At 35.0% G+C, this 57,671-nt stretch carries 58 protein-coding genes, 1 pseudogene and 1 riboswitch (1 of these 60 running past the window's edge); of the genes and pseudogenes, 39 read left to right on the top strand and 20 right to left on the bottom strand.

What is annotated here, in order from left to right:
• A protein-coding gene (locus BCI01S_RS02735; protein WP_095257593.1) for an excalibur calcium-binding domain-containing protein crosses the window boundary here: on the bottom strand, positions 1-35 show its 5' end (the start). It extends 190 nt beyond the left edge of the window; 35 of the gene's 225 nt are visible here — the first part of the coding sequence; its start codon is at positions 33-35; the stop codon falls past the left edge of the window.
• 306 nt (positions 36-341) lie between these two features.
• Between BCI01S_RS02735 and mutS the strand changes: the two genes are divergently transcribed.
• From mutS to BCI01S_RS02695, 11 genes are all read left to right on the top strand, one after another.
• Entirely contained in the window at positions 342-2,960 is a 2,619-nt protein-coding gene (mutS, locus tag BCI01S_RS02730; RefSeq protein WP_061796640.1) for a DNA mismatch repair protein MutS, read from the top strand.
• Positions 2,961-3,131: 171 nt separating this feature from the next.
• Entirely contained in the window at positions 3,132-5,048 is a 1,917-nt protein-coding gene (gene mutL / locus BCI01S_RS02725) for a DNA mismatch repair endonuclease MutL (RefSeq protein WP_061796635.1), read from the top strand.
• 350 nt (positions 5,049-5,398) lie between these two features.
• Complete coding sequence (locus BCI01S_RS02720) at positions 5,399-5,887, top strand: hypothetical protein (RefSeq protein ID WP_061796629.1); 489 nt, start codon at positions 5,399-5,401, stop codon at positions 5,885-5,887.
• Positions 5,888-6,122: 235 nt separating this feature from the next.
• A complete protein-coding gene (locus tag BCI01S_RS02715; RefSeq protein ID WP_047940083.1) occupies positions 6,123-6,557 on the top strand; it encodes a hypothetical protein in 435 nt (144 codons plus the stop codon).
• Between the two features lie 11 nt (positions 6,558-6,568).
• The gene (locus BCI01S_RS26140; RefSeq protein ID WP_268874790.1) at positions 6,569-6,691 is read left to right on the top strand and encodes a hypothetical protein; all 123 of its coding nucleotides are present in this window, start codon (positions 6,569-6,571) and stop codon (positions 6,689-6,691) included.
• Between the two features lie 98 nt (positions 6,692-6,789).
• Entirely contained in the window at positions 6,790-7,128 is a 339-nt protein-coding gene (locus BCI01S_RS02710) for a hypothetical protein (RefSeq protein WP_047940084.1), read from the top strand.
• Between the two features lie 354 nt (positions 7,129-7,482).
• A complete protein-coding gene (locus BCI01S_RS02705) occupies positions 7,483-8,034 on the top strand; it encodes a hypothetical protein (RefSeq protein WP_061796627.1) in 552 nt (183 codons plus the stop codon).
• Between the two features lie 20 nt (positions 8,035-8,054).
• Positions 8,055-8,225, top strand: coding sequence for a sporulation protein Cse60 (locus tag BCI01S_RS24590; RefSeq protein ID WP_082138201.1), 171 nt, complete (start codon positions 8,055-8,057; stop codon positions 8,223-8,225).
• Positions 8,226-8,460: 235 nt separating this feature from the next.
• On the top strand, positions 8,461-8,622 hold the full coding sequence (locus BCI01S_RS25150; protein ID WP_156485382.1) for a hypothetical protein: 162 nt from the start codon (positions 8,461-8,463) through the stop codon (positions 8,620-8,622).
• A gap of 187 nt (positions 8,623-8,809) precedes the next feature.
• The gene (locus tag BCI01S_RS02700; protein WP_061796625.1) at positions 8,810-9,340 is read left to right on the top strand and encodes a hypothetical protein; all 531 of its coding nucleotides are present in this window, start codon (positions 8,810-8,812) and stop codon (positions 9,338-9,340) included.
• 517 nt (positions 9,341-9,857) lie between these two features.
• The gene (locus BCI01S_RS02695) at positions 9,858-10,637 is read left to right on the top strand and encodes an EcsC family protein (protein ID WP_047940280.1); all 780 of its coding nucleotides are present in this window, start codon (positions 9,858-9,860) and stop codon (positions 10,635-10,637) included.
• Positions 10,638-10,715: 78 nt separating this feature from the next.
• Here the strand turns inward: BCI01S_RS02695 and BCI01S_RS25145 are convergent, their stop codons facing one another.
• Entirely contained in the window at positions 10,716-10,856 is a 141-nt protein-coding gene (locus BCI01S_RS25145) for a hypothetical protein (RefSeq protein WP_156485381.1), read from the bottom strand.
• A gap of 195 nt (positions 10,857-11,051) precedes the next feature.
• Positions 11,052-11,651 (bottom strand): DedA family protein, encoded by a 600-nt coding sequence (locus BCI01S_RS02690; RefSeq protein WP_047940087.1) that lies wholly within the window; start codon positions 11,649-11,651, stop codon positions 11,052-11,054.
• A 450-nt stretch (positions 11,652-12,101) separates the two neighbouring features.
• Between BCI01S_RS02690 and psiE the strand changes: the two genes are divergently transcribed.
• A complete protein-coding gene (gene psiE, locus BCI01S_RS02685; protein WP_047940088.1) occupies positions 12,102-12,530 on the top strand; it encodes a phosphate-starvation-inducible protein PsiE in 429 nt (142 codons plus the stop codon).
• A 248-nt stretch (positions 12,531-12,778) separates the two neighbouring features.
• Here the strand turns inward: psiE and BCI01S_RS02680 are convergent, their stop codons facing one another.
• From BCI01S_RS02680 to BCI01S_RS02670, 3 genes are read right to left on the bottom strand one after another with little or no spacing between them, the layout of a single operon-like run.
• Entirely contained in the window at positions 12,779-14,581 is a 1,803-nt protein-coding gene (locus BCI01S_RS02680) for an ABC transporter substrate-binding protein (RefSeq protein ID WP_047940090.1), read from the bottom strand.
• Between the two features lie 29 nt (positions 14,582-14,610).
• On the bottom strand, positions 14,611-16,125 hold the full coding sequence (locus tag BCI01S_RS02675; protein WP_047940091.1) for an ABC transporter permease: 1,515 nt from the start codon (positions 16,123-16,125) through the stop codon (positions 14,611-14,613).
• A gap of 13 nt (positions 16,126-16,138) precedes the next feature.
• Positions 16,139-17,599, bottom strand: a complete 1,461-nt coding sequence (locus BCI01S_RS02670; RefSeq protein ID WP_061796621.1) for an ABC transporter permease — start codon at positions 17,597-17,599, stop codon at positions 16,139-16,141.
• Positions 17,600-17,734: 135 nt separating this feature from the next.
• Between BCI01S_RS02670 and BCI01S_RS02665 the strand changes: the two genes are divergently transcribed.
• Both BCI01S_RS02665 and murI read left to right on the top strand, forming a co-directional pair.
• On the top strand, positions 17,735-19,465 hold the full coding sequence (locus tag BCI01S_RS02665; protein WP_047940092.1) for an ABC transporter ATP-binding protein: 1,731 nt from the start codon (positions 17,735-17,737) through the stop codon (positions 19,463-19,465).
• Between the two features lie 256 nt (positions 19,466-19,721).
• Positions 19,722-20,507, top strand: a complete 786-nt coding sequence (gene murI / locus BCI01S_RS02660) for a glutamate racemase (protein ID WP_047940093.1) — start codon at positions 19,722-19,724, stop codon at positions 20,505-20,507.
• A 100-nt stretch (positions 20,508-20,607) separates the two neighbouring features.
• Here the strand turns inward: murI and BCI01S_RS02655 are convergent, their stop codons facing one another.
• The 3 genes from BCI01S_RS02655 to thrC all read right to left on the bottom strand — a co-directional run bounded on the left by BCI01S_RS02655 (position 20,608) and on the right by thrC (position 24,287).
• A complete protein-coding gene (locus BCI01S_RS02655) occupies positions 20,608-21,852 on the bottom strand; it encodes an MFS transporter (RefSeq protein WP_061796619.1) in 1,245 nt (414 codons plus the stop codon).
• Between the two features lie 23 nt (positions 21,853-21,875).
• Positions 21,876-22,802: a bifunctional helix-turn-helix transcriptional regulator/GNAT family N-acetyltransferase gene (locus BCI01S_RS02650; RefSeq protein WP_061796617.1), complete on the bottom strand. Its 927-nt coding sequence runs from the start codon at positions 22,800-22,802 to the stop codon at positions 21,876-21,878.
• Between the two features lie 210 nt (positions 22,803-23,012).
• The gene (gene thrC / locus BCI01S_RS02645; RefSeq protein ID WP_061796857.1) at positions 23,013-24,287 is read right to left on the bottom strand and encodes a threonine synthase; all 1,275 of its coding nucleotides are present in this window, start codon (positions 24,285-24,287) and stop codon (positions 23,013-23,015) included.
• A gap of 159 nt (positions 24,288-24,446) precedes the next feature.
• Here thrC and BCI01S_RS02640 point away from each other — a divergent pair, with 159 nt between their 5' ends.
• The 9 genes from BCI01S_RS02640 to BCI01S_RS25730 all read left to right on the top strand — a co-directional run bounded on the left by BCI01S_RS02640 (position 24,447) and on the right by BCI01S_RS25730 (position 31,204).
• On the top strand, positions 24,447-25,337 hold the full coding sequence (locus BCI01S_RS02640; RefSeq protein WP_047940096.1) for a LysR family transcriptional regulator: 891 nt from the start codon (positions 24,447-24,449) through the stop codon (positions 25,335-25,337).
• Positions 25,338-25,404: 67 nt separating this feature from the next.
• Entirely contained in the window at positions 25,405-25,746 is a 342-nt protein-coding gene (locus BCI01S_RS02635) for a cupin domain-containing protein (RefSeq protein ID WP_047940097.1), read from the top strand.
• 99 nt (positions 25,747-25,845) lie between these two features.
• Positions 25,846-26,184, top strand: a complete 339-nt coding sequence (locus BCI01S_RS02630) for a helix-turn-helix domain-containing protein (protein WP_061796614.1) — start codon at positions 25,846-25,848, stop codon at positions 26,182-26,184.
• Positions 26,185-26,377: 193 nt separating this feature from the next.
• On the top strand, positions 26,378-26,734 hold the full coding sequence (locus tag BCI01S_RS02625) for a YunG family protein (RefSeq protein ID WP_061796612.1): 357 nt from the start codon (positions 26,378-26,380) through the stop codon (positions 26,732-26,734).
• Between the two features lie 134 nt (positions 26,735-26,868).
• Complete coding sequence (locus BCI01S_RS02620; RefSeq protein WP_172885232.1) at positions 26,869-27,384, top strand: DinB family protein; 516 nt, start codon at positions 26,869-26,871, stop codon at positions 27,382-27,384.
• Between the two features lie 578 nt (positions 27,385-27,962).
• The gene (locus BCI01S_RS02615) at positions 27,963-28,838 is read left to right on the top strand and encodes a helix-turn-helix transcriptional regulator (RefSeq protein WP_061796611.1); all 876 of its coding nucleotides are present in this window, start codon (positions 27,963-27,965) and stop codon (positions 28,836-28,838) included.
• Between the two features lie 506 nt (positions 28,839-29,344).
• Entirely contained in the window at positions 29,345-29,476 is a 132-nt protein-coding gene (locus tag BCI01S_RS26135) for a hypothetical protein (protein ID WP_268874789.1), read from the top strand.
• A gap of 483 nt (positions 29,477-29,959) precedes the next feature.
• Positions 29,960-30,670 carry a DUF421 domain-containing protein gene (locus BCI01S_RS02610; RefSeq protein WP_061796609.1) on the top strand — a complete coding sequence of 237 codons (711 nt, stop codon included), beginning with the start codon at positions 29,960-29,962 and terminating at the stop codon, positions 30,668-30,670.
• A 153-nt stretch (positions 30,671-30,823) separates the two neighbouring features.
• On the top strand, positions 30,824-31,204 hold the full coding sequence (locus BCI01S_RS25730) for a DUF5661 family protein (protein ID WP_235844431.1): 381 nt from the start codon (positions 30,824-30,826) through the stop codon (positions 31,202-31,204).
• A 339-nt stretch (positions 31,205-31,543) separates the two neighbouring features.
• On the opposite strand, the gene BCI01S_RS02600 is transcribed toward BCI01S_RS25730, so the two are convergent.
• Positions 31,544-32,509 carry an NAD-dependent epimerase/dehydratase family protein gene (locus BCI01S_RS02600; protein WP_061796607.1) on the bottom strand — a complete coding sequence of 322 codons (966 nt, stop codon included), beginning with the start codon at positions 32,507-32,509 and terminating at the stop codon, positions 31,544-31,546.
• Between the two features lie 69 nt (positions 32,510-32,578).
• A complete protein-coding gene (locus tag BCI01S_RS02595) occupies positions 32,579-33,085 on the bottom strand; it encodes a TetR/AcrR family transcriptional regulator (protein WP_061796851.1) in 507 nt (168 codons plus the stop codon).
• A gap of 399 nt (positions 33,086-33,484) precedes the next feature.
• Here BCI01S_RS02595 and BCI01S_RS02590 point away from each other — a divergent pair, with 399 nt between their 5' ends.
• The 3 genes from BCI01S_RS02590 (at position 33,485) to BCI01S_RS02580 (ending at position 36,542) form a co-directional block, all read left to right on the top strand.
• Complete coding sequence (locus tag BCI01S_RS02590; protein WP_235844430.1) at positions 33,485-34,075, top strand: DUF421 domain-containing protein; 591 nt, start codon at positions 33,485-33,487, stop codon at positions 34,073-34,075.
• Between the two features lie 198 nt (positions 34,076-34,273).
• Complete coding sequence (hmpA, locus tag BCI01S_RS02585; RefSeq protein WP_061796602.1) at positions 34,274-35,494, top strand: NO-inducible flavohemoprotein; 1,221 nt, start codon at positions 34,274-34,276, stop codon at positions 35,492-35,494.
• Positions 35,495-35,978: 484 nt separating this feature from the next.
• Complete coding sequence (locus BCI01S_RS02580; RefSeq protein ID WP_061796601.1) at positions 35,979-36,542, top strand: HAD-IIIA family hydrolase; 564 nt, start codon at positions 35,979-35,981, stop codon at positions 36,540-36,542.
• Between the two features lie 210 nt (positions 36,543-36,752).
• Here BCI01S_RS02580 and BCI01S_RS02575 read toward each other — a convergent pair whose 3' ends face one another.
• Positions 36,753-37,358 (bottom strand): DJ-1/PfpI family protein, encoded by a 606-nt coding sequence (locus tag BCI01S_RS02575; protein WP_061796598.1) that lies wholly within the window; start codon positions 37,356-37,358, stop codon positions 36,753-36,755.
• Positions 37,359-37,455: 97 nt separating this feature from the next.
• Between BCI01S_RS02575 and BCI01S_RS02570 the strand changes: the two genes are divergently transcribed.
• From BCI01S_RS02570 to BCI01S_RS02545, 6 genes are all read left to right on the top strand, one after another.
• Entirely contained in the window at positions 37,456-38,388 is a 933-nt protein-coding gene (locus BCI01S_RS02570) for a helix-turn-helix transcriptional regulator (protein WP_061796597.1), read from the top strand.
• Positions 38,389-38,666: 278 nt separating this feature from the next.
• On the top strand, positions 38,667-39,107 hold the full coding sequence (locus BCI01S_RS02565) for a cell wall hydrolase (protein WP_047940108.1): 441 nt from the start codon (positions 38,667-38,669) through the stop codon (positions 39,105-39,107).
• A 210-nt stretch (positions 39,108-39,317) separates the two neighbouring features.
• On the top strand, positions 39,318-39,752 hold the full coding sequence (locus BCI01S_RS25590; RefSeq protein ID WP_061796595.1) for a hypothetical protein: 435 nt from the start codon (positions 39,318-39,320) through the stop codon (positions 39,750-39,752).
• Between the two features lie 222 nt (positions 39,753-39,974).
• Complete coding sequence (locus tag BCI01S_RS02555) at positions 39,975-40,829, top strand: protein-glutamine gamma-glutamyltransferase (RefSeq protein ID WP_061796594.1); 855 nt, start codon at positions 39,975-39,977, stop codon at positions 40,827-40,829.
• 121 nt (positions 40,830-40,950) lie between these two features.
• On the top strand, positions 40,951-41,181 hold the full coding sequence (locus tag BCI01S_RS26315) for a YjcZ family sporulation protein (protein WP_047940111.1): 231 nt from the start codon (positions 40,951-40,953) through the stop codon (positions 41,179-41,181).
• Positions 41,182-41,561: 380 nt separating this feature from the next.
• Positions 41,562-42,437 (top strand): MerR family transcriptional regulator, encoded by an 876-nt coding sequence (locus BCI01S_RS02545; protein WP_047940114.1) that lies wholly within the window; start codon positions 41,562-41,564, stop codon positions 42,435-42,437.
• A 21-nt stretch (positions 42,438-42,458) separates the two neighbouring features.
• On the opposite strand, the gene BCI01S_RS02540 is transcribed toward BCI01S_RS02545, so the two are convergent.
• On the bottom strand, positions 42,459-43,538 hold the full coding sequence (locus BCI01S_RS02540) for an NAD(P)H-dependent flavin oxidoreductase (RefSeq protein ID WP_061796592.1): 1,080 nt from the start codon (positions 43,536-43,538) through the stop codon (positions 42,459-42,461).
• A 156-nt stretch (positions 43,539-43,694) separates the two neighbouring features.
• Between BCI01S_RS02540 and BCI01S_RS02535 the strand changes: the two genes are divergently transcribed.
• Together BCI01S_RS02535 and BCI01S_RS02530 are read left to right on the top strand one after the other, a co-directional pair.
• On the top strand, positions 43,695-44,567 hold the full coding sequence (locus tag BCI01S_RS02535; RefSeq protein ID WP_061796590.1) for a LysR family transcriptional regulator: 873 nt from the start codon (positions 43,695-43,697) through the stop codon (positions 44,565-44,567).
• A 225-nt stretch (positions 44,568-44,792) separates the two neighbouring features.
• Positions 44,793-45,233 (top strand): NUDIX hydrolase, encoded by a 441-nt coding sequence (locus BCI01S_RS02530; protein WP_235844429.1) that lies wholly within the window; start codon positions 44,793-44,795, stop codon positions 45,231-45,233.
• A 258-nt stretch (positions 45,234-45,491) separates the two neighbouring features.
• On the opposite strand, the gene kimA is transcribed toward BCI01S_RS02530, so the two are convergent.
• Positions 45,492-47,318 carry a potassium transporter KimA gene (gene kimA / locus BCI01S_RS02525; protein WP_061796586.1) on the bottom strand — a complete coding sequence of 609 codons (1,827 nt, stop codon included), beginning with the start codon at positions 47,316-47,318 and terminating at the stop codon, positions 45,492-45,494.
• A gap of 146 nt (positions 47,319-47,464) precedes the next feature.
• Positions 47,465-47,610: riboswitch (cyclic di-AMP (ydaO/yuaA leader) on the bottom strand.
• Between the two features lie 147 nt (positions 47,611-47,757).
• Here kimA and BCI01S_RS02520 point away from each other — a divergent pair.
• A complete protein-coding gene (locus BCI01S_RS02520; protein ID WP_061796584.1) occupies positions 47,758-47,880 on the top strand; it encodes a hypothetical protein in 123 nt (40 codons plus the stop codon).
• Between the two features lie 205 nt (positions 47,881-48,085).
• Here BCI01S_RS02520 and BCI01S_RS24585 read toward each other — a convergent pair.
• Positions 48,086-48,769: pseudogene (locus BCI01S_RS24585) on the bottom strand (IS1595 family transposase); the annotation flags it as partial.
• Positions 48,770-48,963: 194 nt separating this feature from the next.
• Positions 48,964-49,821 carry an AraC family transcriptional regulator gene (locus BCI01S_RS02510; RefSeq protein WP_268874791.1) on the bottom strand — a complete coding sequence of 286 codons (858 nt, stop codon included), beginning with the start codon at positions 49,819-49,821 and terminating at the stop codon, positions 48,964-48,966.
• Positions 49,822-50,075: 254 nt separating this feature from the next.
• Here BCI01S_RS02510 and BCI01S_RS02505 point away from each other — a divergent pair, with 254 nt between their 5' ends.
• Positions 50,076-50,831: an SDR family NAD(P)-dependent oxidoreductase gene (locus BCI01S_RS02505; RefSeq protein ID WP_061796580.1), complete on the top strand. Its 756-nt coding sequence runs from the start codon at positions 50,076-50,078 to the stop codon at positions 50,829-50,831.
• A 797-nt stretch (positions 50,832-51,628) separates the two neighbouring features.
• Here BCI01S_RS02505 and BCI01S_RS02495 read toward each other — a convergent pair.
• A complete protein-coding gene (locus BCI01S_RS02495) occupies positions 51,629-52,105 on the bottom strand; it encodes a DinB family protein (RefSeq protein ID WP_047940120.1) in 477 nt (158 codons plus the stop codon).
• A gap of 91 nt (positions 52,106-52,196) precedes the next feature.
• Here BCI01S_RS02495 and BCI01S_RS02490 point away from each other — a divergent pair, with 91 nt between their 5' ends.
• Entirely contained in the window at positions 52,197-52,880 is a 684-nt protein-coding gene (locus BCI01S_RS02490) for an ArsR/SmtB family transcription factor (protein ID WP_061796576.1), read from the top strand.
• Positions 52,881-53,191: 311 nt separating this feature from the next.
• Here the strand turns inward: BCI01S_RS02490 and BCI01S_RS02485 are convergent, their stop codons facing one another.
• Positions 53,192-53,674, bottom strand: coding sequence for a hypothetical protein (locus tag BCI01S_RS02485; RefSeq protein WP_061796574.1), 483 nt, complete (start codon positions 53,672-53,674; stop codon positions 53,192-53,194).
• A 312-nt stretch (positions 53,675-53,986) separates the two neighbouring features.
• On the bottom strand, positions 53,987-54,577 hold the full coding sequence (locus BCI01S_RS02480; protein ID WP_061796572.1) for a DUF1349 domain-containing protein: 591 nt from the start codon (positions 54,575-54,577) through the stop codon (positions 53,987-53,989).
• 230 nt (positions 54,578-54,807) lie between these two features.
• Between BCI01S_RS02480 and BCI01S_RS02475 the strand changes: the two genes are divergently transcribed.
• Both BCI01S_RS02475 and BCI01S_RS02470 read left to right on the top strand, forming a co-directional pair.
• Positions 54,808-55,830 (top strand): C45 family autoproteolytic acyltransferase/hydrolase, encoded by a 1,023-nt coding sequence (locus tag BCI01S_RS02475; protein ID WP_061796570.1) that lies wholly within the window; start codon positions 54,808-54,810, stop codon positions 55,828-55,830.
• Positions 55,831-56,048: 218 nt separating this feature from the next.
• On the top strand, positions 56,049-57,053 hold the full coding sequence (locus BCI01S_RS02470) for a serine hydrolase domain-containing protein (RefSeq protein ID WP_061796568.1): 1,005 nt from the start codon (positions 56,049-56,051) through the stop codon (positions 57,051-57,053).
• A 346-nt stretch (positions 57,054-57,399) separates the two neighbouring features.
• On the opposite strand, the gene BCI01S_RS02465 is transcribed toward BCI01S_RS02470, so the two are convergent.
• On the bottom strand, positions 57,400-57,671 hold a 272-nt coding region (locus BCI01S_RS02465), incomplete at its 5' end, for a PEP-utilizing enzyme (RefSeq protein WP_268874788.1).

The following is a 57,671-nucleotide window of genomic DNA, read 5'->3' as shown; positions in this document are numbered from 1 at the left end:
GCTTCTGCACTTGAATGTGGCATAAAACTTAGCATAAGAACAATCGTTAAAAGAATAGATAGAATACGTTTCAAGATAATTGCTCCTTTTCCTAAAATTAACTTTTATTTCAAGCTAAATTATAAAAGATTTGTTCGCGAATTACTAGTATTATTTTTAAAAATAATACTGGAATGGAGCAAAATGGAATGAACTAGTTATCACCTTTAACTTCACACAAAAAAAGCAATTATTTTTCAGAGATATTCATGTTCTTTTCCCAACACCCCCCACTGAAATATTCTATTTCTTTATGTTATAATGGGAGAATAATAGATTTGGACAGGATTTTGGAGGAAGTTATGACAACATATACGCCCATGATACAACAATACTTACAAGTGAAGGCAGATTATCAGGATGCCTTTTTATTTTTTCGTTTAGGAGACTTTTATGAAATGTTCTTTGATGATGCCATCAAAGCATCACAGGAGCTTGAAATTACTTTAACAAGCAGAGAAGGAGGGGGAGCAGAGCGAATTCCCATGTGCGGTGTCCCACATCATTCTGCTGCAAATTATATTGAACAGCTAGTCGAACGCGGCTATAAAGTGGCAATTTGTGAACAAACAGAAGACCCGAAACAGGCAAAGGGAGTTGTGAAAAGAGAGGTCGTTCAGCTGATTACCCCTGGAACGATGATGGAAGGGAAAAATCTTTCCGATAAAGAAAATAACTACATTGCCACTATCTCTTTGTTTGCAGATGAGCAATTTGGCTTTGCTTATAGCGATTTATCGACAGGGGAAAGCAAAGCAACTCTTCTTAAGGGAATCGACTCTCTATTAAATGAATTATCCTTATCAGGTGCAAAGGAAGTCGTAATTTCTGACAATTTCTCAAAAGAGTATCAGAAGCGATTACAGGAAAGAGGTACATTGACCCTTTCGATTGAAAATGATCTGGATGAAAAAGATGTGCATGTACCATTATTGCAAGGTATTCAAGAACAACAGTTAAGAAGCACCGTTGTCCGCTTGTTTAATTATCTATATCGCACACAAAAGAGAAGCTTGGATCACTTACAGCCGGTTTCTACTTATGTTATTGATCAATTTATGAAGATTGATTATTTTTCTAAGCGGAATTTAGAATTAACGGAAACAATTCGCTCAAAAGGAAAAAAAGGATCTCTTCTTTGGTTATTAGATGAAACGAAAACCGCGATGGGGGGAAGACTTTTAAAACAGTGGATCGATCGTCCACTATTAAATAAGGAAGAGATTGAATATCGTCAAAATCTAGTCGATACAATGATTGGACATTACTTTGAACGCCAAGATTTGCGGGAAAAATTAAAGGAAGTATATGATTTAGAACGTTTAGCAGGACGAGTGGCTTTTGGAAATGTTAATGCAAGGGATCTTGTCCAGCTAAAAAAATCGTTACAACAAGTACCAATCATTCAGCAAATTGTTGCATCGTTTGGTTCAAAGGAAGCAATGAGATTGGCTGAAGACCTAGATCCTTGTGAAGATATTACTGATTTACTGGAGCGAGCAATTGTTGAAAACCCGCCGTTATCCATTAAAGAAGGAAATATTATTTTAGACGGCTACCATCCTGAATTAGACAGTTACCGTGATGCAAGCCGAAACGGCAAAACATGGATTGCCCAGCTAGAAAGAGAAGAACGGGAAAAAACAGGCATTAAATCGCTGAAAATCGGCTATAATCGTGTATTTGGCTACTATATAGAAGTAACAAGAGCAAACGTCCATCTATTACAAGAAGGACAGTATGAACGTAAACAAACCCTTGCTAATGCGGAACGTTATATAACGCCAGAATTAAAAGAAAAAGAAAGTTTAATCCTGCAAGCCGAAGAAAAAATGGTGGAATTAGAATATGAGATTTTTACAACCATCCGGGAAACCATTAAAGAATATATTCCACGCTTACAAAATCTTGCAAAAACTGTAAGCACACTAGATGTGCTTCAATGTTTCGCCACAGTAAGTGAGGATCGCCGCTATGTGAAGCCTGTGTTTTCAAGTGATCGTACGCTTTCTATTAAAAACGGCCGTCATCCTGTAGTAGAAAAGGTAATGAATGCACAAAGCTATGTAGCAAATGACTGCACCATGCATAAAGACAGAGAATTGCTGTTAATTACTGGGCCAAATATGTCTGGTAAGAGTACGTATATGCGCCAGATTGCCTTAACAAGCATTTTGGCGCAAATCGGCTGCTTTGTGCCAGCAGATGAAGCAGTGCTGCCGTTATTTGACCAAGTATTTACGAGAATAGGAGCGGCCGATGATCTTATTTCCGGGCAAAGTACGTTTATGGTAGAGATGCTGGAAGCAAGAAACGCACTCCTGCATGCCACTAATAATAGTTTAATTCTATTCGATGAAATTGGTCGAGGCACAAGCACATATGATGGAATGGCATTGGCACAAGCCATCATTGAGTACATTCATCATGAAGTTGGTGCGAAGACTTTATTCTCTACCCACTATCATGAGCTGACTGTGCTTGCAGAAGAGCTTCCATCATTAAGCAATGTTCACGTCAGCGCAATGGAGCAAAACGGAAAAGTTATTTTCCTTCATAAAATAAAAGAGGGAGCAGCTGACAAGAGTTACGGAATTCACGTTGCACAGCTTGCTGAATTGCCAGAAGCATTGATTGAACGAGCACAAGAACTATTAACAAGCCTTGAGCAAAAGGATCAATTTGCTGGAGAAGCAGCCGTGGCAGTAATCGAAAAACCGGTTATGAAAGCTGAAATAGCTGAAGAAGAGGCACAATTATCATTCTTTGAAACAGAAGAGAAAAAACCGCAAAAAGTGATTTCTACGAAAGAAAAGCAAATTGTTAATAAACTGAAAGACTTAGATATATTAGAAATGACGCCAATGCAGGCATTAAATACATTGTACGAACTTCATAAAAAAGTCCGTAATGATAGATAAAGTGGGTTAGGGTGATAGAGTGTAAAGCCAGTGGTATGAACGCATAGAAATGAAATTGCGTTAGAAAAAGTGGTGTTCATAGGAACGATGAAAGCTGCAAATTCAACTATTTCAGCTGATACACTGCCCTATCCCTGATCGAAAAAAGTAAGAAAGAAAAGAGGAGAAACAATGGCAAAGATTATTCAACTGGATGATGCACTTTCGAATAAAATTGCTGCAGGTGAAGTTGTTGAGCGGCCAGCCTCTGTTGTAAAAGAGTTAGTAGAAAATAGTATCGACGCAAAAAGTACTTCAATTGAAATTTTTATCGAGGAAGCTGGTTTACAAAGCATTCGTATCCTTGATAATGGACAAGGAATTGACGAAGAGGATGTTTTAACTGCTTTTTCCAGACATGCGACAAGTAAAATAAAAGATGAAAATGACTTATTCCGAATCCGCACCCTTGGATTTAGAGGTGAGGCACTGCCAAGTATTGCCTCTGTCTCTCATGTCACTTTAACCACTTCTACTGGAGAAAAAGGGACAACAGTAGAGCTTAACGGCGGACATTTAGTGAAACAGGAAGGCGCGCCGGGAAGAAGGGGAACAGAGATAATCGTCAGCGATTTGTTCTTTAATACGCCAGCAAGATTGAAATATATGAAATCGATTCATACGGAGCTTGGTAATATTACCGATATCGTCAACCGCCTAGCCCTTGCTCACCCTGATATTAGCTTTCGCCTAGTGCATAACGAGCGCAAGCTCCTTCATACAAATGGCAATGGGGATGTAAGACAAGTGCTTGCGGGCATTTATGGCCTAAATATAGCAAAAAAAATGATACCAATTTCAGCAAGTACCCTTGATTTTAAACTAAGTGGCTATATGGCTCTGCCAGAAATTACGCGTGCGTCACGGAACTATATTTCCACCATGATTAATGGCCGCTTTATTAAAAACTATTCTCTTGTACGCAGTATTCAGGAAGGCTATCATACGTTATTGCCTATTGGCAGATATCCCATTGTTCTTTTAAATGTAGAAATGGATCCAATTCTTGTTGATGTAAATGTTCATCCATCAAAAATGGAAGTGCGCTTTAGTAAAGAACAAGAGCTATACGAACTTGTCAGCAATACGATTAAAGCAGCATTTAAGAAAAAAGAGCTTATTCCAGCAGGACTTATCCGCGAGAAAAAGCCTGCTCCAAAAGAAGAGCAAGCGGCCTTCAGCTTTGATACGATTCGCGAATCGGCAATGCCAGTATCAGTTCCAAAAATGGATTCTGTTTTTGCCAATCCAACAACAGAGCAAGTAGAAAAGCCGAGTTGGAGCGAACCTCTTGAAGACACACCAAGCAGTCGGCAATCTGGAGAAAGTGATGAAGAATCAACTATAACAGATGCCACAGCCTTTTTCTTTGGACAGGAAGGGAATAGTACTACCGCGCCTGCAACAGAAGAAGAGATAGAGGAAGCATGGGAAGAGGAAGAAATAGCTGACGTGGAAGAGGGGCCGAGAGTTCCGCCCCTTTATCCAATTGGGCAAATGCATGGAACCTATATTTTTGCACAAAACGAAAGAGGACTTTATATTATCGATCAGCATGCAGCCCAAGAACGAATTAAATACGAATTTTTTCGGGAAAAAGTTGGCGAGGTCCATAAGGAATTACAAGAAATGCTTATCCCATTAACATTAGATTATTCCTTAGATGAATGGATGAAAATAGAAGAAAATAAAGCCGAGCTCGAAAAGGTAGGCGTATTTCTTGAACCATTTGGCCAGCAAAGCTATCTAGTCCGCTCCCACCCACAATGGTTTCCAAAAGGAGAAGAAAAAGAAACAATCGAGGAAATGATTGAACAAGTACTCTCCATGAGAAAAGTAGATATAAAGCTTTTACGAGAAGAAGCTGCCATTATGATGAGCTGCAAGGGATCCATTAAAGCAAATCGCCATTTACGAAACGATGAGATTCAAAGTTTATTGGACGAACTTCGGACAACATCCGATCCATTTACCTGTCCACATGGTAGACCGATTATTGTGCATTATTCTACTTATGAGATGGAGAAAATGTTTAAGCGTGTGATGTAATTATTTAGTAGAAGAAACCCTTTGTTTATAAGGATTTATAGATTGGTTTTGATGGATTTGACCACATTTTGACTATTTTTACCAGTATGAGCTAGATTTAAAAGTACTTTTGTTAAATATTCAACTGATATGTCTTGCATATTAGGAGACACAGATCTGTTATAGTAATTATTTTTATAAAATGTTTGCTTACAAATCCTGTTTTCAGAGTAAAGCGATTTAAAACACACCGACAGCAAAAAATAGATTGTATACTGTCCCCCGCTCATTTGAGCAGGGGATTTTTTAGTTTCTATGTGTATAAAATAAATAAATGTAAGTTAAACTATTCAAAAAAAGTGGTGATTGTTTTGAACAAAATTATTGAAAACCTCGACATTCATGCTAAAGGGATATGGGTTCCTATTGTTTGGGCAGTAATATTATTAATGGTTGTATTATTTATGCCAAAGGAAAAAATGAATGGGCTGCAAATTTATTGTACTTATGGCGTAATTGGTGCTATTACTTGGATTGCAAATAGTGTATTTGGAATATATTTAGATTGGGTAGATTTTGGGAGAGCAGAATCTACTGGTATTGGGGAGCTGCTAACATACGCAATCATTCCCTCATCATTAGCGATATGGTTTTTAAATAAATTGCACAGAGATAATCGTATGAAACGAACTCTATTATTTGTGTTATTGTCTTTGTTCATTGAGTGGACATGCCATATATCAGGATTTATGGGATACAATGGATGGAGTTTACTTTATAGCATACCTGTATATATAATCATTTATTATTTTTTCTTACCTTTTCACTATAGACTAATAAAAGATATAAAAGTCAGCTAAATATAAAATCTTTGTTATAAGCCCTATTCTTCGGAGTAGGGTATTTTTAGTTAAGCGTAAATTCGTCCCCCTTTTTATATTATCGAGAAATGATCCTCTGTAATATAAATGGAGCTGAAATTTGATTCAGGGTGAGATTTCAAATTCAAATTAGATTCTATAGTATCTCCTATTCCCATTTTTTTGTTTGATACATATATATGTATAGGGGAATCCCCCTAATGGATGTGATTTTATGGAAGAAAATGCAATAAGGGAAATTCAACGAGAGATTGATATTGTCATAGCTTTTTTATTGTTAACAGGACAAATAACTTTAACTCGGGTTTATTTTGGCCCCGGCTATTTTGGGGTAACTGTTGGCGGGCCGTTAACGGGAGCTAATAGGTTGGAAAGTATTAATGATAACCCGCTTGGTAATTTTACATTGGATATAATCGACATTATAATAGCTGTCTTAATCTTAAAAGACGAGATTAATCTTGTAGGTCTTTTTGTGGCTTCTGATGCTCGGTTTTCCTTAAGTATAAGCGGTCCTTTATTCGGGAGAGAAAAGGTGGTTCCAGTTACGAAATTTCTAAAGAAAAATCAGAAAGAGTTTAATGCAATAGTTTCCGATAATTATTTCTTAGATGACGAATTTATAAAAGCTTTAAAAAGGATGAAATAGGGGGAAGAAAAATGGCCTTAACAGATTTACCAACGATAAAAAATGATTCCATGGGCAGTAAGTTCTTAATTGCCTTGGCGATAACAATATTTGTATTTTTCTTTACAAAAGATAAAAAAACGGATGCTATGTAATATGGTTCTAAATATCTATTAAATGGTCAAACTAAAAGTTGAACCTTATTTTCACTTGAGCATACACTACAGTGAATCTATAAGAGGAGGCTAATGCCATGGAAAATAATAGAGATTTAATGGAATCTTCAAGTCATCATTTATCCAGCCATCACCATCATCATCACCATAAAAAGGATCATGATCATTATAAACACAAGTTTCATCCTAAATGTCACAAGCACTTATTTGAATTTATTCAAATAGAAACAAGAGATGGAGAAGTTCACCAAGGTATTCTGCATAGTTACGATGATGAAAATGTATACTTATTGGTAAGTGGTCATCATACAAGCGAGGATAGTCGGTTAATATTCCCATTTAGAAGGTTTGGATTAATTGGATTCCCATTTTTTGGAATAAGAAGATTTGGTCCATTCTTCCCTCTTTGGTGGTAAAAGTTCGTTTTAACAAATAACGATGAATATACAGATAAAAAAATGGTTCGTTATAGTGAGTGGCGGGATGTTCTGTTACTCCCCTCACCTTCGCCCTGCTCAATAAGCAGGGTATTTTTATGCCCAATATTTCAGCTTTTCCAAATCCTAATAGGGTTATTATGTAAGTATGAATCTTCTATTATGGTTCTCTTAATGTGGATATAGAGAGAGAAGTAGACGTGGTTTTAACTATAATTGAATGGCCAGCTCTATTTCAAAAACCAACAAAGTCTGTTTTTTGTATAGATCTTTTATTTTATTTGAAACTTTTTGATTATTCAAACGTATTCCCTTAGAGAGAGGAGGAAGAAAATGAATAAATTTTTTAGTAAATGTGCTTCTATTTTATTAATAGTCATGGTGGCAGCATTAGCGGGCTGTTCGGCTGAAGCGGAATCAAAAGACAAAAACATTAGTACACTTGAAACTGTATTGAATGAAACATTTACAGTGCCTAATAAAGAACTTCGGGACATTTTAGAAGATCCAAATAATTACACGATGATCGGGAATGACGAAAATACAAGCTCATCAAGTGACCTGGATTCTTACTTAAAGAAGAAGTATCAGGAATCTTTTACCGAAGAAATGTATGATAAGTATACAGGAACCTACGCATTAAGCTATATAGCAGCTAGTCCAGAAAAGAGTGAAATGAAGATAAAGGACGTTCAAGTAGCCCAAAAGGAAAAACAGCAAAATATCTATGATTACACGGCTATTATTGATTATAAAAAGGACGATGACTCTCCAATAGAAAAATATGAGGTTAAGGGGCAAGTGAATTTTTCGGAAAGCGGAAAGATTGTTGCGTTTATTATTGATGAGGATAGTAATTTATCTAGGGATATAAGAAATAATTAGGAATAGGAAGGTACTATCTTATGATTCAGACAAAAGTTATTTCGGAGAACGATAAAAATTTCGAGAACCATTTAAATAAAGCGTTAAAGGAATTGGGAAATCATGAAGTAATCGATATTAAGTTCGCTGTGAACAATGAACCAATAACAGAAGAGGGCATTTATACAGCCGTTATTTTATATAAAGCATAAGATTACGAATAATGCATCCTTTCTGGGATGCTTTTCTTGTCATGAAAAGTGGGGAGAAGTTATTTTGCTTTTCTAGCGTCAATAATAATGCCTATCAATTATATTTAATTTTCTTGTAATAATCGAATTTTAAAAAGGGGATTTGAGAAGAGAGCAGCTATACGTTAAGAAATTTAACTAATAGAGATATAGAGTTGGCAGAAAAATACTCCAAGTGAAATGGGCGAAAGCATAGATGGAAATTCTAAAGAACAAGAACGGGGGAGAGCTGCAATACCATGCATTATCGATATCCCTAAATCGATGGGAAGGTAATGATTATATTTTAATAGAGCATCTATTAGGGATAAAGGAAAAAGAAGGCATAATGGAGACGGATGATTATTTCAGGATATAATTTAAACGAAGAATTTATAGAAAATCTGAAAGATGAATTTAAAAAAAGCGATAATTAAATGTTTAGATCCTGTCTTGAATTAATGGATAATTACACAGATACTAATAAAAAATAATAAGGGAAGAGTTGTGATTGAGCAGCTTTTTTCTTATACAAACCCGAATAAAAGGTCTGGAGCTGTTTAATTATGAAAAAAATCCTTGCAACTTTTTTTATATTGGTTATTTTGGTTGGTTGTTCGAATGAAGGGAAAGAGACTGATGTGAAATCTGCTAATATTGGTTCTCTTGAAGAACAAATCACTACTGTGATGGCAGAACATCATTTAAGGGATAAAGAAGTTATTGATTATGATCTCAAAGATGATTTCATTTATGTTATTTTTAAAAACAAACATGAAAGCGGCAATACGCATCATCCTGATTTAGTCATTTTGAAGAATAAGGAAGGGAAAGTAAAATGGGCAGCGGGACCAGAGGATCGTACAGTATCTGTTGATAGCTCTATGATATTTGAACGCGAGGATGGACCATCTGTTACTCTTACGATGCCAACAGGAAATACAACTGTTAAAGAGGTAAAGGTGCTGGGTGAATCGGCCAAAGCAGTAACCTATCTAGAGCATTTTACTGATGATTTTTCAAGAGAATATACCTATTGGATTACTTATACAACGGAAAAACCTACGCATGAGGATATTGAAGTGATTACGGAATAGGGAATACCAAAGGAGAGGAAAAGGATTTAATTCGAATTGGACGATCGTCTTGCTATAAAGTAATATTGTATGATTTAATCATACAAATAACACTGCATGCCTCTATTGACATTGTGTATGTGAATTTTATGCCAATAGAAAAAAATAAATTTATGATTTATTTTATATTCTGGGTGTTTTTTCGTTGCTAATACAACATTAACTTTCTTTTGGGGATATGTTAACTATAATGAATGGAATCGTTGGTATACTATTTTATATCTATGCCAAATCTCTATATGCGCTAGCATTATTGATTCATATAGTGAGCAATAGACTCCCTAGTACGATAGAAGAGTGCATGAGCAGCGAGTAGAATAACGGCCTTTTTAATGAATCTTTTTTATATGAAAACTCGTATAAATGAGTATCTTAAAAATCGAGTGGAATCATATCTCGTCATTTCAATTCATTAAGCATTTAAAGATAATTCGAAAAATGGGAGAAAAAAATGGAACAGTTAAACAAAAATAAAGAAATGGAAAATCAAAAGCTGCTTAGAAAGAAATTAAAGAATATTGAAAAGTGGGAGAAAAACCAAAAAGGTTTGTTCTTTTGGGAAAAAATTGGAAGACTCCCATTTGTGCTGTTGGATAAATTGACACCGACATACATCCAAGAGAAAATACATATACTATTAGATGAAATTGCCGTATATATTGATAATGGCGGACAGTATCTAGTGGATAATGAGAAAACATTGTATAAAGTTAAAAAAGAATTATCGTTAAAGGAAGATGTGAAATTGGAAGATATAAAATATTTTCCGATTGATTCTATGGAACAGACAGCAGAAGCCTTTATCAAAAATCGTGCGAAAAATGCCCAACTTCAAGGGGCTACTACTGGTTTTGGCGGTATTTTTACACTAGCTATTGATATCCCCCTTATCTTTGGAATTACATTAAAAACCATCCAAGAAGTAGCATTAGCATATGGTTACGACCCTTCAGATAAGGAAGAGCGAATATTTATGATTAAATGTATGCAATTTACGTCTTCTGATATAGTTGGAAAAAGAGCCATTTTAAATGAATTGACCAATGCCTCTAAGGAGGAAGGTTTCGCACAGCTGCAAGGGTGGAGAGAGGTGTTTGCTTCTTATCGGGATAATTTTGGATGGAAAAAACTTTTTCAAATGATACCAGTAGCCGGAATGATTTTTGGTGCCTATACGAATAAAGCGGCCATAAAAGAGGTAGGAGAAGTTGCAAATATGCTTTATCAAAAACGGAGAATATTGGAAAGGATAAGCTAAATCGCTGGACAGTTAGAAATATAGGGGAGGAGAGGCAATAGAAAAGCCCCCTTGATGGGACAGAGGGCAGATTTTGAATTATTTTCTTTTCGATTCTTGGATGGATACATGTTTTGGCCTTTTTGGATAGGAAGCTTTTCCTGAATCATCTGGACCAGTAAGATTATTTCGTTGATCGAGAACCTTTCCCGTAAACTCAACTGGAATTTCCTTTTTCATCTTTACCACCTCCATTTAATAGGATGGGTAAAAATAAAAATCCAATGACAGGTAAATTTTCCATTTCCGATTTTAGCAGTAATCTCGATAGCGAGCAAAGAGGTATTGCTACTATTCACTTTATCTATTATTACAGGAAAAAAGAAACTAGCTCCAGTATGTTTTAAATACATGCTGGGGCTAGTCTCTTTTCAACTACTGTACCTTCACCTTCATCTTTTTCCTTTTTACAAACAGCCAAATAATAATAAATATTGCGATAGGGATTAATAAATAGTTCGTATATTGACCAAATACTTCGCCCGCTTTTTTCCATTGAGGTCCTAATTTATAGCCCAAATAGACATACATCGCTGTAATGGGAAGCATGGCTAAATAAGTATATATGATAAATTTCCATATATTCATTTTGGCCATTCCACAAGGAATCGAAATAGCCGTTCGGACTAACGGAATAAATCGTCCTAAAAAGGCGATACTTCCACCATATTTTTCAAAAAATTGATCCGATTTAGTAATATGTTCATCCTTTAAGAGAAAAAATTTCTTGAACTTCATAATTGCTGCTCTTCCGCCATAACGGCCTAATGCATATAAAGTGAGTGGTCCCAATACACCGCCGATCGAACCTGCAAAAATAGCCCCATATAAATTCATATCTCCTTCATATACCCAATAGCCAGCTAAAGGTAGTACCAGTTCTGCTGGAACAAATTCAAAAGTTAATGCAAGCATAATACCAAAATACGAAAGTCCTTTAAAGGCCTCTATCATTTGTAAAATCAAGTCTTCTATGGAAATCTCCTCCTATTATTTATGATAACGCAGAATTCAGACTATATCTTTATATGTAAGGCGAAAGTAAGTCCTTTACGTTATAGATTAAGTGTTATTGTTTTCATACCAATAAAGGAAAATTATACTATACAATTGTAAACCTGTCGAATGGGATTTAACATAGCAAAGAAGAGTGAGAAACAGTTATCTCAAAATTGCTATTGTTAATGTCAAAAAATAAAGTTTTAACGAAAGGTCCGAAGACAGAGGTATGGTGAGAGGAAAGATTTACAGCATAATACGTCATTAAGAAAGGGGATTTATATTAGCGATAGCCTGTTTAGGAGCATAGATTTGGAATAAGATGATGTAAATGAGAAGTATTAAAAAGCCTCCTTTTTAATGGTTAATAATAAAAATATGGCTCATATTAAATAGATAACATACCTAATAAAAGGAGCTAGATGGATGCAAAGTGTTAGAGCTAATCTAATCAAGTTTTTTACGCAACTGCCTATATTTTTACAAGCATTATTGAATAGCTGTTTGTTTCTTATAGGGATAACATTGAGTTTTCTTCTTATAAAAGAAACATGGTTTATCTTTTCCTATGTCGCTTTTGTAACAGAGGATGAAAGAGATTATTATTTATTTACTGAGGAACTGCTTACTTTCTTCTTATACTTCGAATTTATAGCTTTAATAATCAAGTATTTTGATTCGCATTTTCATTTTCCATTACGCTATCTCATTTATATTGGTATTACAGCTATAGTAAGATTAATTATTGTGGAGCATGATGCGCCCATTAATGCCTTCTGGTGGGCATTGGCTATTCTTATTTTGATTATTTCATTATTATTAACGAATTTAAGAATTCTCAAGAGAGATTATTAGTAATACTTTTGAAAAAATAAAGGAAGTAATTCTTTAATCAAAAAAATGGTGATGGATAATATGCTAAGCTTCTTGATTCACAATACCTTTGCAAAAAAGGTTAGGGGGAGCATTTTTACTCATAAATAGGAGAGAACACCATCTAAAGTTAATTAGAAGAATATCTATAGAAAAAATGGATGAGAATTTGGTTTTTGGTGGGAAACTCTCTCCATCCTAACTAAAAGATAGGATAGAGAGAGGAATAGTTATTTACCTTCGTTGTACTTTTTTAAATACTCTTTTACTTTATCAGCATCGGCGTTTAACTCATTGCCAGTCTCTACTAATGGACTTACGGTTGAAACTGCTTTAATTTTATTGCCTTGATAATAGTTAATAAAGTCGTCTTGATTAATAGAATACAATACTGCTTTTCTTAAATCATCACTATTCGCTACTTCTCTATTTTTCGTATTGAATAATAAGTAGGTTACACCGTTACTTTCTTGGCGTTGCAGGGTAAGCTTGCTATCTTCTTCCACTAGATTATATTTCGTTTCAGGTACTCCATTGAAAAGGTGAATTTCCCCATTTCGTAAAGAAGAAAGGGCGCTATCAGCATCTGCTATAAAGCGTACTTGAACAGTAGAAATTTTCGGCTCAAAATCGGTACCTTTTTGGTATGCAGGATTCTTTAAGAATACTGCTTCGTAATCATTTTTATAAGAAAGAATATAGGGACCGCTAGCAAATAATGTATTATTATATTTGTCGCCTTCAGTTACTGTATTTTGATCCCCATAAGGAATGTCTTTATTAATGTCAAAGGAAGCTACATCATACGTATTAATACTTTCTACTTGTTTCTTCGAAACGATACCTGCAGATTGATGGGCTAAATAATTTAAAACTTGGGGGAATGGCTCAGTAGTAGTGACTTTAACTACTTGATATTTGCCTTCCTTATTATTTGCATCTTTTTTATCAGAGACTAATTCCGTAATTTCCTTGTCAAGATTTTTTTCTAGTGCTGCTTTTATGGTTGTGCCGCTTCCAGCTTCTTTCGCATTTAATTTTGCTAAATCTGTCACAAGCTCCGTTGTTTTAATATGTTCATGAAGGCTGTATGTACGGTGATCCGGAACAGAATTTTTGTCTTTGGCGCGGTCAAGCGAGAAGATAACATCGTCTGCACCAACTCTTTCTCCAGTGTCAACAGCTTTCTTGTCTTTGATTTGTGCAAAGTTAATATCATCTCTTAGTAAGAAGTAATATTCAGAATTTCCATCAGCGATACTGTAATTATGAGATAGAGATCCTTCCGCAGTGACTTGGTCGTCATCTGTTAAATTAATTAAACGGACATACATATTTGTGTTTAATGTATTAATAGATCCATCATTTCCTTTAATCGGATCAAGAGATGTCAGTGTAGAAATAGCCTGTTGAACAATTAATGGATCCGTATTTCGTTTGGAAGTATCTTTAAAGTCAATTGTTTCCCAAGCGATTGCTCTAGATTTTGCAAGTCGAACAGTTGCTGGATCCAAGACTTCTTTATTTACTCCTTGGGCTTTATAAGAAATGTATAAAGGAGCGATATAAGCTTTATCAAATACTAGTTTTTGTTCTAATTCCTTATATGTTTCTTTATATTCATCCGGTGATTGCGTACTTGCCTTATCAATTAAAGTATCAATGTCTTCATCTGCTAAAATACTATAATCTCCGCCTGTTTTAAAGAGGGAGCGTACTGCATAATCTGGGTTACCTGTTACAGTCGTCCAGCTAGATACCGCAACATCATAATTTCCAGCATCTTGTTGCGCTTTGAAGCTCGCATAGTCTGGTTGAAGATTTAATTTAACATCAAATCCATTTTTTATTAATTGATCTCTTAAAATATTGATGTCAGACTCACTTGTGCTGCTGCCCAAGATTTCAATGGTAGGTTTTGCACTTGTTTTCCCATCATTCCCTTTGTCTTCCTCAACACTTGATTTCGTATTGACACATCCTGCCGCGACTAAAACAAAGACAAGCAAGAAGGCTAATAAACTCTTTTTCATGCAAAATTCCCCCTAAATATATTTTTTTATTAATCTAACTTAGGATCCAATGCATCTCGAAGACCGTCTCCCAAAAAATTGAAGGAAAGGACTAAGGCTATGATGCATAATCCAGGATAAATGGCAAGATAGGAATGGGATTCAAGATAGGCACTCCCGATTTTTAGAATATTCCCCCATTCTGGAATATGCGGTTCAACCCCTAATCCAAGATAGCTTAAACTGCTTGTAGCTATCACAGCACTGCCAATAGTAAGGGTTGACTTAACAATCATCGGTGCAAGCGAGTTTGGAACTGCGTGCCTAAACAGGATGGTAAAATTATTTGCTCCCAATGCTCTTGCGGATTCAATATATTCGAGATTCGTAATCATGAGAATATTTGCTCTCATCGTGCGTGCATATGTTGGGATAGATCCAACACTTAAAGCGATAATGAGGGTGATAGTGTTCGAACCGAATGCGGCAATAATGACAATTGCAAGTAAAATACCAGGAATAGCGTATAATACATCCAATAGTCTCATGATTACGTTATCTGCTCGATTACCATAATAACCAGCTAAGGCACCTAAGAAACCACCGACAAATAATGAAATAATAGTAGATAGAAACCCTACAGTTAATGAAATTCTTGCTCCAAAAATAATTCTAGAAAAAAGGTCTCTACCAAAATCATCTGTACCTAAAGGATAGGCAAGACTGGGTGTCTGAAGGATGGCACCGTAATTATTCTCCATTGCCATATCTTTATCGAATGTCAGATAACTGCATATAGATAAAGCAAACAGAAAAATAATAAAGAATAGGCCAAGCATGGCAGAAGCATTATTGGTTATTTTCCTCCACGTTGTATTCCATCCAGCTTTCCCAGATTGTTTTTCTTTTCTTAAATCACGCAAGAAATTTATTCCTAAAAGAAGGGCAAATAAGTTCCCTGATAGTGCAGTAAGGAACAAGATTAAAGAAAGTACGATAACTTTTGTAGCGTTTAAAGTACTTCTGTCTTTTTTGAATAGAAAATAAAAGACGTAAAGATAAAAAAAAGAAATCGCAATGAGAATATACATGCCTAGTAAAAACGTATCTGCAACATATGGTTTAAACAAATTTAAAGCAGAAACAGCAATCACAAAAAACTGTGTTAGTAGCATGTAAACAGCAAATATATAGTCAATTGATTTGTTTTCTTTAATTAGTAATAGTCCGGATGAAGCAGTAAATACATTCCCAACCAGTACACTTAATAACTGAAAATATCCCCATTTTCTTGTTGATTTTTGAATAGAGCCAAACTGCTTCAGGTTTTGTTTAATCTTCCATGTAATCAATACCTGTATGATTGATACGAATAGATAGGCAGCAAATGCACTTAAGAAAAATGGTTTAATCACAGCTGATGAATAATCAAAGCCATTAATTAAGAAAATGATGGTCAGAATAAGAGAAACGATTAAGGAAAAAACTGCTTGTGAATATTCTAAAGGTACTTTCTGTGCTTGTTTTCTTCGGTAATGTGGTGTATCTACCGTAGTATTAGACATCGTAACACCTGCTTTAATATTGTTTCATTTTCGTACGTATACGTGGGTCAAAGAATGCATACAATACGTCAATTAATAAATTTACTAGGGAAATCGTTATGGCAATATAAACCACTCCGCCCAAAATACTCGGAATATCAGGTATGAATTGCTTATCAACAATAAAGCTTCCTATTCCGCTAATATTAAAAACTTTTTCTGTCACAGCTGCTCCACCAAGCATTCCGCCAAACAATAGACCGATGACGGTAATGACGGGAATCATGGCATTAGTGACAGCGTGCCTCCATATTACAGTTGACTTGCTTAATCCCTTTGCCTTTGCGGTGATAATATAATCTTCATTAATAATCTCAAGGGTAGAAGAACGCATCATCCTGGCAATAGAAGCAGTAAGACCAGTTCCAAGAACGACTGCAGGCATGATAATGGAAATCCAATTATCAGGTACGTATGTAGCTGGAAACCATTTTAATTTAATCGAAAAATTAAGAATAAAGATTAACCCTTGCCAAAAATTTGGAATAGATAAACCGATTAAAGCAATAAACATAAAACTATAATCAAAAATAGAGTTAGGTTTAGTTGCTGAAATAATGCCTATAGGAATCGCAATAAGGATTGCCATAATAAGCGAAATAAAAGCAAGTGTAAATGTGATTGGAAACTTTCTTGCAATACTGTTTGCGACTTCCTCATTTCCTGTGTAGGAATTGCCTAAATCAAAGGTGAAAATTCCTTTAAAGGCTTGTATCAATTGGTGAAAATAAGACTGATCAAGACCATAGATATGATTAAAGTTGGCAATCTGAACTTTCGTTGCTGTTTCCCCAAGGATATTAACTGCCGGATCAAATGGTGAAAAATATAAAATAGTAAAGACAAGAAGTGTTACGCCAAAAATGACAAAAATGCTCATTATTAATCGCTCTAGGATGAACTTTAGATAGGGATTAATACAGATCAGCAAAAATACATACATCAGTAAACCAGGTAAAAACAAAAGGGAAATTATCTTTTTGTTTGTGATGAAAGCTAGGAAGGTTTCTGAAAAGGATACCTTCTTGTTTCCTAACGCAAGCATTTTTTCCTTGCTTCTTTCCATTATGTCCGTTTGAAATTGCTCATTCGCCCATTTTCTTGCTTCTTTATTTAGTTCAGAGGGTGTATGTGCTTGATTGAAAAATTGTACCTTCTTTTCTAGTTGTAAGCGAAATTTTTTATGTAAGCTTTCCCAATGCCCTTCTTTACGTAATTGTTCTTCTATTTCTTCCATAGATTTTTTTGAAGGATCATTCTGTTTCTTGAACAAATACAGGAACAAGGCGAAGAGTGTGAGAGGCAAGCCCAAAATATAGATTGCCCAGCGATAAACAGGTCTTTTTTGAAGCTTTATAAAGCTTTCTTGTACAAGATTACAGAATGCTCTAGTACGATTACTAACGTTGGTGCTTTTTACATGAACAGGTTCCAAAGTATTGTTTCCCCCCTTTTTCTTTAAATTGCATTATTCCGACCTGTATAGTATATTTTATTTGTAGATATCAGAAAAATCAATACATAGTTTGAAAGAAAACGAGAAATAAGAAAAAAGATAGTGGGGGAGATTATGGAAGTAGTATTAAAGGTTGATAATCTGAGAGTCTCATTTACTTCAAATGAACAAGAGCTTGAAGCGGTAAAGGGAGTTAGTTTTGATATTAAAAAGGGAGAGACATTAGGTATAGTTGGGGAGTCCGGTAGTGGAAAGAGCGTAACAGCTCGTTCTATTATGCGACTACTACCATCCCCGCCATCTCACTTGAAAAGTGGCGATATAACATTTTTGGGAGAAAATCTAGCAGAAAAAACGGAAAAAGAAATGGAAGGGATTCGCGGGAAGGATATTGGAATGATATTTCAAGATCCAATGACTTCTTTAAATCCTACGATTAAAGTTGGGAAGCAAATTGCAGAAGGGATTTCTAAGCATCAACGTCTGTCAAAATCACAAGCGAAAAATCAGGCAATGGAATTACTGCGGCTTGTTGGTATAAGGAATCCCGATGAAAGATTTAATCAGTATCCACATGAATTTTCAGGCGGGATGAGGCAGAGAGTAGTAATCGCAATGGCATTGGCTTGCCGGCCAACTCTTCTAATTGCAGATGAGCCAACTACGGCATTAGATGTTACCATTCAGGCTCAGATTCTTGCTTTGATGAAGGAGATGCAGCAGCGATTCGGCACTTCTATCATTCTAATTACACACGATCTCGGAGTAGTGGCAGGAATGTGTGATCGTGTTGTAGTGATGAAAGAAGGAGAAATAGTAGAGACTGGCACAACAGAGGACATTTTTGAGCAGCCCAAGCATGCCTATACAAAAAAGCTGCTAAATGCTTTACCAAGACTTGATGAGAAGAAGAAGGTGAAACGAAAAGTCAGTATAACTTCAGAAGCGCGTCTTCATCCAATCCTTGAGGTTAATTCATTAAACAAGCATTTTGATCTTGGCAAGGGGAAAATATTAAAAGCAGTAGATGACATTAGTTTTCATATCCATGCTGGTGAAACATTAGGGCTTGTGGGAGAATCAGGATCTGGTAAATCAACGACAGGAAGATCGATTTTACGCTTGCATGAGCCAACTAGTGGCGAAACCCTATTTCAGGGAATTCCTGTTAATCGACTAAATAAGAAAGAGTTGAAAATGCTTCGACGTCATATGCAAATTATTTTTCAAGATCCATATGCAAGTCTTAATCCAAGGTTCAAAGTTCTTGATATTATTGGCCAGGCGCTAGATATTCATCAGCTATATAAAGATCCCCATCACCGTTTAAAAAGGGTAGAAGCGTTATTAGAAATGGTAGGGTTGGAAGCTAGTCACGCTTACCGTTATCCACATGAATTTTCAGGCGGGCAAAGGCAAAGAATTGGCATTGCAAGAGCACTGGCAGTGGAGCCATCTTTCATCGTTTGTGACGAACCGTTATCTGCGTTGGATGTGTCCATTCAAGCACAGATAGTAAAGCTCCTAGAAGAATTGCAACAAAAACTGGGTCTTACGTATTTGTTTATTGCTCATGACTTAGCTATGGTGAAACATATTTGTGACAGAGTCGCTGTCATGTATGCAGGGAAAATAGTAGAAATTGCCGAAAGCGAAGAGCTTTATTCCAATCCTTTACACGATTATACGAAGGCATTACTTTCCGCCATCCCAATCCCTGATCCGAAGATAGAAAAAAATAAGAAAAAAATGGATCCAATAGATAATCGACAAGTTAAATATGAGGTGGAGAATACGCTCCTTAAAGAGGTTTCAGCCGGACATTGGGTAGCAATGCCTGTTTAGCATTGCTGCTCTGATAGGAAAATTCATAATATTATACACTTGAGGGACTCCTAATTCATTAGATAGCTTTCATAATTTCGATTTAAAAAATATAATCCATAAAGGTAGTAGACGTTTTTTGTTACATTATAGTTCCGCAAACTCTTCTAACTATAAAGGACAGTTTACCTAAACAAAAGTTAGAACTTAAAAATGTTTAGAAAAAATGGTATTCTTAATAAGTGATATAAATACATAAGAAGAAGGTTGAAAAGTAGTGAGAATAGGATTTTTTGATTCTGGGATTGGTGGAATGAGTGTTCTTCACCAAGCATTGCGGTTGCTTCCAAATGAGGATTACTTATTTTATGCAGATACCTTACATGTTCCGTATGGTGAAAAATCGAAAGAAGAAGTAAGAGATTATATTTTTAGTGCAGCAGACTTCTTAGCTGATCAAGGCATTAAAGCATTAGTGATTGCCTGTAATACGGCAACGAGTATCGCCGTAGACGATCTTCGCCATAAATATGATTTTCCTATTTTGGGAATTGAACCTGCCGTAAAACCAGCAATTCAAAGTTGTGCAGGAAAACAAAAAAAGGTATTAGTATTGGCAACTAATTTAACTCTTCAAGAAGAAAAATTTCATAATCTTGTCAGAAGTTTGGACCAACATGATATTGTTGACAGTTTAGCTCTTCCTGGTCTTGTCCTATTTGCTGAGAACTTTGAATTCAGGAAAGAGAAAGTAATTCCTTATTTAAAAGAACAATTGGCTTCGTTCGATATCACGCAATATGGAACAATTGTGCTTGGATGTACCCATTTCCCATATTTTGAAAACAGCATAAGAGCAATTTTCCCTGATAATACGAATATAATTTCTGGAAGTATGGGAACAGCAAAGAATTTAAAAAGAATTCTTGAAGAAAAGAATCTAATAAATAAAGAGGGAACTGGCGACGTTACATTTTTCCAATCAGGTATTAAGATAGAAGATCAAGAAACTTTATCAAAGTATAAAAGATTATTAGGAAAATTGGATAAAGTAATATCTTGATTAATTTCGAATAAATTTAGTCAACATAACAGGGTAAATTAATAGAAAGGTAAGCCAGTTTATTAGGCTTACCTTTAATCTTGTAGCTATTTTTGAACGGCTATTTTTCTTTTTGTGTAATCTTATGAGGTTCAGGAAGGAATATGTTTAAGATGGCTGCTCCTACTAAGATTATTATGGAAAAATAAAAAGAAATAGTATAACTACCTGTTTCGTTATAAAAGAAGCCTGGTAAATAGGCGCCCAATGCCGATCCTATTTGATGACTAAGAAATAGCCACCCTAAAATGAATCCAATGGAATATTCCTCAAAATACTGCGTTGCCAGCAATTGAGTTGGAGCAACAGTAGCAAAGTCGACCAATCCAAAGATTACTGCAAATATAAGTAATAATGCAGGATTGTGACTAGACAAGAGAATCCCAATAGATATTGCCCTCATTCCATATAATAGAAATAGCATTTTGCGGCTGCTCCAGCGGTCAGCTATTATACCAGATAGTAAGATACCAATAATATTAAACCCAGCAAGTATACTTACGGCAGCGCTAGTAACACTTGTTGAAAAACCATGATCATGCGAAAATGGTATAAGATGTGTATCCATTAATCCTGTGGTAGTAAAACCACAGATTGCAAAAGGTAAAATTAAAAACCAAAATTGTCTTTTTAGAAAGACATTACCTATGGAAGCGTTTGTGTCTAGAGTCTTTTTTGGAACTGTATCGTCTTCGGCAATTTCGCCGCCAATAGGAACTACCCCTTTTTCTCTAGGATGATTTCGCAAAAATAAAAGAACGATAGGAAAGACAAAAAGCACTAAAAAGACGCCTAAGATAACTACGGTCATTTTCCAATTTAGTAAATGGATCAGCAAAAGAGATCCAGGGACGAGAAGCATTTGTCCTGCACCAAAGCCAGCCTCCATAATTCCAAACGCAAGTCCACGTTTTTCGTTAAACCAATTGGTTACAACTACTGTGGCAGCTACATTGGATGCTCCTCCCACACCGAGAGAAACCATAATTCCATAGAGAAAGAATAACTGCCAGGGATGTGTTACGAAAGCTGTAAGAAAAATACTTATTCCTACTAGGAAAGTACTAAAGGATAAAATGAGACGAGCCCCCCATTTATCTACTAGTCTCCCAATAAGTGGTTGAGACAGCCCATAGATGACAAAACTCAAAGTAGAGATAAGAGAAATGGTTCCTCTATCCATGGAAAAATCTGTTTCCCATGGCTCAACAAATGCTCCAAATGAAAGGCGAACACCTTGAACGGCTAAAAAAGTCAAAAATGTAACAAAAACAATAATCCATGCGTAATGAAATGTTCTTTGCATATTTACCCCTCAAATAATAGTGATTAGCTTTTTTTAAGATCTAAATCCCAGCGTTCTTCTATTAAATCGGCTCCCCACAAAGACTTTTTCTCTTGTATTTCCATTATTTCAAATCCGAATTTTTTATATAGTGGTCTGGCTGTCACCATATCACTAACGGTCCAAAGAAAAATTCGTTCATAATCATGATCTTTACAGTATTGGATAAGAGCGTTAATAAGTTGGGTGCCGATTCCTTTTTTGTGAAAGGATGGATTTACTAAAAACCATCTTAACTGTCCTACTTTATTGCCATCATTCACTAAGCCAATACAGCCTGCAAATTCACGATTTATTTCTGCAATCCAGATTCTTTCGATATCAGCATGAAATGTCTCCTCAAGATAGGCTAAAAAACTATAATCCCATTTATGGACTTGATTATAAAATAACCATTGTTGTTTAATCATGTTGTTAATATCTTCTAAAGTATAATAACTTCTAATAGAAACGGCTTCCTCGTTTTTTTCGTTAAATGAGGCAGAAAGAATTTCTTGGATTGTACACATGGAGGCTATCAGCTTTTGCTGCTGTTCAGGGTTCAAAGATTCGCGTATGTATTCTACTTGCTGATTAGCTTTTTTCTCCAACTCTTTGTAAATCAATTCCCCATGACTGGTAACATATAAAAGATGATTACGGCCATCATCTTTACATTTTTGCTTATAAACCATTTTCTCTTTTTCGAATTTTTTGATAATTCTACTTACATAACCGCCATCTAAATCTAATCTTTCTTGAATATTTTTGGCTGTACAATTTTCTGTATTATAAATTTCAAAGAGAATACGAGTTTCTGTTAATGAAAAAGGGCTATTATAGATATGTTCATTAAGGAACCCTAAAACATCTGTGTAAAATCTATTGAATTTTCTGAATTCAAATCCAAACTTACTCTGCACATCTATCATTTTTAACACCTCATTTAATAGTATAATGTCATTATTTTCTTATTCTAGCCAAAATGCTTGCTTAAGTCAACTGTTTATCGAGCGTTATTTAAAAAAATTAAATAGGATATACAAATGTAGTAATAAAAACGTTCCTGTAGAGGTAGGAACGTTTTTGTTAAAGTAGATTCATTAAAAGAATTTCGATCAGCCGTCAAGTTCTTTCGACTTTCATTTTTCACCGTTCATGCTATTAGTTATGCTGTTTCGTGATAGATTGGTATGATGGATGGTATTTTTATAGGTGGCATTGGTATTTTCCTCATGATGGTAGTACTTTAAAACATCCGTGTCTTTGAGAATATTTCCAGTCAGAATACATAAGGCGGATTCTTCTTTATCAATTACCTGCTTAGAAACTAAATTGCGCAGTCCGGCAATTGTTGCCGCTGAAGCAGGCTCACAGCCAATTCCACTTTTATCAATCATAGCTTTAGCATCAAGAATTTCCTCATCCGTTACAGATATAGTAACTCCCTGTGTTTGGAATAGAGTTTGCAGCGCTTTTTTCCAGCTTGGTGGATTACCGATATTCAACGCAGAAGCACGAGTGTATGGAACAGGCTCAGGAATAAGTTCCTTTTGTTGTTGGGACACCATTTTATGAAACGGACTAGCACCTTCTGCTTGAACAACTGCCACTCGCGGCATTTTCTTTATTAATCCCAGCGTATATAAATCAGATAATCCTTTTCCTAATGCTGTTGCATTGCTTAAAGCACCACCAGGAACGATTATCCATTCAGGTAGTTCCCAGTTTAAATACTGTGCGATTTCATAAATAATACTTTTTTGTCCTTCTATTCTAAATGGATTGATAGAATTACAAACATATAATTCAAGTTCATTGCTATATTTTTCCAAAAAATGAATGCCGTCATCATAAGTCCCCGGAAAACTAAACACTTTTGCACCATAAGAAACTGTCTGCAGAACCTTATTTAAAGAGATATCTTTATCTGGGACGAACACATAAGAATCTGCGTTAGCAATGGATGCGTACATCGCTAAAGAAGAAGAAGTATTCCCGGTTGACGTACAAGTGAACTTCTTATACCCTAAGGAGTTGCCATGAGAAACAGCAACAGTCATGCCGTTATCTTTAAATGAACCACTAGGGTTCTCACTTTGTGCCTTGATATAAACTTGTTTAAGCCCTGTATAAGTTTGTAGTAATTCTGACGCATATAATCCTGTATTCCCTTCATATTTTGTGACAATAAAGTTATCAGGCAACTCAGGAAAGATTAACTCTTTGTATCTCCATACACCACTTGCATAAGGTGTCATCCGCTCAGAAAGACGTTCTTTAAATAAATGCTTTAATAAGTCAGCATCATAATGTTGAAAGTCATGCACAATATCAAGCAGACCGCCGCATGAACAATGATATACAAACTCGTTTGAAGTAGATTCTTTCTTACACTCAATACATACAAATTTCATCATTATTTGGGTATCTTGTAGATCCCATTCACCTCTTTAAAAGAAAATTTTTATTGCGAATTAGTTTTTGTAATTTTAGAATAAAAGAAAATAATAAATAAATCTAATATATATTTATTTGTCATTGATAACTTTTATCTATGAATCTAGAGGTGTAATATGAATCTTCACGCTTTGAAGCTATTTCACATTGTTGCTGAAAAAGGAAATGTTACTCGTGCTGCAGAGGAGCTGAATATAAGTCAACCTGCTGTAACAGCACAAATAAAAAAATTAGAACAAGAGATAGGGATGACTTTATTAGCTCCAAAAGGGAGGGGGATTTTATTAACGGAAGCAGGGATTGAACTTGCCAAACACGCTAAAAGAGTGTTTTCTCTTGAAGGAGAAATGGAAGTATATCTTGAACAATATAAAAATGGGTCGATCGGAAAGCTGCGCATTGTTGCAACCTATCTTCCAGCAAATTTCCTGCTGCCTAAATGGCTTGCAAAATATAAGCGAAGATATCCTGAGGTTGAAGTAGAATTAACTACTACTAATTCGCTTAAAGCGATGGATCAATTAATTAATTATCAGGCAGAAATAGCTTTCATCGGTGGGAAAAGAGAATTCCATCCATTTCTAACCAGAAGAGAATTATTTGAAGATGAAATGTGGTTTGTAGTGCACAAACACCATAAGTTTGCTTTAAAAAAGGTTACATTAGATCAAATTATGTGCGAGCCATTTGTATTTAGAGAAAAGGGCAGTTCTGCACGTGAAAAGTTGGTTTCGCTATGTACCATAAACAGCATTAATCAACCAACCGTCGGCTTACAAATTAATGGATTAAATGAAGCGATTAGGGTTGTCATGGAAGGTTATGGGGTTACTTTTGCCTCGTCTCTAGAAGTTAAAGAATATATTGCTCGTGGAGATTTAGCAAAGGTGAATGTAGAAGGGATTGAGTTAAAAAACCCTATCTCCATCTGCAGGAGAAGAGAAGATGAACTTTCAATGCCTGCCCAACATTTCATCCAAATGGTTATGAATGACGAGAATAATTAACTCGCAGTTAAAGAGGAAGAAGGATGGATGGAGTTGTGTTATTAATATAAGGGGGGAGAGAAAAAGAGTGAAAAAAAATAAAAGCAATGCGGAACATTACCTATGGGGAGATAATTGTGATGGATGGCATTTAGTGAAGAATCAAGATTTGAGTATAATTCATGAACGTATGCCTGCTCATACATCAGAAGTAAGACATTATCATCAACACGCGCGCCAGTTTTTCTATGTTTTATCAGGAGTAGCAACGATTGAAGTTGACGGCAAAGAAATAACGTTAAAACCGCACGAGGGATTAGAGGTTCCACCTTTAGTGCCACACCAGATGTTTAATAAATCAAATAATGAAGTAGAGTTTTTGGTGACTTCTCAACCGACAAGTAAAGGAGATAGGATTTTAGTGGATTAAAAGATTTATAATGAGCCTTCTCTAGTAGAGTATGGAGTAGAGAGAAATGGTTGATATACATTATTTAATAAGGAAAATTACGTTATGGAGGGTTGAAGCTTGAAACAGAAAACCTATATAGTTGGTGTATTAATATTGGGAATAGCAATAGTATTAGCTGCATTTATTTTAAGTGATAATTTTAAAAATTTAGAGAATAAAACCACTAATAAGCAAGCTATCCCTGTTTTAATGACAATCTCTCAACTTTCCGAATATCTTCAGATAAGTGAGGAAGCGATAGAAAAAATCATAAAGGAAGATGATTTGGAAAGGGCTAAATTAAGTAGTTATGATACATATCAATTTATTCCCTACTTAAAAATCGATAATCAAAAAAGATTTATGAAATCGGAAATTGATGAATGGTTAAAGTATAAGAATGATCAACATGAATAGACATTTTATTTCAATATGTTAAAATCTGCGAATTGGTTATTCATTAATCTAAGGAGGTTTCCCATCATTTTCTTTTTGCAAAATTCTTTTGAAAGTAACAGGCAAGATTGCTTTGAAAACAATAGATGGATTGATTAATGGAATAATGCCAATAAGGAAAAATACGCTCTTGTAAAAGGGGGAACTGAATTATATGGAGAATAACTCATTAAAAATAAAACAGATAGAAGAAGCTCTGCATAAATCTTGGTCTTTAGAATCAAGTTCAAAATGGAGTGAGGACAATCCAGCAAAGGGACATTGTGGTGTAACCACATTAGTAGTAAATGATATATTAGGTGGAGAAATTAAAAAAACTAAACTTCCTGATGGATGGCATTTTTATAATGTTTTGAATGGAAAACGATACGATTTTACAGCATCTCAATTTAGAGAAGCTATCGTATACTTAGATAGTCCTTCAAACAGAGAAGAAGCATATATGGATACAAATGAGAAACAGTATAATTATTTAAAACAAAGGGTTTTAAAAAACTTAGATATTATTTGAACTAATGATGCTTTCCTTAGAGTGTTTGGAAGATAGTTTCTTATGGTGTACAACGGAGTATGTCAGTTCCATAGGAAAAATTCAACATGAAAAACAATTATGGATTATATTGGTATATAAAGAGGAGAATTAGGATGATATTAGATTTAAAGGGAGATTCGCAAATGGATCCTATCGTGGGTATGCTATATTCCATGGTAGAAAATAATTATCAAAGACTCAAATCAATTGTGGCTGGTATGGATCAAGAGGAGCTAGAATATAAAGGTCCAAGTCAAAATGACAATAGTACGGCTCAATTGCTGAGACATTTAATGTATGTTGACTTAAATTGGGTCTATCGAATAAGAGGAAAGGTAATTCCCAAAGAACTTGAAGATAGATATGGACCAATGTTAGATAAAAATAATCAATTACCGCAAGTTACAGATATTTCATTAGAAGTACTTCTAAACGAATATGATTATGTTTTATCTTTGCTTAAATCTGTATGCTGCCAGCTAACGGATAAAGATTTACTTCAAACAGTGGAATATGAAGATGGAAACGATGCAACCATTCAATGGGGGATTTGGCATCTGGCGGACCATAACAGATATCATCAAGCACATATTAATCAATTGCGAAAATGGTTCAATACATACAATTAAAAGATTTATGTTCCATAAAGAGATAATAATAGTGGATTTCAATAGAAGAGGGTGGAAATAAAATAGATAATGGGTAAAGAGAACAAGCGCTAATTTAGTAGTGAAACCAATTCGTTTCATTAGTTCCATATTTTTTCAACTCTTAAACATTGGTAGTAGGAAAAATGGAGCAGGCAGAATACACATGGATTCCTTGGAAGCTGTTTTAGAGCCTGCAGGTGAAGAAAGACCGTGTCTTAAAACTTTAAAACCTATAAAAGTGAAGTGTATCCAATCTGCAGGGATTACCACCAGTTTTCTTTCTTAAAATAAATTACCCCGAACAGTTATACGAAAATTCTTCGTATAATTGTTCGTTTTTTTATTTGGTTGGAATATTATTCCCAAGAACCTTACAGTTACTTGTTCCCTTTTTCATATTCGCCTTTAAATCGGTATAATAGGAACGATTGTTCTAATTGTAAACCAACCTATCCACAAGAGAAAATCTCTACCGGATTAAAAACATAATAAAGCTAGCAAATAATATCAAAAAATATAATCGGTTATCCTCTAATATTATAAGTGAGGTGAGTAAAGTGTATCGCAAAGTAGCTCAAGATGTAATTTGTTTTCTAGAAGACTATTTGTTAGAAGATTGGCATTTAGAGGATTATGCATCAAAAATCGGTTATTCAAAATTTCATTTATCACGAATCTTTAAAGAGGAAACTGGATTGACGATAAGTGAATATATTCGAAAACGAAGACTGGCAACAGCAGCAATGCAATTATTATATTCAGATGAATCGCTAATTGACATTGCGTTTAAATTACATTTTCAGTCACAAGAAGCTTTCACACGTTCTTTTAAAGAGCTATATACAATGCCGCCAGGAAAATACCGCAGAGTAATGCGAATACTTCAAGGAATGGAGGAAAAAGTGATGAGTGATCATACAATAATTAAAGGATGGAATTTAAGCGGTTCAAACCCAGCATTATATGAAATGAGAACAGATGAACAAGTATTTCATACAGGTACGAAATCAGGCTTGCTGACTTCAAAAGCAGATATAGGAGAAGGACAATTTGGAACAATGATGCAAAGTTTTTCTGCAGATAATTGGAAAGGAAAACGTATTAAAATGTCTTGCTTTATAAAGACAGAAGAAGTTAGAAAGTGTGGAGTCTGGTGTCGAGTAGACAATGCTTTAGGCGATGTAATCCAATTTGATAATATGGACGATCGGCCGATAGAAGGTACAACAGATTGGAACTTTTATACGATAGTTTTAGATGTTCCGAAAGAAAGTAAATCGATCCACTTCGGAGTCCTGCTAACAGGAACAGGTAAAGTATGGGCTGATGGTTTTAAATTTGAAGAAGTAAATCTTTCTGTGCCATCGACAAATATGCTGATACGAGATACTTTACCACTAGAGCCAATTAATTTAGATTTTAATGAAGGCTGATGGATTTTTGTATTCGTTATTGATTTACTGCTACTTTCTAAACGTCACTAGGTTAATAGAAAAAAGCTTAATAAGAATATTCGATCTGCTGCATAATCAAAGGATATTTGAAATGGCTGAAGAATTAGAAGAAATGTTTTAAAACTATTAAAACTGACGCAAAGAAACAGAATTTTTTAATTTTCATTCAGTAATATTTTATAAAAACATTGCGAAGTAATAACTTAAATAGTAAGGTAGCAATTTTCTTATGCTAGCGCTAAGAAAATAAGTACTTTTGTAATGGAAAAATTGTAAAAGGTCATATTTATGAAGAAACACATTAAACTCCTTCAGTTTAATACAATTTTTTCTCGAATACTCGCTTATTCGCAGAACTTCGTACCCGTTAGATTAGGTTAACGGTGAAGGAGTATAGATAAGTGAAGATTTATAAATCTATGTGGATATACCTAATGTAGAAGCATAATTTAAGGCATCCAGTTAATAAAGCAGGATGCCTTTTTTTGCAGAAAGATATAACTTATACAGAATCAAGTACCTTTAATATCTTATTATATTCTTTAAAGCTAATACTTATCCGTGAAAATCTTATTCCAGTAGAACAGTTTGCTTTGCAAGAGGATGATCCAGTGTAACGAAAAATCAGAAAGTTTCTTCGATTAATAGCCTCTACTTCAAGTCTTGTTGAAAGAATGGTTCGTCGAGCATAAAAATACATCTGCCGTTCTTTTAAAAGTGTTTGTTAGATTTGTAGATTTGAAACAGAAGATAATACATACTCCTGGATGGCGTAACGAAATAGCTAAAGACATGAGGAAGCAGGTAGGCACAAAGAACTTCATTGAAACTTATTGTTATGATACTATTGAGGATTTCAGTTTCTTGTACAACAACACTATGAGCTTTGTCTAATTAGTCTAGAATGTTCTGACACGAAAAAGTGATTACCCGCAGTGGTTGGTGAGGAGAGTTCTATGAAAAGGCCAACTTGAACTTTATTAAAGGAACAAAGAGGATTAATTAAGTAAGATACGATTAAAAACGAATTATTACTTATTACGAATTATAATTTTATCCTAAGCTAAGAATAACAAAAAAACAAATAATGAGGTGAAACGATGCCTGAACATATTGAAGTTATTATAAGATCTATTACTTCTTTTGGACTTTTATTGATTGGTGCCCGAATATTAGGTAAACAAACTATATCGCAAATGACTATCTTTGATTTTGTTGCAACAATTTCAATGGGAGCAATATCAGCGAATTTAGCATTTAATACTTCTATAAAAGTACATCATACGATCATTGCATTTTCTATTTATGTAATCGTTATTTTTCTCATTGCGATATTGTCGTTGAAAAACAGGAAAGCAAGAAAATTTCTAGCTGGCGATCCAACTATTGTAATACAAAATGGTAAAGTTTTAGAAAAAAACATGAATAAAATGCGATATACAATAGATTATTTAAATCAACAACTTAGAGAGAAAGATGTGTTTAATGTAGAAGAGGTTCTATTTGCCATTATTGAGACGAATGGGTCGATGACAGTATTAAAAAAGCCACAATATAGGAGCGTAACTAGGCAGGATTTAATGGTGCAGGTGCTGCCTGAACATAGGCTGCCAATTGAACTCATTATGGATGGTGAAATAATTAAGGAGAACTTAGAACAAAATAATCTTTCCGATTCTTGGCTGCAATCAGAGTTAAGAAAACGTAATGTAACGAAAAATGAAGTGGTTTATGCAGTTCTTGCAGCGAATGGGAATATCTATATTGATACTTTTACAGATCATATTCATTCGCCTATTGACAAAGAATAGTAATGATAAAAGAGCTAGTTATCGTTGGAATTATATTATGCAGATATAGTATTTTCTAGTTTGTTGAAAAACGTATCTGGCACTAACTAGACATGCTCAAAAAAAGGTAATTAACGTATATTGTTGATAACTACCTTTTAGGAGAGATGTGCTTTGTACAATTATAATGGTCTGTATTTGAATCACTTCATTAACAGTGGTAATTATGTGATGCCCTACGTTTATCCAAGTACAAATGGGTATAGAAATAATCGTTATGCAGCTCGGGCTAAATCCTTTTCTAGAGAAGAAGCGGCAGCAATTGCTTTACTTTTAGGTATTGATTTCAATAAAAGTATGTTTGATTTAGATGAGTTCTGGATGGGAGTAATTACAGAGCTTGAACATGGAAAAATATCTAGTCAAACAAATGTCACAGATGATGATCCTATTATTACTGGAAAGATTGCATTAGCTCATCTTAATGAGTTCCCTGATTACTACAAAAGATTAAAGGCACTGGAAGAGGAAGCTAAAGCTTATTGGAATAAATGATGAAGCTGAAGCTTATATTGCAAAACGAAATAGCCAAATTGTAAAGATGAATAATCGTTCATAAAATTAATTAGTTCCAAAAAATAAAGCAGCTTGAAGACAAGATAATTCCTATTGGTATCAGGGCAACAGCGTGAACTACACGAGGGTTTAGCATTGATTTAGTAGTAAGATACGTGTATTCACGCTGTTGGTATTAGAAATAAACCTTCATGAAACTGCAGCCTTAAAAAATGAGAATGAATATAAGAATCTTTCTTTAGTATTTCTGTTTAATTATTGGAATTTATTTAGAAGCTAGAATAATTATATCCTAAATTCTCTCAATATCTGAATATATTATTTGGCTGACTGAGTGTCTTTTTGAATGGAGCGAATTGTTTCGGCTATACCTACTTCAAATGAAGTTTGGATTAAGGAACCAATTGTCTTTTTATACTTGCTGCCATCTAAGTAAACAGGAGTTTCTGTTAAATAAGACATTTCAACCATCTCTTTCATGACAGGGCTGAATATTCCAATCAGCTTTAACATATATCTTGTTAAGGGGATTACCGGAGCAGATTTTCCTGCTGTAGATTGAGCTATCTGGATAAGTCTCTTGCCGGTTATAGTGTTTCCTGGGATATTCCAGTTTTGTCCGTATGCATCATTATTCATAGCAAGTTCTATTATCATTTTTGCCGCATCGGGTAGATATACATACTCTCTTGGAATAGAAAGAGAACCAATATAAGAAGATATTTTTCCTTTCGCTATATTTACCAACGTCATCCCTAAATAGGAGTTGAAATTTGTTGTAGGGCCATAATAATCTGGAAGTCTTATAATCATTGTTTCGGCCTTTATCCACTCATTACTGAAAATTAGTTTTTCTAATTCAAGTTTAACTTTTCCCTTCTTTGTATGGGGGTTTTTAGGATGTTCCTCATCGACTAATGGGGTTCTGGCTTTTCCATAGGGATATATTCCATCAATAAATACGATTTTTTTGCTAAGTTTATCTGCAGCAGTCATGACAGCCTTTCCTAAAGGGATTTGAGAATGATGCATTTCCACATATGGAACAGCTGCACATTGAAAAATTACATCAGCATCTTTAGCAGCATCATAAATACTGTTATAGTCAAAGGCATTTCCTGATTCCAATGTCAATAAATGGCTATTACCCAATTTTTCTTTTAAGCTATGAAGTTTTTCCATAGATCTACCAAAAGCTATCGTTTTAATTCCTCTATTTAGTAATTCCTCTGTAATGGCAGCTCCAGTACCGCCGGTTGCACCTAATACAATAACATTTTTCATAATAAGTTCAGCCTTTCTATTTTATTTAGTGATTGATCAATAACTATTTTTTAATAAAATAGACGATAGTTAGTCGTCTATTTCCATTAATTTTGGCAAATTTAAAGCTAGGGATATGTTACACAGCATTCCACGGGCTAAAAATAATAAAGTTTTTTCAGAGGGGTTAGAGACACCAGCTGTTTGAAAGGCTGTATATACGATGGATTGTATCTTTAAAAACTCCTCTTGCATAAGCGTAACGATATTAGTTTCTCTTATTGTTTGAGCCTGCATTTGCAGCAAGATTTCATTTTCATAATTCCTCATAATTTCTTCATAAGCCTGAATAAGTTCTATTTCTAGATTTTCTACAGAAGCAGATTGGATAACTTGTGAAAAAGCAGCTTGAATTCTAGACCACGATAATTTTAAGGCTTCTTCTAGTAATAGTTCTTTTGAAGAAAAAAAACGGAATATATAGGGCTGAGAAATCTCTGCTTTATTTGCAACCTTCATTGTTGTTGCCCGGTAATATCCTTCTTGCGCAAACACTTCAATGGCAGCAGATAAAATTTCATCTCGGCGATTACTCATATTTTGCTTTTCTTTCAAAAAACTCCCACCTTTTAGTTAGTGATTAATCAATTACTAACTAAAATATAATAGATAATTTTTAAAAAATCAAGCGTAAAAAAATAAAATTTTGTTTTTTGCACCTAGGGAGTGAATTCTAAAAAAGTGGACTTAGCTTAATTTAAGTTGAATAAAAAACATTCATACATAGAGAACTAGATTTATTAAGAAAAGTGAATAGCTTATTAATTTCTCTACAAACTACTTAAAGAATAATAAATTTAAGGATGGTAATGCATAAATGGGAGATATTTTTTTATTACTATACTGAAGAGTATTGTAATATATATTTTAGCATTATTTCTCAGTCGAAAAATCGGTACCAGATTTATATCACAGATGAATTTTGTTGATTTTGTTATGGCAGTTTCAATGGGGTCATTAATTGCAAATGATTTTATTAATGAAGATTTTCCTACACTATCAGCCACCACTGCTTTTATAATGTTTGCTATCTTAACAGTATTATCTAGTTATTTAGGCTTGAAAAGTTGGAAGTTAAGGAAATTAATCAATTCTGAATCAGTTACATTGGTTAAAAACGGGATAATTGTGTATGAGAATATGAAGCAAATGAAGTTAACGATAAATGAATTAATGATGAAATTAAGGTCGAAAGATGTTTTTCATATTGCCGATGTAGAATTTGCCATACTGGAAACTGACGGTAGTTTATCTGTATTGCTCAATTCAAATAAGCGACCACTTACGCCTTTTGATATACACATTCAAACAACAAGTTCAATTATCAAAAAAGATATTATCATTGATGGAGAATTATTGGAGGAAAACTTAACAACTGCTGGTTTAGATAAGGAATGGTTGACAGCTGAATTTAGGAAGCAAAAAATTAAGAGTTGTTCAGAGATTTTCTATGCGGGAGTAGATAATACTAATAATTTGTATATATCTAAGAAGAATATTTCTAGTAAAGAAGCACATGGAAAATAGAGCAATTTGATCTCAGCAGATTGGGTACTGTCACCAAAAGGCTAGGGTAAAAGACCAACTTTTGGGAGAAACTAGCGTGAAGCTCTTTTTTATTTAGACGTCTGCCTATTCTATTATAAAAGGAAGAGATAGTTTGATTTTTAGCTAAACTATTTAGCTGCTGCAAGAATAATGAACTTATCTAAAGAGGTGTATAGCATGTTAGAAGAAAAAACGATATTAATTGTTCAATCAACTGCTCCCATACTAAAGGAGCACAGCAAGGAAATTGGTTTAAGATTCTATAAACTACTCTTTGAAAAAGCACCTGACTTGTATAATATCTTCAACCAGACAAATCAAAAAAGAGGAATTCAACAAGAGGCATTAGGTTACACTGTTTATGCTGCTGGAGAGTATATTACAAATTTGGATGCTATTAAACCTGTTATCGAGAGAATATCTCAAAAGCACCGTGCTATCGGAATTAAAGCAGAACAGTATCCGGTAGTGGGAGAAACATTATTGCAAGCAGTTAAAGATGTACTGGGTGACGCTGCTACAGATGAAATTATTAATGCTTGGGAAAAGGCATATAGCTACATTTCCGATGCTTTTATAAGTTTGGAAGAAAAATTATATGAAGAAACAAAAAAACAAGCTGGCGGGTGGGAAGGATATAAAGATTTTTATATTGAAAAAAAAATAAAGGAAAGTGAAGATGTAACCTCTTTTTATTTAAAGCCTAAAGATGGCAAGGAAATGGCGATCTACAAACCAGGTCAATATTTAACACTTAAAGCTACAATACCTGGTGAGAAATACACACACATTCGGCATTACAGCATATCGGAAGCACCTGGTAAGGATTATTACCGAATCAGCGTCAAAAGAGAGGATGATGATCGAAGCACTCCTGAGGGAATTGTTTCGAACTATTTACATAATGAAATAAAGGAAGGAGATATTTTACTATTTTCCGCCCCTGCGGGTGATTTTGTTTTAGATACCAAAGATACTTCATTAGTTTTAGTTAGTGGGGGAATTGGAATTACTCCTATTTTGAGTATGTTAAACTCAGTTGTTTCAGAACAACCTAATCGTGAAGTTACATTAATATATGCTACCAAAAACAGTAAGTATCATCCTTTTAAAGAGCATATAAAGCAGTTAGAAAAACGTCATACCAACTTAAAAACGCTAGTTTGTTATGATTCGCCAACTACAGAAGACAAACAAGGGCTTGACTTTTATCTAAAAGGCTATGTGAATCAGGATTTACTTAATTCAGTTATAAAGAATAAAGATACAGAAGTTTATTTATGCGGATCTGTTCCTTTCATGCAAGCTATCGTCTCAATCTTAGACAAAATTGGAGTACCCAGAAGTTACATTCACTTTGAATCCTTCAGCCCTTTAGCTATCTTGGGTGAGGAATAATTAATAATAAGCCAAAGTACTATAGAAGAATAAGTTTGAAAAATTCGGGCGCCTCCATCAAACCAAGGATAGGAGGTGTCTGTATTATGTATGGATACTTAATTAGAATATATTTGTGAATACTTTAACATTTCATTGCATACATAACTTAGCTGATGTTGATAAATTAGCATGCCAAGTTATGCATTTATTTTTCATTTAAATAATTTTAATGTAAGGGATTATTTTCTACTAAAAATTCGGGTGTTAATCCAAAAGGATTTTTAATCGAATGTTTGGTAAAAGAACAAATATCTGATTGCTGCGAAACGTACGTTCTGCTATAGTGATAATAAAAAACCAGGAGTAGTATAAAAGTATTGTCTAACAGACATTCTTGAAGATTTCTACATTGGAAAATGAACTTATGTATCTTCCCAAACTTTAAGGGAAGTAGTTTAAAATAATTATTTACTTAATATCGGGGGGAAGGAGATTGTTTTACATGAATCATAATCGTAAAATAGAGGCAGTATTTTTAGATAGAGATGGAACAATTGGTGGAGATGACACTGTACACTATCCTGGTAAATTTACCTTGTTTTCTGATTCTCAGCAACAAATAAGTAAATTGAAGGAAGATGGAATAAAAGTACTCTCCTTTACAAATCAACCAGGAATATCAGAGGGAAAAGCAACTTCACAAGAATTTATGGAGGAACTTACTAAAATTGGCTTTGATGATATATTTATTTGTCCACATAGTCGGAGCGAAGGGTGCAATTGCAGAAAACCCAATACAGGTATGCTTATCAATGGTGCTGAAAAATACAAATTAAACTTAAAAAATTGTGTGGTTATAGGTGATAGATGGAGTGATATGTTAGCTGCTTCTAAAACGAATAGTATCAAGATACTGGTAAAAACAGGTGCAGGTCATTCAGCATTAAACGAACACTACGAAAAAATAAAAGACATAGAAATTGAATATATCGCTGAGGATATTAAGGATGCAATAGATTGGCTGTATAGCCAATTCGATCTGAAAGGTTTATCTTTTTCTTCTTGAACAAACGAGTACATTGGTCTAAGAAGGATAAAACAGCTTGCGTTGAAGCTATTAAGTTAACGCAGCGGGGGAAAAGGAAGATGAAAATTTAAAGGAGCATCAGATTTCCATGATTTTCTTATACAAAGAAGTTGGAAAGTAAAGGTTGTCAAAACGCAATGTCCATAATTTTCCATCTTGATAATTATGGACATTGTGAATAGTTGATATTTACAAACTAATCTTTTTTGCCTCGTAATAACCTAATTTATGAAATTGATAAAGTTGATTAATATAATCCTTAGGATATGCTTCTAATAATTCAAGAATTTCTCTTGCAAATTCTAATGAAGCTGTTCCATTTGCTGTCACAATTTTTCTGTCAGTAACTGCTTGTTCTAATAGATAATTCTTCTCATTGGTGTAGTTGTCTTGTGCATAAGTTTTCAAATCATGAAGTTCATTGCTTGTATGCTTTACTTCATTTAACCAACCATTGACTCCCATAAAAACTGTCGCATCACATATTGCCCCTACTGGAATATCCATTGTAAGTGCCTTTTCTATTATGGGAATGACTTTATTGCTTACTGGTTTACGCCAAGAGTTTCCTCCAATTAGTATTAAACCGTAAAAATCTTCGGGGGCACTTTCTAAGGTGTAATCTGGAAGAACGTTTAATCCGCCGATTGATGTTATAACACCCTCACTTACACTAACAATCTTAGAGATATACTTATCTGTATTATTTAAGAAAGATGCTACATAAGATATTTCCCAATCAGCAAATTCGTTCAAAATAACAATTAAAATCTCTTTTTTTTCGGTTTGGTTCATGCTTAATTCCTCCTGAAAATTCAATTATGATACTTTCTTCAGTATATAATGTAATAGTGACAAATGATGACACAATTAGCAAAAGAGGTGAAAAATTTTGAGCAAGGCAATTAGGTTAAATGAATTAAGATTGTATATTAATCGAGTCAAAAAGTTTAAGGTAGACGATTTAGCAAAGGAATTTAATGTTTCAAGAAGAACGATTCTAAGGGATTTAGAAGAATTAAGTATTTTAGGGGTACCATTAATTTCAGAGGTAGGGGCTAACGGAGGATATCGAGTTTTAGAAGAGAGAAATTTACTTGCTGTCTCTTTTACAAAAGAGGAAACTCTCTCTATTTTTTTTGCTCTTTTGTCTTTAAAACATTTTATCAGCCTACCTTTTGAATCAGAATATCAGTCAATCATAAGAAAATTTTATCTGAATTTAAACGGAAAGATGAAAGAGGAAATAGATTTAATCAAAAATAAGATTGATTTTAAAATAGATAATCAGAGTAAAGAAAGTCCTTTATTAAAAGAGCTATTTATGGCAGCAATCGAAAATGAGTCGCTTTGGATTTCTTACTTGGGTGTTAAAAGAGAGATTCAACCAGTTGGGTTATTTTCGCAATATGGAAGATGGTATTGTCCTTCGTATTGTTATCTTAGGAAAGATTTTAGACTTTTTCGGTGTGATCGTATTTCGGAAGTTGAATTAAGTGACAGAAGGGATAATTTAAATCTAAAAGAAACCAGCTTACATGAGATGATTACAATGTTACAAACAAAGAAAAAGTATGACCTTAAGGTGGAATTAACACCGATAGGAGTAGAAAAATATAAATCGAATGTTTCGCTTTATTATAAACTTACAATTGACAGTAAAGGGTATGGAGTCATGAATGGTTCAATAAGTGAAACAGAAATAGACTTTTTATCTGACTATTTCATACAAATGGGGAACCATGCAAAAGTCGTTGAACCCGTAGAGCTAAAGGCTGAAATAAAAAGGAAAATTTTAATATTGAGTGATTTATATAGTGAATAGATGTTGGGAAACAATATAGCGTCATCCACCTATACATAATTCCGAAAGCCTTATTCACTTATGATGAAAATAAACTTCGATATCTTCATAAAAAGATAATAAATAAAATGTTAAAAAATCAACGATAAAGTGACAATATATGATAGGCAAGAAAAAGAAATAGAAAAATGTAAATTATAACTTACAGCATCCTGTGCCAGTTAAAAGGGGGGATCAATATTTCCTGCTTAAGGTCTATAAGGTATTTTTTTCTCATAAAATATTTTGGAGGTGAAAAAATGGCAAGAATAGCATACAGGGATGCAGATATTGATTTAATGGCAAGAATGATGAGAGCGGAAGCGGAAGGTGAAGGAAACCAAGGAATGCTCTATGTCGGAAATGTAATTGTAAACCGTGTTGTTGGAGATTGTTTAGATTTTAAAGATTTACGTACCGTTGAACAAGTCATTTTTCATGTTCAAGGGGGAAATTACTCTTTTGAAGCTGTTCAAAAAGGAAATGTCTTTTATCAAAGAGCAAGAGAATCGGAAAGACGGTTAGCGCTTCAAAATGTGAAATACTGGAGAGATCATCCCGCAAAATTTGCTTTGTGGTACTTTAATCCATATGGTCCTTGTCCATCCACATGGTATGATCAGCCTTTTACTGGTCAATTTAAACAACATTGTTTTTATGAACCAAAGGCCGGAACTTGTGAAAGTGTTTATAGAGGATGAACATTTATAAATAAGCTGAAAACATGCATGTTATTTGCATATTTTTGGCTTTTTTTAGAGGGAAAGATTTAAATATACCCCATATTTTAAGCTGCCAAACTAGTTATGGAAGAAAATAGGCATGCATTTATACAACGGATAAGCTACCTAAAAATCAAGAAAACATACAATACTTTAGACATTGATAAAAAATAAGGTGGTTATGTTTGTATGTATAATCAAGAAGTATATCCTGCTGTGAATGCCTATCAACAATCAGAGAGACTGAATTTTCTATTCCCATCAGCGCCAGGACCTATAGGAACTCCAGGTATCCCAGGTCCTGGAGTTGGAGGCCCTGGAGGTATACCTGGATTCGGAGGACCATCAGGTATACCTGGATTACAACCTTCACAAGCTCCAACAGCACCTCCTCCACCGTTTATTCCGCAGCAAGCAGCGGCTTCACCATTTGCGATTGATCCAGGTGCCATTAGCTTGTGCATGTTTCGAAATACTTATATATGGCTAAGTAATGGAGATAGCTTTTGGTTTTTTCCTGTTTTCATAGGACCAAGATCTGTAGCTGGTTTTAGATGGAACGGCAGGTTTTGGATGATTTTTGGTATTGATACAAGAAGAATTGTTTCGTTTACATGTTTTTAAATGATTTTTTAGGGTGATGCTTCCAAGCATTGCTCTTTGTTTTGTTTAAGCATACATGCTATTTATACTTTTACAATGCCAATAGCAAAAAAGATTGGGCGAGAAATATCGGTGACAGACTATTTGCTTCTTAATAGCCAATGAGAATTAAGTACATTTTTGAGCGGGAAGGAGAATATCTTAAATTATACCCAGCAAGAAAAGTGTTGAATGGAGGAGCAAATGTTACAAATAGCAGGAACAACCTTTCAGCTTCCAGAAAATTGGCCATTGGATCAAATCGAAAGAAGTATTTTGCAGTACATGCAAGATGATCATAACATGTATTCTTATCCTTCATTAGAGGAATTGCAGTTCGAATTGACAATGCGCAAAAATATCATTAATAGTGCAAGAGCAATGAATGAAACAGAGGCACAGTTTACTGTTTTCGAGCAATCTCGGTGCAACCCTGCTTACTGGCAACTAACCTCGGCCGGGGGGTTCTCGCTGAGCCCGGATGTGCAGCCTTCTGATGCTATTATGGATATTTATTCGAACAGTTCGCTTTATGCATTTGAATGTGCAACTGCTGCTGTTATTATCATTTATCATGCTACACTACAGACGATCGGGAAAAGTGCATTCGATACTCATTTTCGCAATCTTTATCTATACAGCTGGCATGTTGACACAGACCTCGGCCTTGTTACGTTTAATTCCAATAGTTTTTTGCCTGGTGACATTATCTACTTTGAAAATCCCGATTTTGACTTAGCAGCTCCATGGTTTAGAGGGCTAAATGCCATACTTCTGGATGATGGGAGGTTTTTCGGACATGGCTTTTCCATAAGAACTGATCAGGAAATTATTCAAAATCTTAATGAGATAAGAATACCAGCTAGTAATCGATCCGCATTTCTGTCAAGCTTGGTAACGAGACCATCATTTACCCATTTATCAAGATTGACACGGCAGCAGACAAGAAGCACGACGTTCAAACGACAACTACCTGTTGTACATCATAACCGCAGTTCTATATCAACTTTAAGGTATCAGAACTATCTAGTGCAGCTTGGATATATGTACAAAAGGTAATTTGTTTTTATTCTGCCTGGTGGCTGCTGGGTACATACCCATTTTTCAATAGACGGGCTCCATTTTCATTTTTGAGAGTATGATGTAGGGATAGCCTTACTAGAAGAAAGGATGAATGAAAATGTATGCTAACGTAAATGCACCTCCAACTTTTGGTGCGAATGCTGCTCCTCAGCCGAATGTATCACCTGAATTTTTTCCAAGTGCGCCATCTTTTCCTACCTATACAGCACCAGCTTATACAGCACCCGCTTACGGTTATTGCGCACCAGCCTGTCCAAGAAATGACTTTGTTTTAATTGTTGTATTGTTTATCCTATTGATTATTGTAGGAGCATTTATTTGCTTCTAATTATGATGTCGCTTTTTCTTTAAGATATAATAAAGTTTTCCCCTAAAAAGGATGGGTAGTGACACCTAGTTGATAGACGGTTCTGATGAATGTAACATCGTCTTTGTTCCTTGCCATCAAGGAGAAGAACTACTAAATCGAGAGACAGGGGAAGGAGCAATTGGCCTGACCTAAAAAACAGAACATATATATGAAGTGGTATGCATTCCTTCCAACAAATAAGGAGTGCTTTTTTCTATTCCTTTCAACTACAGCCGAATAATGATATATTAAATCCGTAATTGGAGCTGCTCTTGTGAATGAATTAGAAGGAATTTTAGAAATAAATGATTGACTATCACCTTAGGGGGTAGCTTAAGCTTTAGTTGAGAGGTGATAGCATGTTAATTAGTGAAGCAAGTCAGACAACAAATTTAACGAAAAAAGCGATTGAGTATTACATCGAACAAAAATTACTCATTCCGAATACGTTAGAAAATGGCTATCGTGATTTTAGTGAAAAGGATATTGAATGTTTAAAGAAAATTTATGTACTTCGGAAACTGGGACTTAGTACAGAAGAAATTAGGTCCGTGCTTGTTGATAGAACAAGCAACACACTGCAAAGGATATCCACCCAGAAAGAATTGACGTTACAGAGGGAGCAAGAGAAAAAATCCTTACTGAACGAACTGGGCATTAGTAAAGATTATGCTGAAATAAGTAAGAAGCTGAGAATGATAGAACAGCATGAAACTGTAACGGAAAAAATATTAGAAGCTTTTCCAGATTACTATGGTCGTTTTATTTGCCTGCATTTTGCACGATTTTTAAAAGAGCCTATTACTACTCCCGTGCAGGACTCGGCATATGAAGAGATCATTGCGTTTTTAGATAATGTTCCGCCACTTCAATTAGCGGAGGACTTACAATTATTCTTAATAGAAAGTACAAACAATATGAACACAGAAAGTATGCAGGACATGCTGGCGAATATAAAGCAGTCTATTGAAGATCCTGATCAGTTTTTAACTGTAAGTAAGGATTTTATAGAGCGATACTTGGAGTACATAAAATCTGAGGAATACAAAAATTCTCCCATTAATAAAATCCAACAAATTTTCAAAGAGTTTAATAATACAAGTGGCTATTATGATGTATTTATTCCTGCTATGAAAAAGCTGAGTGCTTCTTATGCAGCATATTGTCAGCAACTGGAATCAGCAAATGAAAAATTATTGTTACAGTATCCAGCATTAGATAGCTTGAAAGACTAGAAGGAGCAATTCTGCTCCTTATCACATAGTTGATTTTATTTTTTCTGCTTCTGCCATTATGCTCTGGATTAATATTTTTGCAGTTTGTTGTTTAGCTAATCTTGGGCTTTGACCACACCAAAGTGACATAAATTCTTTGTTATTTTTAGAGACTGCGTTTTTTCTAATATCCTGGGTTAATGTGTTTTGAATCGGGAAGTCTGGTAAATTCCATTCTTTGTTCTTCATACACGTAATAAACGTATTTTTTATTCCTCTTGCCCATTTACCTGAAAATGATCGGGTTAGTACTGTATCTTCCTCTGTACTATTAGTAATAATATCTTTATGAATTGGCTGTGCCCCGCTCTCTATACAGGTCAAGAAAGCTGTGCCCATTTGGATACCTTTTGCCCCTAAGCAGATAGAAGCTAATAACCCGCGGCCATCCATTATGCCTCCAGCAGCTATTACTGGAATACGAACATTGTCCGCTGCCTGTGGAATTAATGACATGGAACCCACTAAGCTTCTGTTCTTATCATCAATAAAGTTCCCGCGGTGTCCCCCCGCTTCACTGCCTTGGATAACGACCATATCCATTCCTGCTTTTTCATTTTCGACTGCTTCTCTCACAGTAGTTGCAGTTCCTATTAGAATAGTATTCGCGGTTTTTAACTCAGAAACCACTTTTGCAGGTGGGATGCCAAATGTAAAAGAACAGACTGGGACATTTTCCTCCATTGCTACCTTTATTTGTTCGATAAACGTTTCATAGACATGGTGGAAATCAGGAATATCAATGCTGTCTTTTGGGGGTAAATTCAACTGTTCTCGAAAAGGATTTAGCAATTGATTAGCTGATTGAATAGTATCTTGTCTAATCGCAAACTTATTAGGTACAAATAGATTTATGCCAAAATGATTGGATGTTAGGGTCTTTACCTTTCTTATTTGGTCTCTCATTTGAAGAGGAGTCATATATCCTGCTCCAATCATACCTAAACCCCCACTGTTTGAAACCGCAGATACTAATTCAGAAGTTGTGATTCCACCTGCCATGGGAGCTTGTATAATTGGATATTTAATTTTTAATATTTTTGTCATTTCATTATTTAACATGTATCTTCCTCCCTTATTATGTAAGATCTCTGCTTTAAATAGCTGCCGCTAAATTGATTATATTTCCATCATAACGCTTATCTGCTATATTGAATAATACATAATACTGATATTTGTCATCAGTTATTTAGATAACAAAAAAGAGGGGGGATTTTGATGGATTTGCAAACATTAAAAGTTTTCCAGACGATTGCGAAGCTAGGTAGTATTTCACAGGCAGCAAGAGAACTGCAATATGCTCAATCTAATATCACGATGAAAATACAACAATTAGAAGCAGAACTGCAAACAACCTTATTTTATCGACATAATCGCGGGACTGCTTTAACAGCTAAAGGAAGGATGCTGTTAACATACGCTGAAAAGATATTTCATCTTATCGAGGAAACGAAAAGTGTGATGAATGATGATCAATCACCAAAAGGTCCATTAATGATCGGCTCCATGGAAACAACGGCAGCAGTGCGGTTGCCAGTCCTATTTTCAAAGTATCTTAAAAATTACCCCGATGTTGATTTAACCTTAAAAACTGGTTCTACGAAAGAAAATATTCTTGGTGTACTTAACTATAAACTAGACGGTGCATTTGTTGCTGGACCAATTGCAAATACGGAACTAATTCAAAAAGATGTCTTTGAGGAGGAATTGATACTTGTAACAAATCCAGTTCACTCTCCCATATTTACAATTGAAGATATACAAGACGAAACATTGCTTGTATTTCGTCCAGGATGTTCTTATCGAGAAAGACTTGAACAATGGTTTCGTACAGAGGGAGCATGTCCGAAAAAGATGATGGAATTTGGAACCCTTGATGGGATTATTGGCTGTGTAACAGCTGGCTTAGGTATTAGTATGCTGCCACAAAGTGTTGTAGCAAAACAAATAACAGAAGGTACGCTTAGACAGCATCAAATTCCAAGTTCATTCAGTAAAGTTAAAACACTATTCATATATAGAGAGGATAAGTATTTGCCTTCCTCCTTAATTAAATTTATAAATATGATGGACGATTTAAGAGAGAGCTAGATACATTTATAGGAAGATTTAAAGAAGGACCGAGTTACAGTAGAATTAATAATTTCTATTTATATGGATGGTTAATCATTTCTTATAAAAGCTTTTTGATATGGAAAGTTCTTAAGAGAATAATGAAGTTCTCTCTAATAGTGTTCGTATTAAAAAATCTTTATATATGCATCAGAGCAGATTACTTGAAGAATAAAATGAATGTTAGAGCGAGGAGGAGAGAAAGTGTATAAGGTTTTTGGAGAAAAAGTTGCTGGTCTTGATTATAAAAAGAGAAAGAGTGTGTATGCTGTTATTTTTACTATTGCGAGGGATAAGGTATTAACTGTGCAGAATTCCAGAGGGCATTATTTTTTACCTGGTGGGGGAATGGAAAATGATGAAAGCTATCAAGCATGTCTAGAAAGAGAAATGCTGGAAGAAACGGGATATAGAATATCCATAGGGACTTTTATCGGTGATGCAAAGAGATATTTTCAATCGACTAAGAATGAACCATTAATAAACGAGGGATATTTTTACTTGGCAAAACTGTTAGAAAAAATACAAGACCCTATCGAAGATGACCACTTTATAAAGTGGATAGATATTGATAGTGTGAAAGGCCAGCTTTTTCATGAACATCATTGTTGGGCAGTGTATCAGGCCTTAAGCAGAGTTGGTTAATCTCTTTCGGTTTATTAAAGCGGTATTTCATTTAATAAGAGGATAAGTTTATACAAATGAGAAAAAGGAACAAGCGTTTTAAGCATTACGGTTATTGTAAAATGATATAGGTAGGAGATGTAAGGTAAATACAAATAATCATGCGCGATCTAACAGGCTCTTTTTTTTCTATTACATTCCATATAATAATAAGAAAGGAGTCTCTTTTATAATGAAAAAGAAACTCCTTTTAGCTTGAATAGGACCAATTTTGCTATTTTATTTTTTTAAATGATAAGGTACGGTTGTTATTACTACATTTCTTCGGTACAATAAAAATGTTCTAATCAATAAACTAGATTGATTATGAAGGATATTGTGCCAGCCTTTCTTCGGTATAAATTGCGGAATCACCACTGTTACCTGATAGTTTCCTTCTTTTGCTTTATGTTCAATTGTATCAACAAATTTTCTAAGCGGGTTAATGATACTTCGATAATACGAATGAAGTGTTACAAGCCTAATTTCGGGCTGCCATTTATTCCATTTCGCTTCGAATACTTTTTCTTCTTCTCTCTCAAAAGAAACATAAACAGCAATAATTTGTTCTGGTTTAAGTGATTTAACGTAATTTAACGTATTTTCCACGACATGTGTCATTCCTGCTATAGGTACAATCATCACATTTCCTTGAATAGTCAATGGCGGTTCAGAAGTAGTAAGTCTAAGCTGATCACCAACTGCTAAATAGTGCTTATTTATTTTATAAAAGATAAACACGATGATAGGCAAGAAAATTAAAATCGACCATATTTGGGAGAATTTTGTTATAAAGAATACCATTGTAACGATGAAACTGATCGTTGCACCAATGGTATTAATAATAAATTTCGGTACCCAGCCTTTTGGTTTTTCTCTAAGCCATTTAACCATCATGCCACTTTGAGACAATGTGAATGGGAGGAAAACACCAACAGCATAGAGTGGAATTAAATGCTCTGTTTTTGCGTTAAATACTAATATTAATAGGATGGAAGCTAGACCAAGAATGATTATCCCATTGGAATAACCTAGACGGTCTCCTCGAATGAGAAACATCCTAGGAACAAATTTATCTTTTGCAAGATTAACTGCAAGTAAAGGAAAAGCAGAATATCCAGTATTAGCAGCAAGAATTAAAATCAAGGCTGTAGTTACTTGAATAAAGAAATACATAAAATTACGCCCAAAGACTCCCTCAGCAATTTGAGAAACAACTGTCACTTCTGCTTTCGGTGTGATTCCGTAAAAATAGGCGAGAGTAACAATCCCTGCAAATAATACCGCTAGTAAAGCTCCCATCATGACTAGTGTTTTAGCAGCATTGTTAGGCGCTGGTTTTTTGAAATTAGGAATCGCATTTGAAATTGCTTCGACTCCTGTTAATGCAGAGCTTCCTGAAGCAAATGCTTTTAATATAATAAATAAGCTGATTCCCGCTACAGGAGTACCGATTGGCGTATGCAATTCAGATGGAACATTTCCGGTCAATATATTATAGATACCAACGCCAATTAAAATAAATAATGCTAAGACAAATAAATAAACGGGATAGGCTAATATAGAAGCAGATTCCGTCACTCCTCTCAAATTTAAAACAGTGAGAAGAAATACAAATGCAATGGCAATCTCTGCATTATAACCATGTAAAGCAGGAAAAGCAGATGTAATGGCATCTGTACCAGCAGAGACACTTACTGCAACCGTTAAGATATAATCTACTAATAAGGAACCTCCAGCAATTAATCCAGGAGTTACCCCTAAATTGCTTTTAGACACCATATAAGCACCGCCGCCATTTGGGTAGGCAAAGATAATTTGTCTATAGGATAAGATAAGGGCGCTTAAAAGAATTAATACTCCTATTGCGATTGGGATGGAATACCAAAACGCAGTCGCACCTATCGTTATTAAAACGATCAAAATTTGTTCAGGACCATAAGCAACCGAAGACAGAGCATCGGAAGATAAAATCGCTAAAGCTTTTGTTTTGTTGAGTTTTTGTTCACCTAGTTCATAGGATTTCAATGGACGTCCAATTAATAATCTTTTAATGGAACCTAACATGCGAATTCACCGCCTGATTATATGTGTTATTAATAACTACCTCAAATAATGTTTTTACTCATTTACGTAATTAAATAAAAAAGCCTACAAGCCATTATTAATAGACTTGTAGGCACGTTAATTTTCTTGTGTCACAAGTTCCACCTTCCTTCTCATATTAACGCTTACGAGGTTAGCTGTCGGATTCGGGCCTTGAGTAGCCCTACCTTAAAAAGGATTCACCCCATGGGCATAATAAACGCCCAGCAAAGAATGGTTCCCCCGTACCGTATGGTTTCAGCGATCTAGAAATTTGAAACAACGATATTATCTTACTCTCGTACTTGGGAAATGTAAATAGTTATTTTGTGTAATAATTGTGAAGCTGGAAAAGCTAATAGAAATAGCTATTTTCCTTTTCACTTACATAATAAAAGTTAATTAATAAAGGAGGAATTTTATGAGCAAAGAAAACAAATTTATTATTTCAGATGAATTTTTAGATCAATTAGTAAAAGAAATTAATCAACTAAATGGAGAACCGGAAGAGGAAGAAAGTAAAGATGATGAGTCGGAGGGATAACAGCTTTAAAAAGAAATAAAATTGTTAACGTTATTTTATGGACTTTAATTAGTTTATCGAAAGGCTCTGTTATTTAATTGTTGTTTTAATATATAATCTTGGAAACCTGATTTATTGTGATTTAGGTATAGTAAGAGGGGTTACAACAATAAGGAATATACACGATTTTATGCAAGATAGAGAACACACCCCTCAAGTACAAATACAGTTTTTGAATATGATATAAACCTTTGATAACGTGTTTCCCATCGTTTAATTTAATGAGGTAGTGTTTACCCTTTTTCTTTGACATACTTTTTATAGGCTCTCAAGGCGTCTGTTACAAGTACATTATTAGGTGTTAGTTTAGAGCCTATCATACCGTCAACTTTAGTTTCACAACACGCCCATACAACTACTTTTAAAACGGTTGCTTTAGTTCGGTCTTTTGCAACTAGAACACAGACTTGTTCCTTGTTAATCCCTCTGTGCTGATTTGCCGCCTCGCTTACGTGGTTTGTTGCGTTCACTAATGCCATGTTTCCCTTTTTGAGAATATAAAAAATAAGTCTCGTTTACTTCAACGATACCATCAAATTGTTCAAAATCTATTTGTTTAATAGCCGATATCAACTTGTGTCTTCTGTAGAATAAATGTTTTTGTAGTATCCGTAAATGTTTTACGCCAAGCCTTGCAGCGATATCGTTGACGACCATTAACTTTATCGAATCGATTAATGTGTTCTAAAGCGCAATGAGGGCATTCAAAACCTTCTTAAACGCACTTCTCGCATTTCATCGATTAAGCGACCATCAACAGTTGAGGAAGGTTCAACATAACGTATTACCTATTGATACTCATGTTTTTTTCTGTATGCGATAATTTATCGATACTAAACGCTTTACTCATCGTTGAACTCTCCGATAAGAATGTTCGTTCTTATTATAAACAATTATTTGAAAGGTATCAATTTTCAACATTAATCTTTCACAGAGCCTTTATATAGAATATTTGTTTGAATAGTACCTATCCATAGAGCCTGTCATACCTCCAAAAAGCGCATGAAAAAAGCCTCTTCCGCTGAGGGAAAAGGTGATATGCGGCTAACCAAACCTCGCACTTTCGATTTGTCTTAGTCTCTGGGTATCCCGTGCTGGAGATAAACCGAAAAAGCGGGAGTACTCTCTGTTAAACTGTGAGGGGCTATGATAGCCAACCTGATATGCTGCACTGGCTACTGCATAGCCCTCAAATGCGATAAGGTTTCGAGCCTCCAAAAGCCTTAATTGCTTTTGAAATTGAATCGGACTTAAACCCGTTGCCTGTTTAAACTGACGGTGAAAGGTATTTTTAGCCATACCAGATCTTGATGCCAAATCACCGATCTCAATAGAATTTGTATAATTGTTACGCAGCCATTCGACAGTTTGAGAAACCTTAGAGAAATTACTTTCTCGCAGTCCAAGTTGCCTCAAATACCATCCTTGTGGTCCCATCAAAACGCGATAAAGAATTTCTCGTTCATATGCTGGTGCTAGAGCTGGAATATCTTTGGGTGTTTTCGTTAATCGCAATAACCGCAGCCATACCTCCATATGTTCAATGTCTATTTCACATGCGGCGAAATCTTCAGAAGTAGTTGGGATTTGATTCTCAGGTAAATCTCTTAATAGTTGTTGAAGAACATCCTGATTCAATTCAAGACCAAGGGACATGTAAGGATGACCATCACAATCTGAATGTACACTCGCCGATGCAGGGACGTGTATCGGCAGCAGGTAATATGAAGGTCCTTCCAGGTTCGTGTTACGCTCCCCAATTGATAGAATCTTTGTTCCTTTAACCGTAAAACCAATTGTCGGCTTGTAGAGTGCTGTGAGTTGATGTGTTGGAATGTCCCCCTTAATCATGCTTAGCCTCGGTACACCGGTTTCAATTGGTCGAGTGCCTGCTCTTTCCATTAAATTGATAATTTCATCTATAACTTTTTTCTTTTCCATAGGCCAATCTTATCACATGAATACCTATTCCTCAACACACTACCGATATCTCAAGGCACTTATAGGCGTTTTTTTGATGCGGAAATAAGGGAAACAGGATGATGTGAAATCATCATTGGTGCTTTTAGGCAATTAAAAGGCATCATTAAATCTAGTTTATATTTGAAGGATTAATTAAAATTGAATTCTGATCAAACAAAAAGGAGAGATATTTGATGAAAATTGCAATCGTAACAGGTGGTAGTAACGGCATTGGAAAGAGTACTGCTCTAGAGCTTGGCATGCGCGGAATTAGCGTCATTCTCACATACAATTCCTATAAGGACCGCGCAGAAGCTGTCGTAAAGGAAATTGAGAAGAATGAAGGAGTTCGGGCTATTGCACTGAAGTTGGATCTAACTCAACTATCAACATTCGAAGGGTTTGCACAGGAAGTGAAAACGAACCTTAAAGAAATTTGGAATCGTAGGACTTTTGACTACTTAGTCAATAATGGCGGTATTGGTGGGCCAATGATGTTAGCCGAGATGAACGAAGAGTACTTCGACAAAATCCTTAACACGAACTTCAAAGGATCGGTTTTTTTAACTCAACACCTTGTCCGGTTTATGGATGATGCGGGAGCCATCGTAAATACCACGAGTACATCCAAGAACCAATCGTTCCCAGGCTACTCTGTCTACGGCTCGTTAAAAGCTGCATTCTCCTCTTGGACTCGCTATATCGCCAAAGAAGTTGCTCCTCGAAAAATTCGAGTCAATGCTGTTTCACCCGGTCCAACACACAGCAATTTTGGCGATGGAGCATTTGATAAACATCCTGAATTCATCCAGCCTCTGGCAGAGCAAACTGCATTTGGAAGAATCGGCCAACCTGAAGATCTTGCAAAGGTGATTGTGAACTTGTTGTCCGATGATTTCGGCTGGGTTACGGCCCAGGACATTGAAGTGTCTGGTGGACATTTACTTTAAGTAAATTAAAATGATAGGAGAATAGAAAACTGGTGAAACGATGGAAGCTGGACGATTCACGGCTCATATACCACAAGTCGCCCAAGTCGCCCAAGTCTCCTCCAAACAGAAAGTGAAACTGATAGCTAAAACACCTTCAAGCGAATGCAACCATTTTGTAAAATGGACACAACCTTGGAGGTGGATTTTCGCTGTTAACAGATGGGGTAGTAGTGTCTTACCGGGATTTTGAAAACACAAATCTACAGAGTCGTGATTATTCTGAGTATTGAAATGGATGGATTCTTTAACAAAGCTCTACTTACCGGAAGAAAGTGTTCTAAAAAACTTTTGAAGCAAATGTATTCCAAGTAAAAAAGTTATCCTTTGATTGAAGTGCCTCTCGCATCGTTTTTTGTAGACTTCGTAATTTTGAGCAACTCCCTTATTCTGAGGAAATTATGATTGATTTTGTTTTGGATACTGATACCGTTAAAATTTACTCTCCGCCACATTAAATAACGGTAAGTCTATTAGGGAGCCTATTGAAAACTGGTAGACTCCCTTGATTTTATTAAAGAATCACCTATGTATTTGAAAAAATAAGAAAGAGAATAATAATAAGCGCGCATCAAGCAAAAAATTTACGAAGTAAGTCTGGTTCAACACCGTATCCATATCAGTAAATTAGTTGCTTCCTATCGCGCTTATGTTGGAATGAATAATTTTTTTCTAAACTTACAAACTTGCATTCTCGCTGTTTCTATTTTTATCTATTTAACATAGATATCAAATTACAATATAAAAATAATAGAATATTAATCCCAAATTTGCGGTCGTTCAATCCCCATTGTCCTCATATAGCCCAATAACTGACCTGTATGTACTGATTCGTGATAAGCAATACGCAAGAGCATATCCTCAAGTGTTCTAATATAACCAACATCTGAACGGTCAATCATTCCATTTTCAAGGTCATCATTACTAATTGATTTAATATATGTCAAAAATTCCTCACGATATGGTTGAGAGAATTTTAATTCTTCCTCAACGGTTGTAAATTCCTTCTGCTCGAATGGATTGTGAAAAGAATTGGGCTCGATACTGCCTTTGTTAATAAGCATTTGATGATAAAGATATTCTCCTTCAACAACATGTCTAATCATGTCAGCACATGAAAGGGCCTCTTCGTCTGGCTTCCATTTTAGCAGCTGAGGAGGGATTGCTTTCCAAACTTTTATACTTCTACGTCGTACCTCTTTAAAATTTAAGATTAATAAATCTGTTTTACCCATTAGGTGAATCTCCTTTCAAATTGATATTTATAATAGTAGCATATAAAAACTTCGGTTATAATCGAACTATCAATGTAAAGGGAGGATGGTCATGGCTATTAGCCCCGATTTTTCATATGTTGCAAAACTAATGGCTGATTCATCAAGAGCGGCTATGTTGGAGGCTCTTCTCGGACTTGATGGACTTCCAGCGAATGAACTAGCAAGAAAAGCAGACGTTACCCTACAAACAGCAAGCAGCCATCTTTCTAAAATGGTTGAAGGAAAATTGATCCGTGTAGAAAAACATGGCAGACACCGCTATTATAGTCTAGCAAATACCGATGTTGCTAGAGCAATAGAGACATTGATCGTTATTGCCCCACCTGTGCGCATTCGCTCATTAAAAGATTCTTCACGAGCAGAAAAGATTAAAATCGCTCGAACTTGTTATGATCATTTGGCAGGGAGACTTGGTGTAAAGTTAACCGAAGCCTTTATTGTAAAAGGATATATGATTGAGGAAGAGGATAATTTTAGCGTAACGGAAGAGGGAGAAACGTTTTTTCGTGATTTTGGAATTGATCTTGACACTCTGAGAAATAAAAGAAGACATTTCGCTAGAAAGTGTCTAGACTGGAGCGAAAGGCGTTATCATCTAGCAGGATCATTAGGTCATGCAGTTTTATTAAAATTATTAGAACTTAATTGGATTGAAAAGCTGCCTGATCGAGCAGTGAAAATTACCATAGAAGGAAAAGAAAAGTTATATAATATCCTAGGTATTGAAATGTAAAGGGTTTGTCTTGCCTTTTTGGTTAGTGGATAGGTATAATAAGATAGTTTTGATAGTATATTAAAGTTTATTTCTAATCTAAACAATAAGGCGGTAAGAAAGATAAAAGCTATTTTTTTCGGGCAACTAGTAATGGGGAGTAAACGAGTGAGTGTTTAAAAGAAAATAGTAGCATTCCTTTATGCTCATAGAGCTTTGAAGGATCACAAATGATACTAAGGCTATTTTCAAGTTAAAAGTCTCTCATTAATGATAATGGGAGACTTTTGCTGTATTTATGAGATAACAGTATGAAGGAAATGGATATAAGTTTACCGTTGTTTGAATAGCCCGAACAGATTTTTCTTTTCCAAATAAAATTGAAGGAAATATAACAATGGTGCTTTTAAAAAGAAATACATAAAAAATTGGAAATGATTAAATCGAACCAATGAATAATATTTTATTTTCTTTGCAAAAAATGAAAAAGGAAATGCAAAGAAGGCATGTATCATTGCATTGATTAATAGAAATTTCTTGAAATTTCCATATGCCAATTTTAGTGTCCATAGGGAGATAAAGACAAATGGTCCAGCATTAAATGGTAATTCACCAAACCAATAAGAATTTGGTTTATTATAGAAAACCCACCACTTTCGTTTTTTTCCAATCCATGCATTTAAGATTTCGATTATCCCTATAGTGAGTGTGGCAGGAAAAAATCTTTTTATATTACGAGAATCAATAAGAGTTAACGATAACCACGATAGAACAAGCAGTAAGATATTGTATGACCGTTGTAGTTTTAATGACATCTTAGAATCCTCCCTGTTTTTTATAGGATTCTTTTTTAGATTATTTATTATGCATAATAAATGGCACTTTGTTTTTAATTTAACGAATATAAAAGATTAAGTACACGCTTTTATTAATGTCTCAATTAGTAAAGTAATTTGTAGCAATTCTTTGTTAGGACCTTACCTAAGTTTTTTGGGGGAACTACAGGAGAGTTATTGCTGATTGCTATTCTAATGATGGTTACATCTGCATAGTGGATATATTCAAATTCGGTGAACGAAAAAAATCGATTGACTGTTACACCAATCGAAGAAGATATCTTGACTTATCTATTTACCCATACGAATATTCTTTACGGTCTTCTTTTCAATACTCAAGTTTTCATAAATTCTCTTTCCGCCATTTCCTAAGGGAGCTTGTGCTAATAGTCCAACTTTTACAATCTCATCAACAGGCAAGCTGAAAAATCTCATCATATAATAATTTTGACCGTCTGTGGAGTAGTGGAATGCAAAAGAATGTCCACTTCTGCATACTTGTAGCCATACAGCATTATCATCAATATTGCAACCATTCGCATCATCCGACTCTTCCTTCGTTACAACGCTTACAACTGCATGAGTATCAAAATCAGTTAATTCAAAACAAGCCTTTGCCCAATATGTCATATCCTTCATAACCATTATGGAAGCAGAATCATAAGTGTCCTTAAAATCATGAGAAACCTTTACTTTCATGATAAAATCACCTGCCACCTCTGTATAGTAAAAGGGCGCGTTACACAATGATTGAGGCGTGATACCTTCTGCTCCAATTGCGCCATTGTTACAGAAAAAATCAGTTTCTTTTAGAGCGTATATTTCTATTCTGCCGTCTTCTTCCACGATAGTGCTTTCGTTAATCCAGTTGAAATTTAACATATTTTTCCCTCCTTTAAAGATAGAGCTATTTGCAATACATCCTATTACCTCCTCGCCTAATATTATAAACTAAATGGCGCTTCCAATAAATAACAACATTTTTACTTAGAGGTCCTATTGGATAAAAAAAGGATATATTTCATAACAGTCTAAAAAGAGCATAAAAAGACAGGAAATTATTTTTCTTTTTAAGTATAGTCAGATTTAGAAACAATAATGGAGGGGATTTCATGAAGAATTTTGAGGTGGATATTATTCAAATTAGGGATCGTTCTTTTCATATTGGTTTAAAAACAGCAGAGAGAATATTGGGGCGTTCTATTGTTAAGATGTGGAGTGAGTTTTTCGAACAGGACATTGATTATGAAAATATGCACTCCATCTATTCCGCATATGCTCCACATCTATTAGAGGAATTAGAAGGACTGGCCCAGGGTTTGGGGATTTCGTCTATCAGAGCTGCATCCATGTTTAGCGGTTATCACGTTCCCAAGATAGATGTGATGGGATGCACGGCTATTCTTACAGATGAAATCTATGTTCGGAACTACGATTTTTCTCCCAATCTGTATGATGGTATTTTTAGTTGTATCCAAGCGGAGAATACGCTGGCCACCGCAGGCTATAATTTGCAAATTTTAGGGAGACATGATGGAGTTAATGAGAAAGGGTTAGTGATGGGCTTCCATTTTGTTAGTTATAGTGGATATACAAAGGGTGTTTCCCCATGGGCTGCAATACGGATGGCTTTGGATACTTGTTCTTCGGTCGATGACGCATCTGCTCTGCTAAAAGAAATCCCTCATTCAGCCTGCTATAATTTTTCGGTGGGAGATAAAAAAGGAAACATCGCGGTGATAGAAGCAACTCCAGAAAAAGTGTGCATTAGAAAGGATGAGAAGCTCTTATCATGTGTTAATCATTTTCAAACTTCTGAACTCCAAGACAAAAACAGATCAGCTATTAATGGTTCCGTCAAAAGAAATAATTATTTACAATCATTCCAAGGGAAGAAACGAACACAGCAAGAGATGTTTAGCATATTCGCAAAGAAAAATTCTCCCGTATTCTTTCAGAATTATGACCAACTATTCGGAACACTACACACATTTTCCTACTCTTTCCAAGAATCAAGAATTCTTACTTCTCTAGCGCAAGGAAAGGAAGTTCTCGATTTTAATTTTCATAATTGGACAAATGGAGCAGATCTTGCCAGCAAAAAGATGACAGGTTATATCGAGACAATTAATTAGCTTCAATCCTTTTTAATAAACGTCTAAAACCTTGATACAAAGGGATTAGACGTTTTTTAGAAGGATTAACATCATGCTAGAAGTTGAAGCGTAGCTCAATTACAAAGAAGGGGACTCTTATGTAACTATCGGAGTTTAGGGGAAAAAGGACTTCTATAATTTGTAGAGAATATTAATAAAGGAATTATACAGTTTATGGATTTAGAAGGAGTAGTAGCATGGAGCATCTTGATAAATTGATTACGTGGGTAGAGAATATTAGAGAAAAAAATGGAAGTAGTAGCTCAGCATTATATATTTTAAAGGATAATGAAGTAATACTTGAACATTATAATGGCTTTCATTCCAATTCCACTAAAGCAAATCCGATCACTGCATCTTCTCAATTTAATGTAGCATCTGCTAGAAAGAGCTACCTTGGATTAGTAGTGGCCTATGCAATATATGAGGGGAAAATTAATAGTATTAATGATTATGCCAGTGATTACTTTGGAGATATGGATGAAGGATTATTAGGTAAAACAACTTTACGTCATTTAGTTACCCACTCGCACGGGTTACACCAAAAAGAGGATGGTACTATTTTTCGAGAGTTTGAACCTGGGCAAAATTGGGCTTATAGAGGGATTAATGTGTCAATGATGACAGAACTAGTAAATCGTCTATTTAAAATAAGTTTTCCAGATTTTTTGGAAGAAAGAGTATTTTCAAAATTGGGCTTTAGGGAAACAGCTTGGCAAACGAAAGAGAGTGAATTATTAGTAAAACAAATCATTAATCGTGAAGATGAAGGAGCCTTCAAACTAGGGAATTCTGCTGATGGAATGGAGGCAAACTTACATACCACTGCACGGGAGTTTGCACAGTGGGGAAATCTTCATTTAAATAAAGGTTTTGCAAACGGAAAGCAGATTGTGCCCAAAGAAGTTATCGAGATTGCGACTCAAATCCATAGTCCTATTTATAGAGATAATAAACTACCATTAAATGGATTGTTTTGGTATGTGCAAGGTGATCCTGCAGTTTACAGTGAACTTGGTCATAGAGTTCCAAAAGGTTCTTATCAAATATTGGGAATAACAGGACCAACACTTTTGGTTATTCCTAAATACAATGTGGTCGTTGCGAAGATGTACAATAAACGTTATAACTATGGAGGTGAAAACTACCTTTATTATTTAAAGGAATTTAGTAATTTAGTTGCTGATACCTTTCAAAATTAAAGATTGTTATAATGTCTAGTAAACATTTGTATGTAATTTAACAGGAATATGCACTTCTCTAATCTATGGGGCATATTCCTGTAATAAGTGAAATGGAGCATAAAGATAAAGTTTGGCCGAAAACACCACACAAAACGATTTCACCTTAAAATCAAAAGAAGCCATTTTGAATAGAGATTAAATAACATGGCTTCTTTCTTTGGGAAAAACTTATCTATCTTAACATACTAATAACAATCATCAGTTGCTATCCCGCTATATGTCCAAGTAACGAGGTTTTTATCATAGGCGGCAAAGAGCCATAATATCAAGCATTCTCCTAGTTTGAATGCTTGAAGGTAATGAGTTATAATATTTCTACATATCCTTCTGTTCCATTCACCCTGATTCTTTGTCCGTCTTTTATTAGTTTCGTGGCATTTTCTACTCCAACCACAGCTGGTAATCCGTACTCCCGTGCAATAACGGCTCCATGCGTCATAAGTCCACCCACTTCGGTGATGAGACCCTTTATTGATACAAACAATGGTGTCCAGCTAGGGTCCGTAAAGGTTGTGACTAGTATATCTCCATCTTCTAAATCTGCGTCTTCCAAGTTTAAGATAACGCGAGCGCGGC

The organism is Niallia circulans NBRC 13626 (assembly GCF_001591585.1).
GTDB classification, from domain to species: domain Bacteria; phylum Bacillota; class Bacilli; order Bacillales; family Cytobacillaceae; genus Niallia; species Niallia circulans.
Note: the sequence above shows the minus strand (reverse complement) of the source record. Positions and strands in the feature narration are given on the sequence as shown.

Excerpts from the sequence above, each read along its gene's own strand:
- BCI01S_RS26315 (WP_047940111.1), top strand. The coding sequence starts at position 40,951 with ATGTATGCTAACGTAAATGCACCTCCAACTTTTGGTGCGAATGCTGCT.
- BCI01S_RS02495 (WP_047940120.1), bottom strand. The coding sequence starts at position 52,105 with ATGGGTAAAACAGATTTATTAATCTTAAATTTTAAAGAGGTACGACGT.
- BCI01S_RS02710 (WP_047940084.1), top strand. The coding sequence starts at position 6,790 with ATGGAAAATAATAGAGATTTAATGGAATCTTCAAGTCATCATTTATCC.
- BCI01S_RS02650 (WP_061796617.1), bottom strand. The coding sequence starts at position 22,802 with ATGATAGATGTGCAGAGTAAGTTTGGATTTGAATTCAGAAAATTCAAT.
- BCI01S_RS02505 (WP_061796580.1), top strand. The coding sequence starts at position 50,076 with ATGAAAATTGCAATCGTAACAGGTGGTAGTAACGGCATTGGAAAGAGT.
- BCI01S_RS02665 (WP_047940092.1), top strand. The coding sequence starts at position 17,735 with ATGGAAGTAGTATTAAAGGTTGATAATCTGAGAGTCTCATTTACTTCA.
- BCI01S_RS24590 (WP_082138201.1), top strand. The coding sequence starts at position 8,055 with ATGATTCAGACAAAAGTTATTTCGGAGAACGATAAAAATTTCGAGAAC.
- mutL (WP_061796635.1), top strand. The coding sequence starts at position 3,132 with ATGGCAAAGATTATTCAACTGGATGATGCACTTTCGAATAAAATTGCT.
- BCI01S_RS26140 (WP_268874790.1), top strand. The coding sequence starts at position 6,569 with ATGGCCTTAACAGATTTACCAACGATAAAAAATGATTCCATGGGCAGT.
- BCI01S_RS02475 (WP_061796570.1), top strand. The coding sequence starts at position 54,808 with ATGAAGAATTTTGAGGTGGATATTATTCAAATTAGGGATCGTTCTTTT.
- BCI01S_RS25145 (WP_156485381.1), bottom strand. The coding sequence starts at position 10,856 with ATGAAAAAGGAAATTCCAGTTGAGTTTACGGGAAAGGTTCTCGATCAA.
- mutS (WP_061796640.1), top strand. The coding sequence starts at position 342 with ATGACAACATATACGCCCATGATACAACAATACTTACAAGTGAAGGCA.
- BCI01S_RS02715 (WP_047940083.1), top strand. The coding sequence starts at position 6,123 with ATGGAAGAAAATGCAATAAGGGAAATTCAACGAGAGATTGATATTGTC.
- BCI01S_RS25150 (WP_156485382.1), top strand. The coding sequence starts at position 8,461 with ATGGAAATTCTAAAGAACAAGAACGGGGGAGAGCTGCAATACCATGCA.
- BCI01S_RS02555 (WP_061796594.1), top strand. The coding sequence starts at position 39,975 with ATGTTACAAATAGCAGGAACAACCTTTCAGCTTCCAGAAAATTGGCCA.
- BCI01S_RS25590 (WP_061796595.1), top strand. The coding sequence starts at position 39,318 with ATGTATAATCAAGAAGTATATCCTGCTGTGAATGCCTATCAACAATCA.
- BCI01S_RS02565 (WP_047940108.1), top strand. The coding sequence starts at position 38,667 with ATGGCAAGAATAGCATACAGGGATGCAGATATTGATTTAATGGCAAGA.
- psiE (WP_047940088.1), top strand. The coding sequence starts at position 12,102 with ATGCAAAGTGTTAGAGCTAATCTAATCAAGTTTTTTACGCAACTGCCT.
- BCI01S_RS02700 (WP_061796625.1), top strand. The coding sequence starts at position 8,810 with ATGAAAAAAATCCTTGCAACTTTTTTTATATTGGTTATTTTGGTTGGT.
- BCI01S_RS02625 (WP_061796612.1), top strand. The coding sequence starts at position 26,378 with ATGGAGAATAACTCATTAAAAATAAAACAGATAGAAGAAGCTCTGCAT.
- BCI01S_RS02600 (WP_061796607.1), bottom strand. The coding sequence starts at position 32,509 with ATGAAAAATGTTATTGTATTAGGTGCAACCGGCGGTACTGGAGCTGCC.
- BCI01S_RS02470 (WP_061796568.1), top strand. The coding sequence starts at position 56,049 with ATGGAGCATCTTGATAAATTGATTACGTGGGTAGAGAATATTAGAGAA.
- BCI01S_RS02540 (WP_061796592.1), bottom strand. The coding sequence starts at position 43,538 with ATGTTAAATAATGAAATGACAAAAATATTAAAAATTAAATATCCAATT.
- BCI01S_RS02510 (WP_268874791.1), bottom strand. The coding sequence starts at position 49,821 with ATGGAAAGAGCAGGCACTCGACCAATTGAAACCGGTGTACCGAGGCTA.
- BCI01S_RS02575 (WP_061796598.1), bottom strand. The coding sequence starts at position 37,358 with ATGAACCAAACCGAAAAAAAAGAGATTTTAATTGTTATTTTGAACGAA.
- BCI01S_RS02680 (WP_047940090.1), bottom strand. The coding sequence starts at position 14,581 with ATGAAAAAGAGTTTATTAGCCTTCTTGCTTGTCTTTGTTTTAGTCGCG.
- BCI01S_RS02640 (WP_047940096.1), top strand. The coding sequence starts at position 24,447 with ATGAATCTTCACGCTTTGAAGCTATTTCACATTGTTGCTGAAAAAGGA.
- BCI01S_RS02705 (WP_061796627.1), top strand. The coding sequence starts at position 7,483 with ATGAATAAATTTTTTAGTAAATGTGCTTCTATTTTATTAATAGTCATG.
- BCI01S_RS02620 (WP_172885232.1), top strand. The coding sequence starts at position 26,869 with ATGATATTAGATTTAAAGGGAGATTCGCAAATGGATCCTATCGTGGGT.
- BCI01S_RS02675 (WP_047940091.1), bottom strand. The coding sequence starts at position 16,125 with ATGTCTAATACTACGGTAGATACACCACATTACCGAAGAAAACAAGCA.
- BCI01S_RS02590 (WP_235844430.1), top strand. The coding sequence starts at position 33,485 with ATGGCAGTTTCAATGGGGTCATTAATTGCAAATGATTTTATTAATGAA.
- BCI01S_RS02695 (WP_047940280.1), top strand. The coding sequence starts at position 9,858 with ATGGAAAATCAAAAGCTGCTTAGAAAGAAATTAAAGAATATTGAAAAG.
- kimA (WP_061796586.1), bottom strand. The coding sequence starts at position 47,318 with ATGTTAGGTTCCATTAAAAGATTATTAATTGGACGTCCATTGAAATCC.
- BCI01S_RS02485 (WP_061796574.1), bottom strand. The coding sequence starts at position 53,674 with ATGTCATTAAAACTACAACGGTCATACAATATCTTACTGCTTGTTCTA.
- BCI01S_RS02480 (WP_061796572.1), bottom strand. The coding sequence starts at position 54,577 with ATGTTAAATTTCAACTGGATTAACGAAAGCACTATCGTGGAAGAAGAC.
- BCI01S_RS02595 (WP_061796851.1), bottom strand. The coding sequence starts at position 33,085 with ATGAGTAATCGCCGAGATGAAATTTTATCTGCTGCCATTGAAGTGTTT.
- thrC (WP_061796857.1), bottom strand. The coding sequence starts at position 24,287 with ATGAAATTTGTATGTATTGAGTGTAAGAAAGAATCTACTTCAAACGAG.
- BCI01S_RS02655 (WP_061796619.1), bottom strand. The coding sequence starts at position 21,852 with ATGCAAAGAACATTTCATTACGCATGGATTATTGTTTTTGTTACATTT.
- BCI01S_RS02545 (WP_047940114.1), top strand. The coding sequence starts at position 41,562 with ATGTTAATTAGTGAAGCAAGTCAGACAACAAATTTAACGAAAAAAGCG.
- BCI01S_RS02535 (WP_061796590.1), top strand. The coding sequence starts at position 43,695 with ATGGATTTGCAAACATTAAAAGTTTTCCAGACGATTGCGAAGCTAGGT.
- hmpA (WP_061796602.1), top strand. The coding sequence starts at position 34,274 with ATGTTAGAAGAAAAAACGATATTAATTGTTCAATCAACTGCTCCCATA.
- BCI01S_RS02490 (WP_061796576.1), top strand. The coding sequence starts at position 52,197 with ATGGCTATTAGCCCCGATTTTTCATATGTTGCAAAACTAATGGCTGAT.
- BCI01S_RS02580 (WP_061796601.1), top strand. The coding sequence starts at position 35,979 with ATGAATCATAATCGTAAAATAGAGGCAGTATTTTTAGATAGAGATGGA.
- BCI01S_RS02520 (WP_061796584.1), top strand. The coding sequence starts at position 47,758 with ATGAGCAAAGAAAACAAATTTATTATTTCAGATGAATTTTTAGATCAA.
- BCI01S_RS02610 (WP_061796609.1), top strand. The coding sequence starts at position 29,960 with ATGCCTGAACATATTGAAGTTATTATAAGATCTATTACTTCTTTTGGA.